This window comes from Novosphingobium sp. (assembly GCF_036803765.1).
Classification (GTDB): domain Bacteria; phylum Pseudomonadota; class Alphaproteobacteria; order Sphingomonadales; family Sphingomonadaceae; genus Novosphingobium.
Genome location: NZ_DAIRTS010000015.1, coordinates 1 through 57,283 on the forward strand (window position 1 = coordinate 1; position 57,283 = coordinate 57,283).

The 57,283-nt window shown below is 68.7% G+C and carries 50 protein-coding genes, 1 tRNA gene and 1 pseudogene (1 of these 52 cut by a window edge); 29 read left to right on the plus strand and 23 right to left on the minus strand.

All coding sequences use genetic code 11. The annotated features are described in order from the left end of the window. Positions 1-107 precede the first annotated feature (107 nt). Together nadC and V7Q48_RS11250 are read left to right on the plus strand one after the other, a co-directional pair. Entirely contained in the window at positions 108-971 is an 864-nt protein-coding gene (nadC, locus tag V7Q48_RS11245; protein ID WP_333838197.1) for a carboxylating nicotinate-nucleotide diphosphorylase, read from the plus strand. Next, positions 968-1,663 carry a ribonuclease T2 family protein gene (locus V7Q48_RS11250; RefSeq protein WP_333838198.1) on the plus strand — a complete coding sequence of 232 codons (696 nt, stop codon included), beginning with the start codon at positions 968-970 and terminating at the stop codon, positions 1,661-1,663. The genes nadC and V7Q48_RS11250 overlap by 4 nt, the downstream gene beginning before the upstream one ends. 58 nt (positions 1,664-1,721) lie before the next feature. Here the strand turns inward: V7Q48_RS11250 and ppa are convergent, their stop codons facing one another. The 3 genes from ppa to V7Q48_RS11265 form a co-directional block, all read right to left on the minus strand. Then, entirely contained in the window at positions 1,722-2,276 is a 555-nt protein-coding gene (gene ppa, locus V7Q48_RS11255) for an inorganic diphosphatase (RefSeq protein ID WP_333838199.1), read from the minus strand. Positions 2,277-2,664: 388 nt separating this feature from the next. Further along, a complete protein-coding gene (locus tag V7Q48_RS11260) occupies positions 2,665-3,324 on the minus strand; it encodes a DUF1345 domain-containing protein (RefSeq protein WP_333838200.1) in 660 nt (219 codons plus the stop codon). Next, entirely contained in the window at positions 3,324-5,324 is a 2,001-nt protein-coding gene (locus V7Q48_RS11265) for a M61 family metallopeptidase (RefSeq protein ID WP_333838201.1), read from the minus strand. Before V7Q48_RS11265 ends, V7Q48_RS11260 begins: the two co-directional genes overlap by 1 nt. 128 nt (positions 5,325-5,452) lie before the next feature. Between V7Q48_RS11265 and hisS the strand changes: the two genes are divergently transcribed. The 7 genes and pseudogenes from hisS (at position 5,453) to metK (ending at position 13,403) form a co-directional block, all read left to right on the plus strand. After that, positions 5,453-6,715 carry a histidine--tRNA ligase gene (gene hisS / locus V7Q48_RS11270; protein ID WP_333838203.1) on the plus strand — a complete coding sequence of 421 codons (1,263 nt, stop codon included), beginning with the start codon at positions 5,453-5,455 and terminating at the stop codon, positions 6,713-6,715. Then, positions 6,715-7,785 (plus strand): peptide chain release factor 1, encoded by a 1,071-nt coding sequence (gene prfA / locus V7Q48_RS11275; protein ID WP_333838205.1) that lies wholly within the window; start codon positions 6,715-6,717, stop codon positions 7,783-7,785. Before hisS ends, prfA begins: the two co-directional genes overlap by 1 nt. Continuing rightward, a pseudogene (locus V7Q48_RS11280) lies at positions 7,778-8,119 on the plus strand (endonuclease domain-containing protein); the annotation flags it as partial. The gene prfA and the pseudogene V7Q48_RS11280, both read left to right, overlap by 8 nt. A 141-nt stretch (positions 8,120-8,260) precedes the next feature. Then, entirely contained in the window at positions 8,261-9,136 is an 876-nt protein-coding gene (prmC, locus tag V7Q48_RS11285; RefSeq protein ID WP_333838306.1) for a peptide chain release factor N(5)-glutamine methyltransferase, read from the plus strand. Between the two features lie 199 nt (positions 9,137-9,335). Then, positions 9,336-10,328, plus strand: a complete 993-nt coding sequence (locus V7Q48_RS11290) for a DUF4167 domain-containing protein (protein WP_333838206.1) — start codon at positions 9,336-9,338, stop codon at positions 10,326-10,328. 211 nt (positions 10,329-10,539) lie between these two features. Further along, positions 10,540-12,144 carry an apolipoprotein N-acyltransferase gene (gene lnt, locus V7Q48_RS11295; RefSeq protein ID WP_333838207.1) on the plus strand — a complete coding sequence of 535 codons (1,605 nt, stop codon included), beginning with the start codon at positions 10,540-10,542 and terminating at the stop codon, positions 12,142-12,144. A gap of 41 nt (positions 12,145-12,185) precedes the next feature. Next, positions 12,186-13,403, plus strand: coding sequence for a methionine adenosyltransferase (metK, locus tag V7Q48_RS11300; protein WP_333838208.1), 1,218 nt, complete (start codon positions 12,186-12,188; stop codon positions 13,401-13,403). 126 nt (positions 13,404-13,529) lie between these two features. On the opposite strand, the gene V7Q48_RS11305 is transcribed toward metK, so the two are convergent. Together V7Q48_RS11305 and V7Q48_RS11310 are read right to left on the minus strand one after the other, a co-directional pair. Further along, positions 13,530-13,615: transfer RNA gene (locus V7Q48_RS11305), tRNA-Leu, on the minus strand. A 224-nt stretch (positions 13,616-13,839) separates the two neighbouring features. Then, positions 13,840-14,121, minus strand: a complete 282-nt coding sequence (locus V7Q48_RS11310; RefSeq protein WP_333838209.1) for an integration host factor subunit beta — start codon at positions 14,119-14,121, stop codon at positions 13,840-13,842. A 378-nt stretch (positions 14,122-14,499) separates the two neighbouring features. On the opposite strand from V7Q48_RS11310, the gene V7Q48_RS11315 reads away from it, so the two are divergent. Beyond that, on the plus strand, positions 14,500-16,284 hold the full coding sequence (locus tag V7Q48_RS11315) for a peptide MFS transporter (protein WP_333838210.1): 1,785 nt from the start codon (positions 14,500-14,502) through the stop codon (positions 16,282-16,284). A 113-nt stretch (positions 16,285-16,397) separates the two neighbouring features. Then, positions 16,398-17,081 carry an NnrU family protein gene (locus tag V7Q48_RS11320; protein ID WP_333838211.1) on the plus strand — a complete coding sequence of 228 codons (684 nt, stop codon included), beginning with the start codon at positions 16,398-16,400 and terminating at the stop codon, positions 17,079-17,081. A gap of 178 nt (positions 17,082-17,259) precedes the next feature. On the opposite strand, the gene dxs is transcribed toward V7Q48_RS11320, so the two are convergent. From dxs to V7Q48_RS11350, 6 genes are all read right to left on the minus strand, one after another. Beyond that, entirely contained in the window at positions 17,260-19,182 is a 1,923-nt protein-coding gene (gene dxs, locus V7Q48_RS11325) for a 1-deoxy-D-xylulose-5-phosphate synthase (RefSeq protein WP_333838212.1), read from the minus strand. 137 nt (positions 19,183-19,319) lie between these two features. Then, the gene (gene nadA, locus V7Q48_RS11330) at positions 19,320-20,306 is read right to left on the minus strand and encodes a quinolinate synthase NadA (RefSeq protein ID WP_333838213.1); all 987 of its coding nucleotides are present in this window, start codon (positions 20,304-20,306) and stop codon (positions 19,320-19,322) included. A 93-nt stretch (positions 20,307-20,399) separates the two neighbouring features. After that, entirely contained in the window at positions 20,400-21,083 is a 684-nt protein-coding gene (locus V7Q48_RS11335) for a DUF4230 domain-containing protein (protein WP_333838214.1), read from the minus strand. Beyond that, complete coding sequence (locus V7Q48_RS11340) at positions 21,065-21,985, minus strand: MBL fold metallo-hydrolase (protein WP_333838215.1); 921 nt, start codon at positions 21,983-21,985, stop codon at positions 21,065-21,067. Before V7Q48_RS11340 ends, V7Q48_RS11335 begins: the two co-directional genes overlap by 19 nt. 74 nt (positions 21,986-22,059) lie before the next feature. Continuing rightward, the gene (locus V7Q48_RS11345; protein ID WP_333838216.1) at positions 22,060-22,593 is read right to left on the minus strand and encodes a DUF1465 family protein; all 534 of its coding nucleotides are present in this window, start codon (positions 22,591-22,593) and stop codon (positions 22,060-22,062) included. A gap of 170 nt (positions 22,594-22,763) precedes the next feature. Further along, positions 22,764-22,961, minus strand: coding sequence for a YdcH family protein (locus V7Q48_RS11350; RefSeq protein ID WP_333838217.1), 198 nt, complete (start codon positions 22,959-22,961; stop codon positions 22,764-22,766). A 334-nt stretch (positions 22,962-23,295) separates the two neighbouring features. Here V7Q48_RS11350 and V7Q48_RS11355 point away from each other — a divergent pair, with 334 nt between their 5' ends. From V7Q48_RS11355 to ftsH, 6 genes are all read left to right on the plus strand, one after another. Then, positions 23,296-23,454, plus strand: a complete 159-nt coding sequence (locus tag V7Q48_RS11355; protein WP_333838218.1) for a YdcH family protein — start codon at positions 23,296-23,298, stop codon at positions 23,452-23,454. Between the two features lie 303 nt (positions 23,455-23,757). Continuing rightward, entirely contained in the window at positions 23,758-26,031 is a 2,274-nt protein-coding gene (ptsP, locus tag V7Q48_RS11360) for a phosphoenolpyruvate--protein phosphotransferase (RefSeq protein ID WP_333838220.1), read from the plus strand. Between the two features lie 137 nt (positions 26,032-26,168). Further along, a complete protein-coding gene (locus V7Q48_RS11365; RefSeq protein ID WP_333838221.1) occupies positions 26,169-27,155 on the plus strand; it encodes a helix-turn-helix domain-containing protein in 987 nt (328 codons plus the stop codon). Between the two features lie 55 nt (positions 27,156-27,210). Next, positions 27,211-28,251 carry a tetratricopeptide repeat protein gene (locus tag V7Q48_RS11370; protein WP_333838223.1) on the plus strand — a complete coding sequence of 347 codons (1,041 nt, stop codon included), beginning with the start codon at positions 27,211-27,213 and terminating at the stop codon, positions 28,249-28,251. Positions 28,252-28,279: 28 nt separating this feature from the next. Further along, a complete protein-coding gene (gene tilS, locus V7Q48_RS11375; RefSeq protein ID WP_333838225.1) occupies positions 28,280-29,242 on the plus strand; it encodes a tRNA lysidine(34) synthetase TilS in 963 nt (320 codons plus the stop codon). A gap of 151 nt (positions 29,243-29,393) precedes the next feature. Then, the gene (ftsH, locus tag V7Q48_RS11380; RefSeq protein ID WP_333838226.1) at positions 29,394-31,331 is read left to right on the plus strand and encodes an ATP-dependent zinc metalloprotease FtsH; all 1,938 of its coding nucleotides are present in this window, start codon (positions 29,394-29,396) and stop codon (positions 31,329-31,331) included. A gap of 131 nt (positions 31,332-31,462) precedes the next feature. On the opposite strand, the gene V7Q48_RS11385 is transcribed toward ftsH, so the two are convergent. Both V7Q48_RS11385 and V7Q48_RS11390 read right to left on the minus strand, forming a co-directional pair. Next, positions 31,463-33,790, minus strand: coding sequence for a TonB-dependent receptor (locus tag V7Q48_RS11385; protein WP_333838227.1), 2,328 nt, complete (start codon positions 33,788-33,790; stop codon positions 31,463-31,465). 199 nt (positions 33,791-33,989) lie between these two features. Next, positions 33,990-35,252: a NupC/NupG family nucleoside CNT transporter gene (locus V7Q48_RS11390; RefSeq protein ID WP_333838228.1), complete on the minus strand. Its 1,263-nt coding sequence runs from the start codon at positions 35,250-35,252 to the stop codon at positions 33,990-33,992. Positions 35,253-35,344: 92 nt separating this feature from the next. Between V7Q48_RS11390 and V7Q48_RS11395 the strand changes: the two genes are divergently transcribed. From V7Q48_RS11395 to V7Q48_RS11440, 10 genes are all read left to right on the plus strand, one after another. Next, on the plus strand, positions 35,345-36,046 hold the full coding sequence (locus tag V7Q48_RS11395; protein WP_333838229.1) for a queuosine precursor transporter: 702 nt from the start codon (positions 35,345-35,347) through the stop codon (positions 36,044-36,046). 55 nt (positions 36,047-36,101) lie between these two features. Then, on the plus strand, positions 36,102-37,016 hold the full coding sequence (gene argB, locus V7Q48_RS11400; protein WP_333838230.1) for an acetylglutamate kinase: 915 nt from the start codon (positions 36,102-36,104) through the stop codon (positions 37,014-37,016). Positions 37,017-37,098: 82 nt separating this feature from the next. Continuing rightward, on the plus strand, positions 37,099-37,680 hold the full coding sequence (locus V7Q48_RS11405) for a hypothetical protein (RefSeq protein WP_333838232.1): 582 nt from the start codon (positions 37,099-37,101) through the stop codon (positions 37,678-37,680). Positions 37,681-37,811: 131 nt separating this feature from the next. Beyond that, positions 37,812-38,105, plus strand: a complete 294-nt coding sequence (locus tag V7Q48_RS11410) for a YggT family protein (RefSeq protein WP_333838233.1) — start codon at positions 37,812-37,814, stop codon at positions 38,103-38,105. 4 nt (positions 38,106-38,109) lie between these two features. After that, positions 38,110-39,003, plus strand: coding sequence for a bifunctional methylenetetrahydrofolate dehydrogenase/methenyltetrahydrofolate cyclohydrolase FolD (folD, locus tag V7Q48_RS11415; protein ID WP_333838234.1), 894 nt, complete (start codon positions 38,110-38,112; stop codon positions 39,001-39,003). Positions 39,004-39,106: 103 nt separating this feature from the next. After that, the gene (locus V7Q48_RS11420; RefSeq protein ID WP_333838235.1) at positions 39,107-39,841 is read left to right on the plus strand and encodes a hypothetical protein; all 735 of its coding nucleotides are present in this window, start codon (positions 39,107-39,109) and stop codon (positions 39,839-39,841) included. A 2-nt stretch (positions 39,842-39,843) separates the two neighbouring features. Beyond that, positions 39,844-40,464 (plus strand): MarC family protein, encoded by a 621-nt coding sequence (locus V7Q48_RS11425; protein ID WP_333838237.1) that lies wholly within the window; start codon positions 39,844-39,846, stop codon positions 40,462-40,464. A gap of 341 nt (positions 40,465-40,805) precedes the next feature. Continuing rightward, complete coding sequence (locus V7Q48_RS11430) at positions 40,806-41,840, plus strand: quinone-dependent dihydroorotate dehydrogenase (RefSeq protein WP_333838238.1); 1,035 nt, start codon at positions 40,806-40,808, stop codon at positions 41,838-41,840. Between the two features lie 10 nt (positions 41,841-41,850). Further along, positions 41,851-43,620 (plus strand): gamma-glutamyltransferase, encoded by a 1,770-nt coding sequence (gene ggt / locus V7Q48_RS11435; RefSeq protein ID WP_333838239.1) that lies wholly within the window; start codon positions 41,851-41,853, stop codon positions 43,618-43,620. A 195-nt stretch (positions 43,621-43,815) separates the two neighbouring features. After that, positions 43,816-45,597, plus strand: coding sequence for an AMP-dependent synthetase/ligase (locus V7Q48_RS11440; RefSeq protein WP_333838307.1), 1,782 nt, complete (start codon positions 43,816-43,818; stop codon positions 45,595-45,597). A 25-nt stretch (positions 45,598-45,622) separates the two neighbouring features. Here the strand turns inward: V7Q48_RS11440 and V7Q48_RS11445 are convergent, their stop codons facing one another. Then, positions 45,623-46,153, minus strand: a complete 531-nt coding sequence (locus V7Q48_RS11445) for a hypothetical protein (RefSeq protein ID WP_333838240.1) — start codon at positions 46,151-46,153, stop codon at positions 45,623-45,625. A 152-nt stretch (positions 46,154-46,305) separates the two neighbouring features. After that, positions 46,306-47,019: a tRNA (guanine(46)-N(7))-methyltransferase TrmB gene (gene trmB / locus V7Q48_RS11450; RefSeq protein ID WP_333838241.1), complete on the minus strand. Its 714-nt coding sequence runs from the start codon at positions 47,017-47,019 to the stop codon at positions 46,306-46,308. 141 nt (positions 47,020-47,160) lie between these two features. On the opposite strand from trmB, the gene V7Q48_RS11455 reads away from it, so the two are divergent. Then, positions 47,161-47,928, plus strand: a complete 768-nt coding sequence (locus tag V7Q48_RS11455; protein ID WP_333838243.1) for an aspartyl/asparaginyl beta-hydroxylase domain-containing protein — start codon at positions 47,161-47,163, stop codon at positions 47,926-47,928. Positions 47,929-47,956: 28 nt separating this feature from the next. Here V7Q48_RS11455 and V7Q48_RS11460 read toward each other — a convergent pair whose 3' ends face one another. From V7Q48_RS11460 to V7Q48_RS11480, 5 genes are all read right to left on the minus strand, one after another. After that, positions 47,957-49,066 carry a glycosyltransferase family 4 protein gene (locus V7Q48_RS11460; RefSeq protein ID WP_333838244.1) on the minus strand — a complete coding sequence of 370 codons (1,110 nt, stop codon included), beginning with the start codon at positions 49,064-49,066 and terminating at the stop codon, positions 47,957-47,959. A 77-nt stretch (positions 49,067-49,143) separates the two neighbouring features. Continuing rightward, positions 49,144-50,850, minus strand: a complete 1,707-nt coding sequence (locus V7Q48_RS11465; protein WP_333838246.1) for a capsular polysaccharide export protein, LipB/KpsS family — start codon at positions 50,848-50,850, stop codon at positions 49,144-49,146. Then, positions 50,847-51,446, minus strand: a complete 600-nt coding sequence (locus V7Q48_RS11470) for a histidine phosphatase family protein (RefSeq protein WP_333838248.1) — start codon at positions 51,444-51,446, stop codon at positions 50,847-50,849. The genes V7Q48_RS11465 and V7Q48_RS11470 overlap by 4 nt, the downstream gene beginning before the upstream one ends. A gap of 15 nt (positions 51,447-51,461) precedes the next feature. Continuing rightward, complete coding sequence (locus V7Q48_RS11475) at positions 51,462-52,277, minus strand: 3-deoxy-manno-octulosonate cytidylyltransferase (protein WP_333838308.1); 816 nt, start codon at positions 52,275-52,277, stop codon at positions 51,462-51,464. Continuing rightward, a complete protein-coding gene (locus tag V7Q48_RS11480) occupies positions 52,274-53,290 on the minus strand; it encodes a KpsF/GutQ family sugar-phosphate isomerase (protein ID WP_333838249.1) in 1,017 nt (338 codons plus the stop codon). The genes V7Q48_RS11475 and V7Q48_RS11480 overlap by 4 nt, the downstream gene beginning before the upstream one ends. A gap of 167 nt (positions 53,291-53,457) precedes the next feature. On the opposite strand from V7Q48_RS11480, the gene kdsA reads away from it, so the two are divergent. Next, entirely contained in the window at positions 53,458-54,291 is an 834-nt protein-coding gene (kdsA, locus tag V7Q48_RS11485; RefSeq protein ID WP_333838250.1) for a 3-deoxy-8-phosphooctulonate synthase, read from the plus strand. Between the two features lie 125 nt (positions 54,292-54,416). On the opposite strand, the gene ctrA is transcribed toward kdsA, so the two are convergent. From ctrA to rpoN, 3 genes are all read right to left on the minus strand, one after another. After that, positions 54,417-55,118 carry a response regulator transcription factor CtrA gene (ctrA, locus tag V7Q48_RS11490; RefSeq protein WP_333838251.1) on the minus strand — a complete coding sequence of 234 codons (702 nt, stop codon included), beginning with the start codon at positions 55,116-55,118 and terminating at the stop codon, positions 54,417-54,419. Between the two features lie 349 nt (positions 55,119-55,467). Further along, positions 55,468-56,625, minus strand: a complete 1,158-nt coding sequence (locus V7Q48_RS11495) for a tetratricopeptide repeat protein (RefSeq protein WP_333838253.1) — start codon at positions 56,623-56,625, stop codon at positions 55,468-55,470. 72 nt (positions 56,626-56,697) lie between these two features. Beyond that, positions 56,698-57,283: the 3' portion of an RNA polymerase factor sigma-54 gene (rpoN, locus tag V7Q48_RS11500; protein ID WP_333838255.1), read on the minus strand. It continues 944 nt past the right edge of the window; only the last 586 of its 1,530 coding nucleotides appear in the window; the start codon falls outside the window, past its right edge; it ends in the stop codon at positions 56,698-56,700.

Here is a 57,283-nt window from a genome sequence, read left to right on the forward strand (position 1 = left end):
CCCGCCCCCCCGTTCGTCCCGAGCTTGTCGAAGGACGGCCAAGTCCATCGGCCCGATCCGCAAATCCCCGATTGGCACCCCCGGCGCCACCCGGTAGAGCCAGCCGCATGAGCGACTTCAGCATACCGGGTTTCGACCTCGCCGCCTTCGTCACCGCCACGCTCGAGGAAGATCTCGGCCATGGCCTGCCCGGCGGCGGGCGTGATGTCACCAGCGAGAGCGTCATTCCGGCCGAGGCACGCTTTGCCGGGGTGATGGACAGCCGCGATGCGATCAGCGTTTGCGGGTTGCCGATCGCCGCCGCCTTCTTCCGTGCGCTCGACCCGGCGATGGACATCGAGCTGCTGGTCGAAGAAGGCGCGCGCGTCGCGCCGGGCACCGCGCTGATGCGGCTTGCCGGCAACGCCCGCGCCATGCTGACCGCCGAACGCTCCGCGCTCAACACCGTGCAGCACCTCTCCGGCGTTGCCACGCTGACCCGGCACTACGTTGATGCGATGGGCGAGACCCGCGCCCGGCTGCTCGACACGCGCAAGACCATCCCCGGCTTCCGCCACCTCGAGAAGTACGCGGTGCGTACCGGCGGCGGGCACAACCACCGGATGGGCCTGTGGGACGCGGCGATGATCAAGGACAATCATGTCCTCGTCGCCGGCGGCGTGGCCGAGGCGGTGCGCCGGGCGCTGGCGGGCGGCGTGGCCGACGTGATCTGCGAGGTCGACACCATCGACCAGATCGAGCCGGCGCTGGCCGCCGGTGCCACGCGCCTGCTGCTCGACAACATGGGGCCGGACCTGCTGCGCGAGGCCGTCGCGCTCGTCGCCGGGCGCGTGCCGACCGAGGCTTCGGGCGGGGTGCGGCTCGACACGATCGCCGCGATCGCCGCCTCGGGCGTGGATTACGTCTCGGTCGGGCGCCTGACGCAGAGCGCCCCTGCGGCCGACATCGGTCTGGATTTCACCCCGCTATGAAGATCGCCCTCGCCATTGCCGCGCTGCTCGCCCCCGTTGTTGCCCAGGCGGCCGCGCATTCGACCGCCCCGGCCTGCCGCATCCCGCCCAGCATCGCGCCCGAACCCATGCCCGCGCCCGACGGCCCGCGCCGCACCGGCCCGACCACGGGCACGACGCTGGCGATCTCGTGGTCGCCGCAGTTCTGCCGCACGCATCCCGCCGATCCGTGGCAGTGCGACGGCCGGCTGGGCCATCCCGGCTTCGTGCTGCACGGGTTGTGGGCCGACGGACTGCCCGGCCAGTGGCCGCAGTGGTGCGCGGCGCAAGTGCCGAGCGCCGAGACGCTGCGCCGCAACCTGTGCATGACCCCCTCGCCGCGCCTGCTGACGCACGAATGGGCCAAGCACGGCAGCTGCATGGCGCCCACGCCCGAGGCCTATTTCGCGCAGGCGCGCGCCGCCTATTCCGCGGTGCGCCTGCCCGATGCGGTCGCGCTGTCGCGCAAGCCCGGCCTCACCGCCGGAGACCTGCGCCGCGCGTTCATCCGGCGCAACCGGGGCCTGACCCCCGCCTCGATCCGCATCAGCGCCAGCGTTGGCGGCTGGCTCCAGGAAGTGCAGCTCTGCGCCGACAACGCCGGCCGGCCCGAGGCCTGCATGCCGCAGGGAATGCGGGACGGCGATCCGTTGCGGATCTGGCGCGGAGAATGAAAAAAGGCCCGGTCGCGAGACCGGGCCTTTTTCGTGATCGCTTGCGCGAACGTGCCGATTACTCGGCGGCCTGCTTGGCAGCCTTGGCTTCGTTGTAGCGCTCGATCGCCTCGATGGTGATCTGGCGCGCATCGGCAGCGCCGCCCCACGTGCCCACGCGCACCCACTTTTCCTTTTCCAGGTCCTTGTAGTGTGTGAAGAAGTGCTCGATCTGCTTGAGCACGATCTCGGGCAGGTGGTCCTTCTCGACCACGTCGGTGTAGTACGGGAAGGTCGAGTCGACCGGCACGCAAACCAGCTTCTCGTCGCCGCCCTGCTCGTCTTCGAGGTTGAGCACCGCGATCGGACGCGCGCGCACGACGCAGCCCGGGATGAACGGCGAACGCGCGATGACCAGCGCGTCGAGCGGGTCGCCATCGGGCGAGAGGGTGTGCGGCACGAAGCCGTAGTTGGCCGGATAGCGCATCGGCGTGTGCAGGATGCGATCGACGAACAGCGCGCCCGAATCCTTGTCGAATTCGTACTTCACCGGCTCACCGCCGACGGGAACTTCGATGATGACGTTCAGGCTTTCGGGCGGATTGTCCCCGGTGGGGATAAGATCGATGCGCATCTGTCTCTCACTAGCCTTGTTGCGGGCTTCGGGCAGCCCGGGTGTTGTCGCCGGACACCGGCTCTAGCGCCGGTGGTGTTGCGTCGCAACAATACTTGTGGCGGACGCGTAACGGCTAGGTCGTAAACTCATAAATGGCGCACCCGAGGCGTCGAAATGGCGAACATATCGGGCCAAAGTGGCCGCAGCGAAGGCCGGGAGCCTTTGCAAGGGCACTTTGGGCCGAGATGGAAGCCATTTCGGCGCCGCTTCGCGGTTTGACCCAAAGGCCCCCTCGCAGCGTCGAAATCGCTAGAAATATTGCCGATATTCCTGCGCGCTTTCTCCTCGCGACGGGGCCTTTGGCCTCAAACCTCGGGTGCGCCATTTAAGAGTTTACGACCTCGGGTTAACTCGCCCCCAGCGCGTTGATGGTGAAGGCGATCACGCCGATGTTGAAGACGAACGCGGCAAACGAATGCAACGTCACGATCCGGCGGATGCGCTGGTTGGTGATTTCGGTATCCGAGGTCTGGAACGTCATCCCCAGGGTAAACGAAAAATAGCCGAAATCAAAATAATCGGGCGTGTCGGTGCCGGGGAAGTCGAGCCCGCCGCGGTCGCCCCCGGTGTCGTCGTTACGACTATAGTAAAGATGCGCGTAGTGCAGGCCGTAGATCGTGTTGGCGAAGAGCCAGGTCAGCATCAGCGTGCCGATGAGGCGCACCTTGGCGAGCGAATCACCATGCGCGGCGCGTGGCAGTTCGCCCGCGATCGAGGCCATGACCACGATCGTCAGCACCGTCGTGATGCACAGCACCAGCACGCGGTTGGCATCGTTGCGCGCGGCGCTGTCGCGCATCGTCTCGGCGGTGCCATGGCGCAGCAGCGGCAGCAGCGACCCCAGGAAGACCACCGCGGCGAAGTCGAACCCCACCGCGATGGCATCGGGCAATTCTACCGCGTTCCACAGCGTCCATCCGCCCGCGCCAACGACGAACAGCGCGATGAACAGCAGGAAGCGCGGCGGGGCCAGGCGCCCGAGGTGCCACCCGGCCCCGTGCGCCATCAGCGCTTGGCCTTGACGGCTGCACCCGCGTGCGGCGCGAGCAGCTTGTCGAGACCGGTCGGTGCCGTGCCCGGTGCGGCGCGCACCAGCCAGGGCCAGCGCAGGCCGTCGGCATAAGTGATCGGCAGGGTCACGACCTTGTCGTCACGCTTGACCAGCACCTCGATCGGGCGGCCCGCACCGGGGTTGCCGGTCTTGGCATCGGTGATCGCGGCCTTCATCACGTCCTGGTCGTAGGCTTTGCCGTTGACCGCCACGATCTGCATGCCCGAGACGAGCCCGGCCTTGAACGCCGGGCCATCCCAGCGCGAGGCGGTGACCTTGCCGTCCTTGTCGATCGTCACGCCAAGCGAGTTGAACAGCGTCAGCACCTTGGCATCGGCCATGCGCGCCTTGTCGTAGGGGTTCGGCTCGTCCTTGAAGACCAGCTTGTAGCCGCCGCGCTCGATCCCGCCCATCGGCACGGGCTGGCCCGGCGTCTGCATGCGGGTCTTGAGGAAGGTCGCCCAGTCATAGGGGAACACGCCGTTGAGCGTCTTGACCACATCGTCGAATTCGTAGGTCAGCACGCCCCAATCGCCGTCGCGCACGCCGAAGAACGCCTTGGCGAAATCGTCGAGGCCCTTCCGGCCGCCACTGCCGTCGCGCATGATCTGGTCGGCCTCGAGCCACATCAGCGCGCCTTCGGTGTAGTAGTCCTCGTTGCGGGTGAGCGAGGAGAACGGCTTGGGCTTGCGGGCCGCGAAGATGGGATCCATCGTCGTGTCCTCGACCGAGCGCCATTCACGACCGGCGGTCTGGCTGAAGGTGCCGGCATAGCCCGCCAGCGCGCCGAGCACCGCATCCTTGGTCTGCACGCCCGAGCGCGCGGCGAGGACGAGACCCCAGAACTGCGTCTGCCCTTCGTAGACCCACAGCAGGTTGTCCTGCATCGGCTGGCGATAGTCGGGCGTCCACAGCTTGGCCGAGCGGCGATATTTGCCGTCCCAGCTGTGGCTGAATTCGTGCGCGATGACGTTGCGGTCGAAGTCGTAGGCCGCCCAGTCGGTCAGGCTCTTGGGCTCCTGCTGGTTCTCGCTTGAGCGGTGATGCTCGAGGCCGATGCCACCCATGCGGTCGGTCAGCGCGAGCAGGAAGTCGTAGTGATCGAAGTGGCGCGCGCCGAATGCGGCCACCGCCTCGTCCGCCAGGTTGCGGTAGGTCTTGAGGTTCTCGGGCTTGATCGCCAGCAGCTCGGGCTTGTCGGCGACGAGATCGAGGTAGACGTCATGGCCGAGGTCGTGCCGCGCGGTGTAGAGGCCGGCGAAGATCGGCGAGTCGACCAGCGTCTCGTAGTCGGTCTCGGCCCAGGTCACGGTGCCGCCCTGCTGGGTCTTGCCGTCGAGCGCGGTGAACACCGTCCAGCCTTGCGGGAACGTCACGGTCGGGCGCACCTTGATCTGGCGCACGTAATGCCCGGCCGGGTACAGGCTCATCTTCTCCCACTGCACGTTGAGCATTTCGCGCGTGACGGTGATGCGGCCCTCGCTCTCGCGCAGCGGCGAGGTGTGAATGAAGCGGGCGACGACCTCGCTGGTGCCGGCGGGCAGCGGGATGTGGAAGGCGTTGGGCTCGAGCGGATCGCGCGTCCAGGCCAGCTTCTGGCCCTTGGCCTCGAACGTGATACCGGCAAGTTCCGCCACCGGGCCGCGCGGGCCATGCTCGCCCGGCAGCCAGCGCGGCAGCTGGAGGATGAGTTCCTTGGCATCGGGGGCGACGGGCACGGTCTCGACCACGCGGAACGAACCGGTCGCGAGATCGGTCGCGTCGATCTGCAGGCCGATCGTGCCGGCATAGGGCACGTCCTGCGCGTCGGGCACCGTGGGCGTGACCGCCGCGGCCATCGGCCGGCTGTTGCCCGCCGGCTGGACCTGCGCCGCCGCCGGGTGCGCCTGCATCAGGGCAAGGGTGGAAAAGGAGAGGGCGGAGAGCAGCTTGGCGCCACGGTTCGTCTTGAGCATGGCGCCTTTCATGGCCCCAAGCGGTCGCATCTGCAACGGCCCAATGTGCAAGCACCGGCGGGGACCAGTATGCTAATCTACGCAGCCGCTTTCCCCGCCCCGCGAAAGCCGCTATCCGCGCGCGCACCATGACGACAACAGCCATTCCCACCCCGCAGGCCATCCGTGGCACCCAGGACATCTTCGGCGCCGAGGCGGAAGCGTTCAGCCATGTCGTGGAAACCTTCGAGCGGGTGCGCAAGCTCTACCGCTTCCGCCGGGTCGAGATGCCGGTCTTCGAGAAGACCACGGTGTTCTCGCGCTCGCTTGGCGAGACCACCGACGTCGTCTCCAAGGAGATGTATTCGTTCGAGGATCGCGGCGGCGAATCGCTGACGCTGCGCCCCGAATTCACCGCCGGCCTCGCCCGCGCCTATCTCACCAACGGCTGGCAGCAGCACGCCCCCTTGCGCGTCGCGACGCATGGCCCGCTGTTCCGCTACGAGCGCCCGCAGAAGGGCCGCTATCGCCAGTTCCACCAGATCGACGCCGAGGTGATCGGCGCGGCCGAGCCGGCCGCCGACGTCGAACTGCTGGTCATGGCCGACCAGCTGCTGCGCGAACTCGGGATCTCCGATGGCGTGACGCTCAACCTCAACACCCTGGGCGATGCCGCCAGCCGCGAGGCCTGGCGCGCCGCGCTGGTCGAATACTTCCGCGCCCACAAGGCTGACCTGTCGGAGGATTCGCAGGACCGCCTCGAGCGCAACCCCTTGCGCATCCTTGATTCCAAGGACCCGCGCGACAAGCCCTTCACCGCCGCCGCGCCGACGATCGACCAGTACCTCTCGGCCGAGGCGCAGGACTTCTTCGCCGCCGTCACCGCTGGCCTCGATGCCGCCGGCGTCGCCTGGGTGCGCGCGCCCTCGCTGGTGCGCGGTCTCGATTACTATCGCCACACCGCGTTCGAGTTCATCACCGACCGGCTGGGCGCGCAAGGGACAGTGCTCGGCGGCGGGCGCTACGACGGGCTGCTCGAGGCGCTTGGCGGCCCGGCCACCCCGGCGGTCGGCTGGGCGGCCGGGATCGAGCGGCTGGCGATGTTGGTCGCCGATGCCCGCGCAGTGACAGAGCCCAAGGCCGACGTCGCGATCGTGCCGATGGGCGCGGCGGCCGAGGCGGCGTGCCTTGGCCTGGCCGCCACCCTGCGGCGCGGCGGGCTGGTCGTCGACATGGGCTATCGCGGCAACATGAAGAAGCGGATGAGCCGCGCCAACGACAGCGGCGCGCGTTTCGCGCTGATCGTGGGCGACGACGAACTGGCCGCGGGTGAGGCGACGGTGAAGAATCTCGTCGACGGCACGCAGGACCGCATGGCCCTGCACGCGATCCCGGCGCACATTTCCGCCTGATGGCCGTTTCCGACGCAAGGCTTGGCCAGATCGCGGCGCGCTTTGCCGAACTCGAAGCGCGGCTCGCCTCGGGCACGCTCGAGGGCGAGGGCTTCGTCGCCGCCAGCCGCGACTATGCCGAGCTCGAGCCCGTCGCCAGCGCGGCGCGCGATGTCGCGGCGATGCGCGCCGAGATCACCGGCCTGGCCACGATGGACGAGAGCGACCCGGAAATCCGCGCCATGGCCGAGGAGGAGCTGCACGCGCTGCGCGCACGCCTGCCCGAGGCCGAGCGCCGCCTCGCCATCGCCATGCTGCCGCGCGACACCGCCGACAGCCATTCGGCCATGCTCGAGATCCGCGCTGGCACCGGCGGGGACGAGGCCGGGCTGTTCGCGGCGGACCTGTTTCGCATGTATGAACGCTTCGCCGCCGAGCAGGGCTGGCGGGTCGAGACGATCAGCGCCAACGCCAGCGAGCTCGGCGGCTTCAAGGAAGTGGTCGCCAACGTCGCGGGCCAGGGCGTGTTCGCGCGGCTCAAGTTCGAAAGCGGCGTTCACCGCGTGCAGCGCGTGCCGGTCACCGAGAGCGGCGGGCGCATCCACACCAGTGCCGCGACCGTGGCCGTCCTGCCCGAGCCCGACGAACTCGACGTGACGATCGAGGACAAGGACATCAAGATCGACATCTACCGCGCCAGCGGGGCGGGCGGGCAGCACGTCAACACCACGGATTCGGCGGTACGCATCACGCATTTGCCCACCGGGCTGGTGGTGATCCAGCAGGACGAGCGCAGCCAGCACAAGAACCGCGCCAAGGCGATGCAGGTGCTGCGCACGCGGCTCTACGACTTGCGCCGCGAACAGGCCCAAGGTGCCGAGGCCGAGGCCCGCCGCGCCATGGTCGGCAGCGGCGACCGCTCCGAACGCATCCGCACCTACAACTTCCCGCAAGGGCGCGTCACCGATCACCGCATCAACCTGACGCTGCACCGCCTGCCCGAAGTGCTCGCCGGCCCGGGCCTCGGCGACCTCATCGACGCGCTCATCGCCGAGGACCAGGCCAAGCGCCTGGCTGCGATGGATGACTGAGCGAGAGGCTGCGGGTGGTGGAACCCGCAAGCGACTGCGCGATTACGCCCGCACCATGCGCAACCCGCCGACCGAACCCGAACGCCGCCTGTGGCAGGCGCTGCGTGGCCGCCAACTCGGCGGGCTGAAATTCCGTCGCCAGCACGGCGTGGAGCAGCGCATCTTCGACTTCTTCTGCGCCGAGCTGGGCCTGGCGATCGAGGTGGATGGCGGGACGCACGATCCGGATGTCGACGCCAAGCGCGACGCGCAGATGCTGGCCGGCCACGGCGTCCACACGCTGCGCTTCACCAACGACGACGTGATGCGCAACCGCGAAGGTGTGTTGCTGCGGATTCTCGAGGTCGCCGGCTCGCTCGGCCCGCGCTGGCCCGGCCGCCACCACCCCCCGACCCCCTCCTCTGAAGAGGAGGGGGAGCACGTCGCTGCCATAGCCCCCTCCTCTTTAGAGGAGGGGGTTGGGGGTGGTGGAAGCCTGGAGCCTCAGGTCCGTCAAGCCCTGCGCGACGCCACCCTGATCCTCGCCCGCACCAGCGACACCGCCCGGCTCGACGCCGAAGTGCTGATGGCCCATGCCCTGCGCTGCAGCCGCAGCGATGTCCTCCTGCGCCACATGGCCGCGCCCGTGCCCGAAGGCTTTGCCGCGCTGGTCGGTCGGCGCATGCTGCACGAGCCTGTCGCCTACATCGTCGGGACGCAGGAATTCTACGGGCTGGACCTTGCCGTCAGCCCCGCCGTGCTGATCCCGCGCGGCGACAGCGAGACGCTGATCGAGGTGGCGCGCGAGGCGCTGGCCGGCCGGCCGCCGGCGCGGATCCTCGACCTCGGCACCGGATCGGGTGCGCTGCTGCTGGCCGCGCTGACCGTCTGGCCCGCGGCGCGCGGCATCGGCATCGAGCGATCGGACCCGGCGCGCGTGGTGGCGGCGGGCAATGCCCTGCGGCTGGGGCTGGACTTGCGCGCGCGGATGCAGCCGGGCGACTGGACGCAGGACAACTGGGCCTCGGCGCTGGGCCGTTTCGACCTGATCCTCGCCAATCCGCCCTATGTCGAGAGCGAGGCCGTGCTCGACCGGTCGGTGCGCGGGTTCGAGCCGGCGGAGGCGCTGTTCGCCGGCGTGGACGGGATGGACGACTACGCCGTGCTGATCCCGCAATTGCCCGCGTTGCTTTCCCCCCAGGGCGTGGCGGTCGTCGAGATCGGGTGGCAGCAGGGCGCGGCCGTTCGGGCGCTGGCCGAGGCGGCGGGCCTGGCGGCACGGGTCCATCCCGACCTTGCGGGGCGTGACAGGGCTGTGGAAATCGCGTTTCCGGGCAATATTTCGCTTGGCAAGGGCGCAGCCGATCACTAATTGTGAATGCAGGCAAGGGCGACGGATGCAGCATTCCCGTCCCGGCCGGCTCCACCATTTGCACCCGCTTTGACCTCTTGCAGAGGTTGTCGGCTGACAGATGCTGGGAACCACCACCCGTACGTTGCGGGCGCGTGGCGGAGGGTTGCGCGGCGACAGGATCATCACAACGATACCGACAGCCGCCCCAAACAAGGACGTGCCTGAGTTGAACAACAATCGTGGGAACAACCGCCGGCGCGGCCGCGGTAACAACCGTCCGCAGGGTGGCGGCGGCCAGCAGCTCAATCGCATCGACAGCCGCGCGCGGGGCAACGCCCCCCAGCTGCTCGAGAAGTATCGCAAGATGGCGCAGGACGCGCACCTCAACGGCGATCGCGTCCAGGCCGAATACTACCTTCAGTTCGCCGACCACTATTTCCGCGTGATCGCCGACACCCGGCTCCGCCAGGAAGAACAGCGTGCCCGCCACAGTGGCAACGGCGAACGCTGGACCGAGAGCGAGCCCGAGGATGACGGCATGGACTTCTCGATCGAGGGCGATTTCCCCGCGTTCGACCGTCCGCACGTCCGCCGCGAGGAGCGCGAGCCCCGTACCGAGAGCCGCAGCGAGAACCGGGCAGAGGGTCGTGGCGAGCAGGCCGCGAACGGCCGCCAGGATCGCGGCGAGCGCACCTTCGATCGCAATGCCGAGCGCGGTGAGCGCAACGGCGAGCGCAGCGGGGAACAGGGCAACCGTCGCCGCTTCGAGGAACGCCGTCCGGCACAGAACGCCGACGCCCGGGCCGCCGACGCCCGGTCCGCCGACGTGCAGTCCGACCAGCCTGTGCCGCTCGAGGGCGTTCGCGCCGACGAGGGCGAGCCGGTCACCGACGGTAGCGACAACCCCTTCATCCGCGAAAGCCGCAACACCCGCACGCCGCGTGCACCGCGCACCGAGCGTCGCCCGCGTCGCACCGCCGATGCACCGGCCGGCGGCCTCGACCCCGCCACGCTGCCGCCCGCCATCGGCACGCGCAGCGAGCCCGAGGCCCCGGTAGCGGCGCCTGCACCCGAGCCCATCGCGGCCCCGGTCACCGAAGCAGTGGCCTCGCAAGCACCGGCGAGCGAAGCCGAGGCGGCCCCCGCGCCCAAGCGCCGCGGTCGCCCGCGCAAGAACCCGCTGCCCGAGAGCGCCTCGGCCGAAGGCTGAGGCCGGGCGGGGCGGGTCACAGGCCCTCCCCCGACCCCTCCCGCAAGCGGGAGGGGAGATTAGCGACCATCCACGATAAGATCCTCCCTCCGCAACGCGGGGGGAGGTGGCCGCGCTTAGCGCGGTCGGAGGGGGGCGAGGCATCGCACCGAGGCCGCCCCCTCCACCTTGCCGCTTGTCCGGCCTCGCGCCGCCCGGCATAGCACCGGCCATGCCGCAACCTGCCCCTACCCCCTGCCCGCTCGACATTCCGCTGACATGGAAGCGCGAGGCGCCGCTCCTGATCGTGGCCGGCGGCCTCGGCGCACTGGGATTCGCGCCGATGGGCTGGTGGCCGCTGACGCTGGCCGCGCTGGCCGTGCTGATCGCGCGCGCCGCCCGTGCCCGTGGCCCGTGGCACGCGCTGTTCGTCGGCTGGCTGTGGGGCTGGGGCCATTTCTCGATCGGCAACACCTGGATCGCCACGGCCTTTACCTACCAGGCGCAGATGCCGGCCTGGCTGGGCTGGATCGCCGTGCTGCTGCTGGCGGTCTATCTGGCGCTGTTCCCGGCCACAGCGACTCTCGCTGGCTGGTGGCTGGTGCGCCGCTGGCGCATGGCCCCGGTGCCGACGCTGGCGGCCACGTGGATCGTCACCGAGTGGGCGCGCGGCTGGGTCTGCACCGGCTTTCCGTGGAATCCGCTGGCCGCGACCGCGCTGGGTGGCTTCGACCGGCCGGGCCTTGCCCGCATCCTGCCGTGGATGGGCACTTATGCGCTGTCGGGCGTGGTCGTGCTGCTGGCGGGGCACTGGCTCTTCGCCGCGCGGGCCGGGGCGCAGCGGCGCTGGTGGGCGATGGCGGGCTATGCGCTGCTGCCGGTCGCGCTGTTCCTGCTGCCGCTGCGCGGGATCGACCGGCCCGGCAGCGTACCGTTCACGCTGGTCCAGCCCAACCTCGGGCAGGACGAGATCAACGACCCCACCCGCTACGAGGCGCAGTTCCAGCGCATCGCCGCGCTGTCGCTGCCGCGCCAGCCCGGGACGCGCCGGCTGGTGCTCTGGCCCGAAAGCGCGGTGCCCGACTATCTCCAGTCGGGCTATGACCGCGCCTGGTACGCGGCCAGCACGTACGCCGGCGATCCGGCACTGGCGCGCGAGCGCATGGGCCGGGTGATCGGCCCGGGCAGCATGCTGCTGACAGGCGCCGTCGACCTCGAATTCCGCCGCAGGCAGGTGGTCGGCGCGTGGAACGTGGTGACCATGATCGACCCGGCCGGCACCATCCGCGGCCGGTACGAGAAGGCGCACCTTGTGCCTTATGGCGAATACCTGCCGATGCGAGGGCTGTTGACGCCGCTGGGCCTGTCGCGGCTGGTCGCGGGAGACTTCGACTATCTGGCGGGGCCCGGCCCGCGCACCCTCGACCTGACCCCGCAAGGGCTTGGCCGGGTGGGCGTGCAGGTCTGCTACGAGATCGTGTTCTCGGGCGAGGTGATCGACCGCACCCACCGGCCCGACATGCTGTTCAACCCGTCGAACGACGGCTGGTTCGGCGCCTGGGGCCCGCCGCAGCACCTGGCGCAGGCGCGGCTGCGCGCGATCGAGGAGGGCCTGCCCGTGCTGCGCGCCACCACCAACGGCATATCCGCAGTGATCGATCCGGCCGGCGGCGTCCGCGCCTTCGTCGGCCGCCACGAGGCCCAGCGCATCGACGGACTGGTGCCGCGCGCGCTGGCCCCTACGCCGTTTTCGCGGATCGGCAATACATTGCCGCTTTTGTGGGCCGCAGCGCTTCTTTTGGCTGGGCTGGTTGCCTCGCGGCGCCGTGCGCGCTAGGGGTCGCACATAAAGATTGCTTTATATCGGACATTTTGCCCATGCGCAGCGACTACCTGTTCACCTCCGAAAGCGTTTCCGAAGGCCATCCCGACAAGGTGGCGGACCAGATCAGCGACGCGATCGTCGACCTGTTTCTGGCCAAGGACCCCGAGGCGCGCATCGCCTGCGAAACGCTGACGACCACGAACCTGGTGGTGCTGGCCGGCGAGATTCGCGGGCAGGGCATCATGGACACCGATGGCGAATGGGCGCCCGGCGTGCGCGAGGAAGTCGAGGCCGTGGTCCGCGCGACGGTCAAGCGCATCGGCTACGAGCAGGAGGGCTTCCACTGGGAGAACTTCCGCTTCGAAAACAACCTGCATGCACAGTCGGTCCACATCGCGCAGGGCGTCGACGCCAGCGCAAACAAGGACGAGGGCGCGGGCGACCAGGGCATCATGTTCGGCTTCGCCTGTGACGAGACGCCCGATCTCATGCCGGCGACGCTCGACTATAGCCACAAGATCCTCCAGCGCCTGGCGCAGGACCGCCACACCAAGGCCGCGCCGTTCCTCGAGCCCGACGCCAAGAGCCAGGTCACGCTTCGCTTCGCCGAGGGGCGCCCGGTCGCCGCGACCGCGATCGTCGTCTCGACGCAGCACAAGGCCGGCTATGACGAAGGCGCCAAGGATGCCGAGCTCAAGGCCTGGGTGAAGAAGACCGTTGCCGAGGTGATCCCCGCCGAACTGCTGTCGGACCAGACCGTCTATCACATCAACCCGACCGGCAGCTTCGAGATCGGTGGCCCCGATGGCGACGCCGGCCTCACCGGGCGCAAGATCATCGTCGACACCTACGGCGGCGCGGCCCCGCACGGCGGCGGCGCGTTCTCGGGCAAAGACCCGACCAAGGTCGACCGTTCGGCCGCCTATGTCACGCGCTATATCGCCAAGAACATCGTCGCGGCGGGCCTTGCCAAGCGCTGCACGATCCAGGTGGCCTATGCCATCGGCGTGTCGCAGCCGCTCTCGCTCTATGTCGACACCCACGGCACCGGCGTGGTCGGCGATGCCGTGCTCGAACGCGCGGTCGAGGCGGTGGCCAAGGCGCGCCTCGGCGGCCTGACCCCGCGCGGCATCCGCACCGGGCTTGGCCTCAACAAGCCGATCTACGGTGTGACGGCGGCCTATGGCCACTTCGGGCGCACGCCCGAGGGCGACCTGTTCCCGTGGGAGCGAACCGACCTGATCGACGACCTCAAGGCCGCCGTCGCCTGACGGTGCCGGGGCCGCGGGCCCCGCGCGACGCACGAAAAAGCCCCGCTCCGCCCTGGAGCGGGGTTTTTCGTGCCTCCATCCAGAGCGGCGGTCGGCCATGTCTGGGGGGACTGGAATGTATGAGGATGGTGCGGGCGGCCGGACTTGAACCGGCACGAGCAAAGCCCAACGGATTTTAAGTCCGGTGCGTCTACCGATTCCGCCACGCCCGCACGATCGGCCGTGCTGCTGCAGCAAACGACCGCAGGCGGCTATAGGCGCGCCATGTCGCGACGCCAAGCGCCTGACGAGTGTTTAACAACAGCTACCTTGTGGTGATTTGCGCGGGAAACGGCAGGCAGCGCTTGCTTCAGCAATGCGATCCCGATGTAAGCGCTGCCTGCCCCCCCTTCAGCGGTCCCGTCACGCCCCCACGGACGGGTCCGCTGTCCGCGGGTCACTCGGCGTTGAGCCGGACCCGCATCTCCTTGCCAGGCTTGAAGTAGGGCACGCGCTTGCCCGGCACCTCGACGGATTCGCCGGTGCGCGGATTGCGGCCCTTGCGTGCTTCACGCTCCCGCGTGGAAAAGGCGCCGAAGCCACGCAGCTCGACACGCCCACCATCGGCCAGCCGGCCGGCAATCTCGTCAAAGAATACGTCGACGACGCGTTCGATCTCCTCGGCGCGCAGGCCCGGGCTTTCTTTCGCCAGCGCCTGCAGCAATTCCGACCGTATCATGTGATTCCCCCTCCACGACGCCCCCCCGGGCATCTCATGAAATCGCATTTCCTACCGCGCATTCCCCAGCGGTAGCTTCCATATCTGCCAGAGCTTGGACGCCTGTTCAACTGGCCAAACGGCCATGTGCCGCGAGAATCTGCAGTTTCCCGGGACATTTGGCCGAAACGGGCGCCACTTATGAAACGCGATCGCAGCATTCCGCGCCATATTATGCACGCTGGTTTCGGAACCAGCGCATGATCGTTGCAAAATTGCCCGTTTCGGCACGGTTCCCTGCAATCCCCGCTTTCCAAAGGCTGCAATGGCGTTAGTTTCCGCCGTAACCGTCGCACCGGCCGGCACCGCGCATGGCCTCCAGCAGAAAGCTCCACCCGCATGACCGAGGCGAATACGCCCGCTCCTCCCGCCTCCGCCGAGAACGGCTGGTTCGGCCATCCCCGTCAATTGGCCCGGCTGTTCACCACCGAGATGTGGGAACGCTTCGGCTTCTACGGCATGCGCGCCCTGCTGACGCTGTACCTGACCAAGCACTTCCTGTTCAGCGACACCACGACCAACGGTCTATACGGCGGTTTCGCCGCGCTGGTCTACCTGACCCCGCTCGTCGGCGGCCTGATCGCCGACCGCATCCTCGGGTCCAAGCGCTCGGTCAAGTATGGCGCGATCATGATGTCGCTGGGCTATTTCGTGCTGTGCTTCGGCGGCGAGACCGCGCGCCCGCATGCCGACATCGCCGGCCAGCGCTATGACGTCATCGCCGAAAACACCGTCGACCGCCCGACCTCGACGGGCCTGGAAAAGCGCTACATCGTCGACCAGGGCCAGAAGCTGCTGATCAAGGGCAATGCCGACGGCAGCGTCGCGCTGCTCGCGCCAGACGGACAGGTGGCACGCACCGTGGCGGGCAAGGACTTCGTGACGGGCGGCACCCGCTCGTCCACCTTCGTCCTGCTCATGCTGATCGGCCTCTCGCTCGTCGCGGTGGGCAATGGCTTCTTCAAGCCCAACCTCGCGACCGTGGTGGGTGAACTCTACGCCCCCGGCGACCGGCGCCGCGATGCGGGCTTCACCATCTTCTACATGGGCATCAACCTCGGCTCGCTGTTCTCGCAGCTGCTGTGCCCGTTCCTCGCCGATGCCGTGGGCTGGTGGGCCGGCTTCCTGCTCGCCGCGATCGGCATGGCGGTGGCCTGGATGCTGATCCAGTTCGATGGCGGGCGCCTTGCTGGCTATGGCGAACCGCCGGCGACCCCGGCAGCGCGCAAGGCTCCGCTGGTCTACATCGGCGGGATCGTTGCGGTGGGCGCGGTCCTGCTGCTGTTCCAGAATCTGCTCGATGCCAAGCCGGTCGAGGCGGGCTCGAGCTTGCTCGCCTATGTGCTGGCGCTGCCGCTGCTGGGCAAGATCCTGTTCGCCAGCTTCCTCGTCGGCGTGCCGGTCATCCTGGTCTACGCCTGGCGCACCGGCAACCGCGCCGAATTCGAGATGATGGTCGCGGCGATGATCCTGACCACCTTCAACACGGTCTTCTGGACGCTGTTCGAGCAGGCCGGATCGTCGCTGACGCTGTTCGCCGACCGCAACACCGACCTGTCGATCTTCGGCCTGTTCAGCATCTCGGCCGGGCAGACGCAGTTCTTCAACGCGCTGTTCATCGTCGCGCTGGCGCCGCTGCTCACCATCCTGTGGGGCAAGCTGGCCGCGCGCGGGCTCGAGCCGTCGATTCCAGTCAAGTTCGGCGTAGCCTTGGCGGGCGTTGGCGCGGGCTTCCTGTTCCTCGTCTGGGGCGCGCAGTTCGCGGGCGACGACTTCAAGGTCTCGATCTGGTGGCTGGTGGGTCTCTACCTCATCCACTCGCTGGCCGAGCTGTGCATTTCGCCGGTGGGCATGAGCATGATCACCAAGCTGTCGCTGGCGCGCATCGTCGGGCTGATGATGGGCGTGTGGTATCTCTCGATCGCCATGGCCCAATACGTCGCGGGCATCGTCGCGCAGGTCGCCAGCGTGCAGACGGTCGGCGGCGAAGTGACCAACCTCAAGCTCAGCCTCGATACCTATACCGGGGTCTTCACCGTCATCGGCTGGATCGCCGTCGGCATCGGCGTGGTGCTGCTGGCCCTGGCGCCTGTGCTGCGCCGCCTGATGCACGGGGTGCGCTGACCCGCTCGCAGGACAGCTTCAAGCCCGAAGGGCGGCGCTGGCTTGACAGCGCCGCCCCATGCCTGAAAAATCCCCATTGGCGCTAGGGACATAAGGCGCCGTAGGGGGCTGGCGTGATCGATCCTCATCTCGCACTGGGTGCGGCCATGGTGCTGTTCGTCGGCAGCCACTGGCTCCTGTCGCACCCGCTGCGCACCCCCGCCGTGCGCATCCTCGGGCGCAACGGCTTCCAGGCGGTCTACTCGTTCATCGCGCTGGCTGCGTTGCTGCTGGTGATCTTCGCCTACAAGCGCGCGCCGGCCGGCCCGACGCTGTGGAACGGCATGGCCGCTCTCCCCTGGCTGCTGACCAGCCTGCTGACGATCCTCGCCATGGCCCTGCTGATCGCCTCGCTCGGGGGCAATCCCGCCCTCTCGCCCAAGCGCATGAACGGCCTGTCGGCCAGGACACCGCATGGCGTGTTCCGGGTGACGCGCCACCCGATGCTTTTCGCGATCGCGATCTGGGCGGTGTCGCACCTGCTCGTCGCGCCAAGCCTGCGCGCGCTGTTGCTGGATGGCGGACTGGCGCTGATGGCGGTGGGCGGCGCCCGCGCGCAGGATGCAAAGTTTACCGCGCTCTACGACCGCGAATGGCGCATCTGGTGCCGCCGCGCGCCGTTCTGGCCCAACCTGCGCGCCTTGCCTGCGCTGGGCTGGACCTGGGCGATCGCGGTGGTGGCGTGGCTCGGCGTGAGCGCACTGCACTGGCTGATCGCACGCATTCCAGCGGGCACCTGGGCGCTGTTCCTGGGTTGAGCCGGCTGTTGGCGAACGGCCCCTCCGTCAGGCGCGTAGCGCCTGCCACCTCCCCCATCGATGATGGGGAGGATCTTACCTGATCCGGCCTGCCGCAGGCGGGGAGGGGACCGCCGCGAAGCGGTGGTCGAGGGGCGCAAGCCACGCACCGCCCAGCAAGCAAAAACCTACCGGGCTATCAGGCCCTCGCCTCGTGAATGCCGGCGCTGTTGTGGCGCAGCGCCTTGAGCACCGTGTCGACGATGTGCGGCGCGTTGAGGCCCGCCTCGTCGTACTGTTTGTCGGGTGCGTCGTGGTCCTGGAACACGTCCGGCAGGCGCATGGTGCGGATCTTGAGGCCGCTGTCGGTCAGGCCCTCGTCGCTGGCCATGGTCAGCACATGCGCGCCGAGACCGCCGATCGCGCCTTCCTCGATCGTCACCACCACCTCGTGCGTGGCGATCAGGCGGCGGATCAGTTCGTCGTCGAGCGGCTTGACGAAACGCAGGTCGGCCACCGTGGTCGACAGCCCGCGCGCGTCGAGCTGGTCGGCGGCCTTGAGCGCTTCGGCCAGGCGGGTGCCGAGCGAGAGGATCGCCACCTTGCTGCCCTCGCGCACTACACGGCCCTTGCCGATCTCCAGGCGCTGCGGAACGCTCGGCAGGGCGACGCCGGTGCCATTGCCACGCGGATAGCGGAAGGCGATCGGGCCGCTGTCGTGCAGCGCGGCGGTGTGCGTCATGTGCACCAGTTCGGCCTCGTCAGCCGCGGCCATGACCACGAGGTTGGGCAGGCTGGCCAGGTACGTCACGTCGAACGAACCGGCATGCGTGGCGCCGTCGGCACCAACCAGCCCGGCGCGGTCGATCGCGAAGCGGACCGGCAGGTTCTGGATCGCGACGTCGTGGACGACCTGGTCGTAGGCGCGCTGCAGGAAGGTCGAATAGATCGCGCAGAACGGACGCATGCCCTGCGCGGCGAGGCCCGCCGCAAAGGTGACCGCGTGCTGCTCGGCGATGCCGACGTCGAAGATCCGCTCGGGGAACGCCTTGGCGAACTTGTCGAGACCGGTGCCCGAGGGCATCGCCGCGGTGATCGCGCAGATCCGCGGGTCGCTTTCCGCTTCGGCGACGAGGGCCTGGGCGAAGACGTTGGTATAGCTGGGCGGACCGCCCGCGCTCTTGACCTGCTCGCCGGTGATGACGTCGAACTTCTGCACGCCGTGATACTTATCCGCCGCCTGCTCGGCCGGGCCGTAGCCCTTGCCCTTCTGGGTAACGACGTGGATCAGGCACGGCCCTTCGGCCGCATCGCGCACGTTTTCGAGCACGGGGATCAGCTGGTCAAGGTTGTGCCCGTCGATCGGGCCGACGTAGTAGAACCCCAGCTCCTCGAACAGCGTCCCGCCCATGGCCATGCCGCGGGCGAATTCATCGGTCTTCTTGGCGGCCTGGTGGAGCGGGCGCGGCAGGCGGCGCGAGAGCTTCTTGGCGATCTCGCGCAGTTCGAGGAACGGGCGCGACGATACCAGCCGCGCGAGATAGCCCGACAGCCCGCCGACCGGCGGGGCGATCGACATGTCGTTGTCGTTGAGGATGACGATCAGGCGATTGCCCGCGGCCTCCGCGTTGTTCATCGCCTCGTAGGCCATGCCCGCGCTCATCGCGCCATCGCCGATCACCGCGATCGCCTTGCCCGGCGTGCCGGCCAGCTTGTTGGCCACGGCAAAGCCGAGCGCGGCCGAAATCGAGGTCGAGCTGTGCGCGGTGCCGAACGGGTCGTATTCGCTCTCGCTGCGCTTGGTGAAGCCCGAGAGGCCCCCGCCCTGGCGCAGGGTGCGGATGCGGCTGCGCCGCCCGGTGAGGATCTTGTGCGGATAGGCCTGGTGGCCGACGTCCCAGATCAGGCGGTCGTCGGGCGTGTTGAACACGTAGTGGATCGCGGTGGTCAGCTCGACCACGCCAAGGCCGGAGCCGAGGTGCCCGCCGGTCTGCCCCACCGCCGAGATCATCTCCGCGCGCAGTTCGTCGGCCAGCTGGCGAAGTTGGGTGGGCTGCAGCTTGCGCAGGTCAGCGGGGGTATCGACAGTGTCGAGCAGGGGGGTCACCGGGATCGCGGTCATCCCGCCGCCTTACACCCCTTGCCCGGCCCTGTCGAGGAAGGCGGGCGAGGCTACCCTTATGACCCGGAACGAGGATCATGATTGCCGGCCGAAAGGCGTGCACCGCTGCTTGCGGCGCCTTTCGGCCGGCGAAGGCTTCAGCGCGCGCCGAGGTCGCCGAGGCCGACCGTGCCGCTGGCCATGGCCAGCATGGCATCGAGGCTCTTCTTGGCTTCCAGACGCAGGCCTTCCTCGATCTCGATGCGCGGGGTCAGGTCGCGCAGCGCAAGGTAGAGCTTCTCGAGCGTGTTGAGCGCCATGTAGGGGCAGATGTTGCAGTTGCAGTTGCCGTCCGCACCCGGCGCACCGATGAAGGTCTTGCCCGGCATGGCCAGTTCCATCTGGTGGATGATGTGCGGCTCGGTCGCGACGATCAGCGTGTCGCCGTCCATCGCCTTGGCATAGTTGAGGATGCCGCTGGTCGACCCGACGTAGTCGGCATGCTCGACGATATGCGCGGGGCATTCCGGGTGCGCCGCGACCGGGGCGCCGGGATGCTGCGCCTTGAGCTTGACCAGCTCGGTCTCGCTGAAGGCCTCGTGGACGATGCACACGCCGGGCCACAGCAGCATGTCGCGGCCGAACTTGCGGTTGAGATAGCCGCCGAGGTGCCGATCGGGGCCGAAGATGATCTTCTGCTCGGGCGGGATCTTGGCGAGGATCGTCTCGGCGCTCGAGGAGGTGACGATGACGTCGGAGAGCGCCTTCACCTCGGTTGAGCAGTTGATGTAGGTGAGCGCGATGTGATCCGGGTGCTGGGCACGGAACGCCGCGAACTGGTCGGGCGGGCACGAATCCTCGAGGCTGCAGCCGGCATCGAGGTCGGGCAGCACCACGATCTTCTCGGGGCTGAGGATCTTGGCGGTCTCGGCCATGAACTTCACGCCGCAGAACGCGATCACTTCGGCATCGGTGGCCGCCGCCTTGCGCGACAGCTCGAGCGAATCGCCGACGAAATCGGCCAGATCCTGGATCTCCGGGCGCTGGTAGTAGTGCGCGAGGATCACCGCGTTGCGTTCCTTGCGCAGGCGGTCGATCTCGGCACGCAGGTCGAGGCCGGACAGGTTGGTGGGCTGGGCCGTCATGATCGCTCCATTGACGCCGGGCCAATCAGGCCAGCCCGGCGAGGCGGGACTTAAGCGCGCTGGGCGCCCCTGCCAAGTCCCAGCGGGTCCAAGTTACTTCGTCTCGCCGTCGATCGAAACGGCAACCGTCACGGTGCCAAAGCCCGCGACCTGCAGCGGGATCGCCAGGTTCTGGCGCACCGCATCCTTGGCGGCACTGCGCGCCAGCCCCATCAGCACGGGATTGGCAGCCTGCTCGCGGGCGAGGCGCTCCGCCAGCAGGGTGTTGTCGCGCGTCAGCTTGTCCTGCGCGGCGCGGCCGATCCACACGCCTTCGCGCAGGTATTGGGCCCGCGCCTCGTCGAGGTTGGGCTTGCTCAGCACCAGCGGCGGCAGGCGCACCGACAGCGTGCGCTTGGCCTCGTCCCAGCGCATGCGGTCGCGCCCCATGGTGGCAAGATCGATGGTATAGTCGACGCGCGCGGGGATGACGGCGACCTGCCGCGCATTGACCAGGCCGAACAGGCGGCTGTCGTTGCTGGCAACGACCGGGGCCAGCTCGGCGCTGAAGACGGTCAGCGTGTTCTGCCTCTCGAATGCCACCAGCGTGGTCGCCAGCGGATCGCCCACGGGCGCCGGCTGCACCAGCCGCCAGCCGAGGAACGCGGCGAGCGCGAGCGCCGCCACGAACAGAACCCATGGCAGGATCGCGGGGCGCCGTTGCGAAGCGCGAGAACTTGCAGGCGTTGCGGGGGTCGCGTCATGCGGCGGGGTCGGGGTCACGGGTGTATCATCCATTGCTCGCCCGAACGAACGACACGTCCCTGCCGTTCCAGATCGAGCAGATGGGCCAGCACCGAGCGCCCCGCGGCCCCGGTCAGCGCCGGGTTCAGGCCCTTGTACATCTGCGCGACCATGGCGGGCACGGGCCGCGCGCCATCTTCGAGCAGGCGCACGATCTGGCGCTCGCGCTGGCGGCGATGGCCGAGCATGCCGCGCACGAACTGGTGCGGGTTCTCGACCGGATCGCCGTGGGCGGGGTAATAGACGCGGTCCTGCGCGCGTTCGTACAGCTTCTGCAGCGAGGCCATGTAGGCGGCCATGTCGCCGTCCGGCGGCGAGACCACGCTGGTCGACCACGACATGACGTGATCGCCGGTGAACAGCGCGCCGCTTTCGCGCAACGCGAGGCACAGGTGGTTGCTGGTATGGCCCGGCGTCGCCACGGCCTCGAGCGTCCAGCCCTCGCCTTCGAGCGTTTCGCCGTCGGCCAGCACGCGATCGGGGCGATAGTCGGGATCGAAGGCGGCGTCGGCGCGCGGCCCGTCATCCTCGAGCGCGAGCGGGGCGCAGCCGATGATGGGCGCGCCGGTCAGTGCTGCCAGCGGGCGCGAGGCGGGGCTATGGTCGCGGTGCGTATGCGTGCAGACGATGGCGCTGATGCGCGCCGAGCCGACTGCCTCGATGATCGCGCTGACATGGCCGTCGCCGCGGGTGTCGGCATGGCCGGCCACCCCGGTTCCATCGGGGCCGGGGTCGATCACGGCGACATCGCGGCCCTGCCCGACGATGTAGGTCTGCGTGCCGGTGTAGGTATAAGGCGAGGCATTGGGCGCGAGCACGCGGCGCACGAGCGGCTCCAGCGTCACGGCAAGGCCGGTGGGCCACGTTGAACGATCGGGAAGGGCAGGACTGGCCATGGACCCGCTATGGGGATTGCCCGCCCCGGATGCAATGCAGGCGCCCCGTCGGATGGGCCCGGTTGATGGAACAGTCAGTGGCGAGGCGCGATCGCTCTTTCAAGGCGCTCGCGCAGAGCCTGCAGCGAATTGCCTGGCGTGGCGCCGGGCGGGGCGGCGCCCTCGCCGCGCGCCTGCTCGATGTGGCGGATGCGCGCATGCAGGCGCTCGCTGGCCAGGACCACCGCCCGCGCGCCTGCGGGCAGCGCCGTGACGACGACCGGGTCGCTGGCCGGAAAGTCGACCACCAGGCGGCCATGGCGGCGCAACTGCGCGTCATCCAGCTCGCCCGCACTCCAGGCGCGGTGGTTGAGCAGCCAGGCGAGGCAATGCATGATCCGCGTCGTACTGCGCAGCGCTTCGCAGTTCGCCTGGACCGCGGCCAGTCCGGCCCGATCTGACCTGCCCCGATCTGGCCCGGACTGACCAGAAAGACCCGCCGCGCCGCCGGGCTCGCGGGTGTCCCCCGAGTTGCGCAACTGCTCGAATTCGGCCCGGGCCCGGTCGGCCAGCGTCAGGGTTTCGGCGTAGATCGCCTCGATGATACGGGGATGCGGTGTCGGCAGCATGGGACCGGAAACGGGAAAGAGGGACGACCTTTGGCCTCTGCATAGGGCGTTCGGGTCCGGCCGCTCAATGGCCCGGCCCACGGTTTGCCGCGCCGTTTTCGGCCTGTCTCTTTACGGTACGGTCGGCCGCATTCCGCCGCGAATCACCCCGGCGGATCAAGCCGCTGGAATCACGCGATGATGTCGGGGATAAGGTAATCCTCGAGCATCGAGATCTGGTCTTTCAGCAGCAACTTGCGCTTTTTCAGTCGCGCGACCTGCAGCTGGTCGGAGCCGCCGCCGGCGCTGAGCGCGTCGATCGCCACGTCGAGATCGCGATGTTCCAGCCGCAGCGCCTCGAGCCGCTTGCGCATTTCGTCTTCGGTCAACCCGCAAACTCCCCGGCCAAGAACGCCACATGCTCTCCCTTGCTGAACCCAAGTCCGCCATCGTCCGTCATCCGCATCGCCGATGGCTCACCGCGCATGGTGCACGGCCCGTCATCACGCGGTGCGTATGAACGCAGACCGGGAGCAATCCGGCGTGCGCACTCTTGCAAGATACGGCGAATGTGGGAGCATGACAACGCACCGGCTGCAAGACGACTCGCAACGGTATGACCTTGCCAGCGCCAGCCAGCCCGTGCCGACCGTGCGGGAATGTCTCCCGCACGGGTTTTGACCGGGTGCCGGCCCCCGCCGCCACCCTTCAGGAGGTCAATGCATGGAAACGACGCACATCACCGCCCTGCAGACGAAGCACGCCGGCCTCGAACGGCGCATCTCCGAGGAAATGGCACGCCCCGTGCCCGACATGGCCGTGCTTTCCCAGCTCAAGCGCCACAAGTTGCGCATCAAGGAAGCGCTGTCGCAGCCGCATTGAGGCGCAACGCGCCACGGCATCCCGCGCCTGCCCCCAATGGCCGATGACGGCCCGGGGCAGGCACGAAACCACCCTTCCCTACCATCGAGACACATGATCCGCCGGATCGTGATAAGCCGGACAGTCGCCGACGCGCGTCGTGTCCGGCCGTTTCGGTGCGCACCCGTCTTGTGCCAACGCCCCCGCGTGGTCGTATGGAACCGTGAGCGGTTCGCATGAGCAATTTCGGGCTGCCTACGAATATTTCCGCTATGGCGGCAGGCGACGTTTTCAAACGCCATGGGCTGCGCTACGCCATGGGCCATGTTGTCCGCCGTAGCCTCCGCCCGCGCGATCCTCACCTCGCTGCATGAGGTCATGGCCTCGCGATCCGGCGCGCAGGCCAAGCTCAATCGCATCGTCGACGTGATCGGCGAGAACCTCAACAGCGAGGTCTGCTCGATCTACCTGCTGCGCGAGGGCATGCTCGAGCTGTTCGCCACGCGCGGGCTCGAACAGGCCGCCGTCCACGTCACCCGCATGGCGGTGGGCGAAGGTCTGGTCGGCACGATCGCGCAGAACATCGAGACGCTCAACCTCGCCGAGGCGGCCGCGCACCCCGACTTCGCGTTCCGCCCCGAAACGGGCGAGGAGCGCTTCCACTCGTTTGCAGGCGTGCCGATCGTGCGCCGCCAGCGCGCGGTGGGCGTGGTCGCGGTCCAGCACGTCGATCCGCGCCGCTACGAAGAGGTGGAGATCGAGGCGCTGCAGACCGTGGCGATGGTGCTGGCCGAGCTGATTGCCAATGCCGAGCTGATCGACGACGAGGACGTGCTCGGCGTGCCCGACCACCTCACCGGCGCCGATCGCCTGACAGGGCAGTCGCTGGTCAAGGGGCTGGCGGTGGGCCATGCCGTGTTCCACCAGCCGCGCGTCACGATCGAGCATGTCGTCGCCGAGGACACCGAGGCCGAGCGCCAGCGCGTCTATCTCGCCTTCGACAAGATGCGCGAGCAGATCGACCGCATGGCGAGCCAGGCCGAGTTCGGCGTGGGCGGCGAGCATGAAGAAGTGCTCGAGACTTACCGCATGTTCGCCTACGACGAGGGATGGAGCCGCCGCATCAACGAGGCGATCGACTCCGGCCTGACGGCAGAAGCCGCGATCGAGCGCGTCCAGCAGCGCACCCGCATGCGCATGCGCCAGATCGACGATCCCCTGCTCGCCGATCGCATGCACGACCTCGAGGACTTGTCCAACCGGTTGCTGCGCATCGTCTCGGGCCAGCTGGGCACCGCGGCGAGCATGGGCCTCAAGGGCGATGCCATCCTCATCGCGCGCAACCTCGGCCCGGCCGAGCTGCTCGAATACGACCGGCGCCGGCTGAAGGGCGTGATTCTCGAGGAAGGCTCGCTGACGGCGCACGTGGTGATCGTGGCCCGCGCCATGGGCATCCCCGTGGTCGGCCGCGTGCGCGCGCTGCGCGGCAAGGTGCGCGACGGCGACCTCTTGCTGGTCGACGGCGACCACGGCCTGATCGACGTGCGCCCCGCACCCAGCCTGGTCGAGGCGTTCGAGGCGCGCTTCGCCCGCAGCCGCGAGCGCCAGGCGCAATATGCCGCGATGCGCGAGCTCGAACCGGTCACGCGTGACGGCCAGCGCATCACCGTGATGATGAACGCCGGCCTGCGCGACGACATGCCGATGCTCAACATGACCGGCGCGGACGGCATCGGCCTGTTCCGCACCGAGTTCCAGTTCCTCGTCTCGGCCACCCTGCCCCAGCGCGAGAAGCAGACCCGGCTCTATCGCGACGTGCTTGATGCGGCGGGCGAGCGGCCGGTGGTGTTCCGCACGGTCGACATCGGCGGCGACAAGGTGCTGCCGTATCTGCGTCACAACGGCGAGGAGGCCGAGGAGAACCCGGCGATGGGCTGGCGCGCGCTGCGCGTCGCGCTCGAGCGCGACGGGCTGCTCAAGGTCCAGGCCCGCGCCCTGCTCGAAGCTGCGGCGGGCCGCACGCTGTCGGTCATGTTCCCGATGGTGACCGAGCCGTGGGAATTCGATGCCGCCAAGGCGGTGTTCGAGAGCCAGCTGGCCTTCCTGCGCCGCCAGAAGAAGGTGCTGCCCGAGGCGATCCGCTATGGCGCCATGCTCGAGGTGCCGGCTCTGGCCGAATGCCTCGACCAGCTGGCGCCGCGCCTGTCGTTCCTGTCGATCGGCACCAACGACTTGACTCAATTCCTGTTCGCCGCCGATCGCGCGCATCCCAAGCTGGCGGAGCGCTACGACTGGCTGAGCCCGGCGATCCTGCGCTTCCTGGCGCGCGTGGTGCGCACCGTCACGCCTCATGGCACCGCGCTGACGATCTGCGGCGAGATGGGCGGCCGGCGGCTGGAGGCCCTGGCGCTGATGGGCCTTGGCATAACCCGCCTGTCGATCACCCCGGCGGCGGTCGGACCGGTCAAGGAACTGGTGCGCATGGTCTCGCTGGCCGAGATCCGCGCCGCGATGGACGGCTGGCTGGCATCGCCGCCGCAGGATATGCGCAAGACCCTGGCGGAGTGGGCCAGCGCACATGGTATCGACTGCGATTGAACCCAACCGACCGCCGTCGCCGCTTCCAACTGCGGCGCAAAATGGTTGACTTTCGCGCGATTGCAACGATCCCTGCCTAACGGTTCCGACCGGAGCCGACGGGTTGCACGACAAGTTTTTGATACGGGAGCCGCGCCTTGGCCGACTCGAACGAGTCCGATTATCTTTCCGCCGCCACGGCGGATGCCGGCGCACCGCGCGGCAAGCAGAACGGCGGCACCATGCTGCGCGCCGCACGCGAGGGGCTCGGCCTTTCGCCCGAAGACCTCGCCACTCGCACGCGCATCAACGTGCGGCACATCGTCGCGCTCGAGGAAAGCCGCTACGATGCGCTGCCGGGCAAGCCCTATGTGCTCGGTTTCGCGCGCAGCCTGGCCAAGGCGCTGGGCCTCGATGAACACGCCGTCGCCGAAACCGTGCGCAGCGACCTTGCCGCGCGCGCACCGGCGCCCGAGGCGCGGGTGATCCATCAGTTCGAAGTCGGCGATCCGGCCAAGACGCCGTCCCGGCTGGTCAACTGGCTGGCCGGCCTGCTGGTGATCGCGGTCCTCGGCCTCGGCCTGGTGTTCTGGCGCAGCTATTACTGGCCTTCGGCCGAGCTGCCCTCGCTGGTCGGGCCTGAGACCGAGGCGGCCAAGCCCGCCCCGCGCGCCACGCCGGCCCCGGCACAGCCTGCCCGGCCCAGCGGCCCGGTCGCGTTCACCGCGCAGGAAGACCGCATCTGGGTCAAGTTTTACGACGCGAGCGGCAAGCAGCTGCTGCAAAAGCTGATGGCCAAGGGCGAGACTTATACCTTGCCGGGCGACGTCGCCGAACCGCGCCTGTGGACCGGCCGCCCCGATGCGCTGACCATCACGATCGGCGGGCAGGCCGTGCCCCGGATCGCCGAGAAGGAAGGCATCGTAAAGGACGTGCCGGTGAGCGCGACGGCGCTGCTGGCCCGGGCTGACGCGGCAGCGGCGCCCACGGCAACGCCGTCCGCGGCGGCATCGTCGGCGCCGCGGCCGCGCGCGCCGGGCTATCGGATGCAGCGCCGCCGCGCCGAGGGGACGGACACCGGCACGACGCAGCCGATCACGCCTGCACCACCGGTGGAAAGCCCGGCGTCGGTGCCGGCAGGGTGACACAAGGTTGAGGCACGATAAATCAGGGATTGCGCCGGGGGGCGAACTGCTGCCGATGGCAGCCACGCAAAGCGAGACGGGAATGATGACGAACACGACAGTCCGCGCAACGGGCACCTTTAATGGCAAACGACCGCTGCGCACGGCCCTTGCCATGGCGCTGGCGATCGGCGCGCTGCCGGCCCTGCTGCCGGCGCCTGCGCGAGCGCAACAGGCGACGCCGGGCGAAAGCACCGAGGCGCGCCTGCGCCGGCTCGAGGCCGAAGTCCGCGCCTTGCAGCGCAAGGTCTTCCCCGACGGCGCCGGCCGTGCCTTTGGCCCCGAGATCACCGCGCCCGCCACCCCGGCGCCGACGCCGGCCCCGGCCCAGTCGCCGCTGACCGACGTGCTTTCGCGCATCGACGCCGTGGAGGCGCAGCTGCGCCAGCTGACCGCAACCACCGAGGAAAACCAGAACCACCTGAGCAAGCTCGACACGCGGGTCGATGCGCTCGAGGCTGCCGCCACGCCAGCGCCGACTGCGGCACCGGCTGCCGGGACCGACGCCGCGCCGCTGCCGGCCACGACCCCCGCGCCTGGCAAGCCCACGCCGCGCCCTGCCGGCCAGGCGACGCCCGATAAGCCCGCGACGCCCGCCGCGGCTCCGGCCAAACCCTCGCCCGACCGCATCGCCGCCGTCGCGGCGATCGCCAAGCCGTCGACCGCCGACAAGGCCGACGACGAATATACTTATGGCTTCCGCCTCTACGATGCGAAGTTCTACCCCGAGGCGCAGGTCCAGCTGACCAAGTTCGTGGAAGGCTATCCCAAGAGCAAGCGCATCAGCTTTGCCCGCAACCTGCTGGGCCGCGCCTATCTCGACGATGGCAAGCCCGGCACCGCGGCGCAGTGGTTCCTGCAGAACTACCTCGGCGACAAGCAGGGCGAGCGGGCTGCCGACAGCCTGCTCTACCTCGGCGTGGCGATGACGCGGATCAACGATACCAAGCGCGCATGCGGCGCCTTTGCCGAACTGCGCGACAGTTACCCCGCCGACATCGGTGGCCGCCTCAAGGGCGCATACGAGACGGCTGTCAAGGGAGTGAAGTGCAATTGACCAGCACGCCCCAGCCCCGGCGGATGAGGTGCTGGCGCGCTTTCGCGCCGACTGGGACGCGCTGAACCAGCTTGGCGAGGCGCGATACGGCCTCGCCGTCTCGGGCGGACCGGACAGCATGGCCCTGTTGCTGCTGGCCGCCTCCGCGCTGCCGGGCCGGGTCGCGATCGCCACCGTCGACCATGGCCTGCGCCGCGAAAGCGCCGATGAAGCGCGCATGGTGGCGCGCGAATGCGCCGCCCTGGCACTGCCCCACGTCACGCTGACGCTGGCGCTGCCCGCGGGCGCCGGGATTCAGGCACGGGCACGCACGGCCCGCTATGCCGCGCTGGCTGGCTGGGCCCGCGACAACGGCCTCGCCGGCCTCGTCACCGCGCACCATGCCGACGACCAGGCCGAAACGCTGGCGATGCGGCTGCACCGCGGCGCAGGAGTGCGCGGGCTGGCCGGAATGCGCCCCGTCGCGGCGGTGCCGGGCGACCCCGCGTTGCCGCTGTTGCGCCCATTGCTCGGCTGGCGGCGCGCGACCCTCGCTGCGGTGGTGGCCCAGGCCGGCATTGCCGCAGCGCATGACCCCTCGAACGACGACCTGCGTTTCGAACGCGTGCGCGTGCGGCAGGCGCTCGGCGGTGCGCAGGACTGGCTGGGCAGCGAAGGCTTGGCTGCAAGCGCGGCGCACTTGGCCGAGGCCGACGCGGCGCTCGACTGGGCTGCGGCCCGCCTTTTCGCGGCAAGCTGGCAGCCGGACGGTGAAGGCCACGGTGGCCTGCTAGCCCTCGACACGCGCGTGCCACCGGCGCTAGGCCTGCGCCTGCTGGAACGCGTCCTTGCCGCGCTCGGCGCCGATCCCGCCGCCCCGCGCGGCGCTGAACTGGCGCGCTGGCAGGCAACGCTGGCCGCAGGCGGGATTGCAACACTGGCCGGTATCCGCGCACAGGGCTTGCCCGAAGGCTGGCGCTTTGCGCGTGCCGCCCCGCACCGCCGCACGTGAATCGACGGCCCAGGGCTGAATTCACGCGGGGAATCGCCGTTATCGCCTGTCCGGTGGGCCATACCGACGATTCGGCAACTTGCCATTCAGCCGATCGCACCTACTTTCGATGCAGCATGGCCCATCCGGCCCGACAGGACAGCATGAACCGATGAACGACGACCAGCCGCAAGGTAATCCCTGGATGAAGAGCCTACTGGTGTGGGGCGGGATCTTTCTCGCGCTGCTGCTCGTGGTCTCGATGTTCGGCGCGCGCAACGACGTGTCGGGCACCCAGATCGCCTACTCGGATTTCCGCGCCCGCGTGGCCGAGGACGCCGTGCGCAATGTCCAGGTCGGCCCGGACAAGATCACCGGCACGCTGAAGAACGACCAGACCTTCAGCACCGTGCCCGTCCCCAACGACCCCGACCTGACCAAGCTGATGCAGGACCATGGCGTGCAGTATGCCGGCAAGGCCGAAGAGCAGCCCAACATGCTGCTGTGGGTCATCGCCCAGTCGCTGCCGTTCCTGCTGATCCTGGGCGTTGCGTTCTTTGCGCTGCGCCAGGTCCAGAAGGGTGGCGGTTCGGGCGCGATGGGCTTCGGCAAGTCCAAGGCCAAGATGCTGACCGAGCGTTCGGGCCGCGTGACGTTCGACGACGTCGCCGGCATCGACGAGGCGCGCGAGGAGCTGCAGGAGATCGTCGAGTTCCTGCGCGATCCCAGCCGCTTCTCCAAGCTTGGCGGCCAGATCCCCAAGGGTGCGCTGCTGGTCGGCTCTCCCGGCACCGGCAAGACCCTGCTGGCCCGCGCCATCGCGGGTGAGGCGGGCGTGCCGTTCTTCACCATCTCGGGTTCGGACTTCGTCGAGATGTTCGTCGGCGTCGGCGCCAGCCGCGTGCGCGACATGTTCGAGCAGGCCAAGAAGAATGCACCGTGCATCGTCTTCATCGACGAAATCGACGCGGTCGGTCGCCATCGCGGCCATGGCCTGGGCAACTCGAATGACGAGCGCGAGCAGACGCTGAACCAGCTGCTGGTCGAGATGGACGGTTTCGAGGCCAACGAAGGCATCATCATCATCGCCGCGACCAACCGCCCCGACGTGCTCGACCCCGCGCTGCTGCGTCCGGGCCGCTTCGACCGCCAGGTCGTGGTGCCGGTGCCCGACATCGAGGGCCGCGAGAAGATTCTTGGCGTGCACATGAAGAAGGTGCCGCTGGCGCCCGACGTCAACCCGCGCGTGATCGCTCGCGGCACGCCCGGCTTCTCGGGCGCCGACCTTGCCAACCTTGTCAACGAGGCCGCGCTGCTGGCTGCCCGCCGCAACAAGCGCCTCGTCGCCATGCGCGAGTTCGAGGACGCCAAGGACAAGGTGATGATGGGCGCCGAGCGCCGCTCGATGGTCATGACCGACGACGAGAAGAAGATGACCGCCTATCACGAGGCCGGCCACGCCATTGTCTCGGTGTTCGAGCCCGCGTCGGACCCGATCCACAAGGCGACGATCATCCCGCGCGGCCGCGCCCTGGGCATGGTTATGCGCCTGCCCGAGCGTGACAGCTATTCCTATCACCGCGACAAGATGCACGCGAACCTGTCGGTGGCCATGGGTGGCCGCGTGGCGGAAGAAATCATCTTCGGCCACGACAAGGTCTCCTCGGGCGCCTCGGGCGACATCCAGTACGCAACCGGCCTTGCCCGCAACATGGTCACCAAGTGGGGCATGTCGGAAAAGCTCGGCCCGCTGCAGTACGAGGACCAGCAGGAAGGCTATCTCGGCATGGGCGGCTCGGCCCGCCTGATGGCCTCGGAAGACACCAACAAGCTGATCGACAGCGAGATTCGAGCGCTGGTCGACCAGGGCTATGCCCGCGCCAGCGACGTGCTGCGCGGCAACGAGGACAAGTTGCACCTGCTGGCCCAGGCGCTGCTCGAGTACGAGACGCTGACCGGCGAGGAGATCAAGATCCTCATCGACGGCGGGCAGCTCGATCGCCCCGATCCGGCGGCAGCAGCCTCGCGCCCGCTGGCCGCACCCGGCGCCGCGGTGCCCAAGTCGGGCCGTCGCTTCAACGGCGCAGGCCTGCAGCCGCAAGGCGCCTGATCCAGCCTTACGGCGCTGGCCAACCTACAGAAAAGGCCCCGTGCGCAAGCGCGGGGCCTTTTCGTTTGGGGAGTTGTGCCGGGAACCGCGGGCCCGTCTCCCTCCGTGCGAAGGAAGGCCGGCCCTGGCGATCAGAAGCTGAGCGTGGCGGTCGCGAAGATCTGGCGCGGATTGCCCCAGTACGTGGTCAGCACGCCTTCCTTGCCCAGCGTCGGGATGAGGTTGCCCGCCGGGGTGTAGGTCAGCTCGCCGGTCGTGGCATTGCCCGCGACGTAGGTATAGCCCGAGGTCTTGTAGCGCTTGTCGGCGAGGTTCTTGCCGTAGACGCCCAGCGTCCAGCGGCCGCCCGGTGCGCGATAGTAGATGCTGGCGTCGAACAGCGCATAGGCCGGCTGGTCGAGGAAGGGATTGGGCACCTCGAACTGGTAGGTCTTGCTCTTCCACGACACGCCGCCGGTCACGTCGACCGAACCGCTGCCCACCGGGATGGAATAGCTGGCCGAGGCGTTGCCGGTCCAGGCCGGGGTGTTCTGCACCTTGCGATAGGCGGCGACATCGGTCGGCTTGCCGGCGATCAGCGTCACGTACTGCAGGTACTTGGCGTCGATGTATCCCAGCGAGCCGTTGAGCGAGAAGCCGCCGAGCTTGAGCCGGCCCTCCGCCTCGACGCCCTGCATCCGCGCCTTGCCCGCGTTGGAGACGACGCCGCAGAAGCTGGGCAGGCCAGCGACGGTGCAGGCCACCGAGCCGGGGATCTGGACGTCGGTGTAATCCATGCGGAAGCCGGCGAGGTTGATCGACAGCTTGCGGTCGAACAGGCGCGTCTTCACGCCCACTTCGTAGCTGTTGACCTTCTCGGGGCGGAAGCTGAGGAAGTCGCCCTGGCTGACCCCGGCGGGCGCGTTGACGCCAACGCCGCGCGGGTCGAAGCCGCCGCCCTTGAAGCCTTGGCTGAAGCTTGCGTAGAGCGTGTTGTCGACATTGGGCTTGAAGTTGAGCGACACGCGCGGGGTGAACTTGTTGTACTTCGCGCTGCCCAGGAAGTTGGTGCTGGGTGCGCCGAAGGCCACGCCCGCGCCGCCGAACACCGGCGAGCCGCCGCCGAGGTAGTTCTGGCGCAGGATCTGGGCATAGCGCTTGTCCCAGGTATAGCGGCCACCGGCCTCGAGGCTGATCTGGTCGGTGATGTCATAGGTCATGTTGACGAAGGCGGCGGAGGTATCGGTGCGGATGTTCGCGCCGGTGAAGGCGGCAAGGCCCGGCACCGTGGTGAACAGGCGCACATCGAACTGCGTCAGCGCCGTCGCATAGAGGTAGTAGGCGCCGGCCAGCGCGTGGAAGCGGCCGCTGTCGAACAGCACCTGCAGCTCCTGGCTCCACTGCTTGTTGCGGTAGTAGGCCGGTACGTCGACGTCCTGCGAGGCGGTGGCGTCGAAGTCGATCGGCGAGGCGCTGTCGTCCTTGCGGAATGCGGTGATCGAGCGGAAGGTCAGCGTGTCGGTCGGCTTGGCTTCCATGAACAGCGACCAGCCCCAGGCCTTGACGTCCTGCCTGGGGCTGTTGAGCCCGGCCTGGGTATCGAACACGTTGGACAGCACCGGCGCACCGGTCAGCTGGCCGCGGATCTCGCGATGGCCGCCGCGCGGGTTCGACATGTCGTGAGTGTAGTCACCGGTCAGGCGCGCGAAGAAATCGGTGGCATGGACCTCGATCGTGCCGCGTCCGGCCCAGATGTCCTTGTTGTAGTTCGACAGGCCGGTGGTGAGGTTGCGACCGAAGCCGCCGCGCGTCAGGCGCGCCACGGTGCCGCTGGCGCGCAGCACCCCGTCGCTGGTCAGCGGCGAACTGACGGTCAGCACGCCGTCGGCCTGGTCGTAGCTGCCATAGGTGCCGCGCAGCGAGAGGTGCGCCTTGTCGTCGATCTTCTTGGTCACGTACTTGATCGCGCCGCCGATCGTGTTGCGGCCATAGAGCGTGCCCTGCGGCCCGCGCAGCACTTCGACGCGCTCGACGTCGTAGATGTCGAGCACCGCGGCTTGCGGGCGGTTGAGATAGACGTCGTCGAGGTAGATGCCCACGCCCTGCTCGAAGCCCGAGACCGGGTCCTGCTGGCCCACGCCGCGGATGAAGGCCGAGAGCGTGGAGTTGGTGCCGCGCGACGGCTCGAGCGTGACGTTGGGCACTTCGTCGGCGAGCGAGGTGATGTCGCCTGCGCCCTTGGCGGCGAGTTCCGCGCCGCTGAAGGCCGAGATCGCGATCGGCACCGAGGTCAGCGATTCGCTGCGGCGACGGGCGGTGACGATGATCGCTCCGTCGGCGGTCAGTGCCGGATCGCTGGCCTCCGAAGCCTGGGGGGCGCTGTCCTGCGCGATGGCCGAGGCCGGCAGTGCGCCCACGGCCACGCTGGCGAACAGGATTGCGGTCAACGGGCGAATGCGATTGCTGGCGGTCACGGCCATGGGGTCCTCTCCTTGCGCGGCGGTCTTTTGCGCCGGCGCCTGAGCGGACAATATTGAAAGGTGAACCGACTTTCAACTTTGAATTGTGACGCGCAGTTTCACTGCACGGCGCCGCGTTGCAATCGCGCCACACGCACGCCACGCGCGTCGCCGCGACAGGCCCATGCCGGACCCGTGCGATGCCGTGAATTCAGGGGAATCAGAGCGAGAGGAACAGGCCCGCGAGCGCTGCACTCATCAGGTTGCTGAGCGCACCGGCACACAGCGCCTTGAGGCCGAGGCGGGCGATCACCGGGCGCTGGTTGGGCGCCAGGCCCCCGGTCACCGCCATCTGGATCGCGATCGACGAGAAGTTGGCGAAGCCACACAGCGCGAACGTGACGATCGCGACGGTGTGCTCGGACAGGCCCTTGGCCTGCTCGAGGTCGATGAAGCCGACGAATTCGTTAAGCACGATCTTGGTGCCGAACAGGCCGCCCGCCGCCATGGCCTCGGCCCAGTTGGGCGCGCCTAGCAGCAGGAACAGGGGCGCGAAGATCGGCGCGAGGATCTGCTGGAAGGTCAGCCCGGGGTGGCCGAACCAGCCGCCCACCCAGCCGAGCATGCCATTGGCCAACGCGATCAGCGCGACGAAGGCAAGCAGCATGGCGCCGACCGCGACCGCCAGCTTGACGCCGGTCTGTGCGCCTTGAGCCGCAGCCATGATGAGGTTGGCGGGGCGCTGTTCCTCGGGCGCTTCCTCCAGCGACGGCTTGATGTGCGGGTTGGTCAGCGTGGTATCGGCATCGGGCGCGCCGGGCAGCGGCGGAGCGTCGGGCATGATGAGCTTGCCCATGAACACGCCGCCCGGTGCCGACATGAAGGCCGCGGCGACGAGATAGTCCACCCGCACGCCAAGACCCGCATAGGCTGCAAGGATCGTCCCCGCGACGCCGGCCATGCCCACGCTCATCACCGTGAAGATCTGGCTGGGTGTCAGCGCGGCGAGATAGGGCCGGATGACCAGCGGCGATTCGCTTTGCCCGACGAAGATGTTGGCCGCGGCGCACAGCGATTCGACTTTGCTGATGCCGGTGACCTTTTCGAGCGCGCCGCCGATCCAGCGAATCACCAGCGGCATGATGCCGAGGTAATAGAGAATCGAGATCAGCGCCGCGAAGAACACGATCGGCGGGAGCACCGCGATGGCGACGCTCTTGCCGCCGAGTTCGGGCTTGGCGAGATCGCCGAACACGAATTCGACGCCTGCGCGCGAATAGGACAGCAGCTGTTCGACCGCGCTGGCCGCGCCCTGCAGCGCCGCCTTGCCCGGCGGAAAACTCAGCACCAGCGCGGCGAGGCCGGCCTGCAACGCAAAGGCGGGGAGCACCACGCGCCAGCGGATCGCGCGGCGGTTGGACGAGAGCAGATAGGCCAGGGCAAAGAGCAGTGCCATGCCGGCAAGACTGGAAAGAATGCGCATGGCGGGGAGGCCAACTCCGCTTTTTCAGGATTTATACGGTTTCGTTCCTAACCAAGTTTGGCGCCACGTCAAAACCGCGTTATCGGCAATCCATGGAAAAGTCGTCTTTCGCCGGGCAGGACACCGCAAGCCCGACCATGATCGCCGTGCCGCGCGGGCTGTTCGCCTTCGCCCTCCTCTATGGCGGCCTCGTCGTGCTCTCGGGCGTGCTCGGTGCCAAGATCGCCAGCCTGGGCACGTGGCCCGGGGTCGGCGGGCTTGCCGTGGAATCGGGAATCTTCGGATTCCTCATCCTCGTCGTGCTCGCCAGCGCGACGGCCGAGCTTTACGGGCAGGCCACCGCCAACCTGCTGGTCCGGCTGGGGTTCGTGCCGCTGATCGTGTCGATGCTGCTACTGACGCTGGTGATCCGCGCCGTGCCGCCCGCCCCGTTCTGGCAGGGCCAGGAGGCGTTCGCCTCGGTGCTGGGCCAGGGCGTTCGCATGCAGCTGGCGGGGCTGGTCTCCTACGGCGTGTCGCAGACGCTCAACGTCCACGTCTTCGCCCGTATCGGCGGGGGCCGCGGCCATCACCTCCTGCTGCGCGCCTGGCTTGCCGGTCTGCTCAGCCAGGTGGTCGATACCGTGATCTTCATAACGCTGTCGTTCTGGGGCGAGACCGGCGCAGATGGCCACCCGCTGCCGATCGGCGCGCTGATGACCGGGCAGCTCGGCGCCAAGCTGCTGCTGTCGACGCTGATGGTGCCGCCGCTGATCTGGCTCGCGGTGCGGATCGGCCGCCGCCTCGACGCATGAGCGCATACGAAATCGCTTCAATTTCGCGCCGATCACAGTAAGGCCCGTGGCCATTATGGCCACCAACATCGACCAGACCGACTCCTATCGCACCAGCATGCTGGCGAAGGCGGAAACCCTGACCGAGGCGCTGCCCTACCTGCAGCGATACGCGGGCAAGACCTTCGTGGTGAAGTATGGCGGCCATGCGATGGGCGATCCCGAGGCCGCGCGCGATTTCGCCGAGGACATCGTGCTGCTGAAGGCCGTGGGCGTGAACCCGGTGGTCGTACACGGCGGCGGACCGCAGATCGGCGCCATGCTCAAGAAGCTGGGTGTCGAATCGACCTTCGTCGACGGGCTGCGCGTCACCGATGCCGCCACCGCCGAAGTCGCCGAGATGGTCCTGTCGGGCAAGATCAACAAGGAACTGGTTGGCTGGATCGCGGGCGCCGGCGGCAAGGCAATCGGCATCTCGGGCAAGGATGCGGGCCTCGTCACCGCCACCAAGGTGGAGCGCACGACCAAGGACCCCGAAAGCGCGATCGAGCGCGCGGTCGATCTCGGCTTCGTGGGCGAGCCTTCGGCAATCGACCCGACGATCCTGCACACCGTCAGCGCGGCGGGCTTCATCCCCGTCGTGGCGCCGATCGGGGTGGGCGAGGATGGCCACACCTACAACATCAACGCCGATACCATGGCGGGCGCGATCGCGGCCAAGCTGGGCGCTTCGCGGCTGTTCCTGCTGACCGACGTCGCCGGGGTGCTCGACAAGGACAAGCGCCTGCTGACCGACCTGACGCCCGACGACATCGCCGGCCTCACTGCCGACGGCACGATCAGCGGCGGGATGATTCCCAAGCTGGAAACCTGCGTCCACGCCGTCGAGGCGGGTTGCGAGGCGGCGGTGGTTCTGGATGGACGCGTGCCGCATGCGATGCTGCTCGAGATCTTCACGGCACGCGGCGCCGGCACGCTGATCCACCGCTGATTCACACACTGATTCATCGCGGATTGCGTTCACGCAGGCGAAAGATTCGGAACCGATGGCGCGCCCGCGCGTGATAACAGGCATGATCCGTGCCTGCATCGCCACCGCCCTCGCCTCTGCCATCGTCTTCAACCTTGCCGGGTGCGATCGCCAGCCCCAGCCCGATGCCAGCGCCTCGCAGCCGCTCGATGCCGCGGTGATGACGCCGCCGGCCTGGATCGTCGCCCCGTCCGACATGCCGAGCGAGGATGCCGACCCGGCCGCAACCGCCAGGCCCGCGCCTTCGGCCAGCGCCGCCGCCACCAATCCCGCATTGAGCGCGACGCGCAACCCCGGCGCGGTCCTTGCCGCATGGGGCGACGCCGTTGAACAGCGCGACTGGCCGATGGTGCGCGCGTTCTGGGGCGACCACGGCCGCGGCAGCCGCATGGACGAGAAGACCTTTGCCGCCCGCTGGGGCAAACTGGTCCAGCCGCGCGTCACCATCGATGAAGGCACGTCCGAAGGTGCGGCGGGTTCGATCTATTACACCGCCCCCGTCACCATCATCGACGGATCGCGCCGGATCACCGGCGAGGTCGTGATGCGCCGGGTCAACGACGTGCCGGGCGCCACCCCCGAACAGCTGCGCTGGCATATCGAGAGCACGACGCTGAACCCCTGATCGCAAAACGGCCCTGATCGCCCCACGGTTTTGATTGTCTGATAGGGCACCCCGTACGCCTGCGGATGCGATTGCCCTGTGCCCCCCGGCTGCGCTAAAGCGCGCACGAACCGTCGCGAGGGGAACCAGACGTGCTGCTTTATACCATCGTCCAGATGATCGACTATCTCATCAGCGTCGTGAGCATGGTGGTGATCGTCCAGTTCGTCATGGGCCTGCTCATCAGCTTCAACGTCATCAACACCAGCAACAATGCCGTGATCGCCATCTGGCGCGCGCTGAACGCGATCCTCGAGCCGCTGCTCGCGCCCATCCGCCGCTTCATGCCCAACACCGGCGCGATCGACTTCTCGCCGATGGTGCTGATCGTGCTGCTCAACCTCCTGTCGATCCTGCTGCGCGGCATCGCCGCCTCGGGGTATTGAGCCGATGACCGCCGTTGTCATCGATGGGCGCGCCTTCGCCGCCGACCTGCGGACGCGCATCGCGACGCTTGCCGCCGAGTTCGAGGCCAAGGCCGGGCGCAAGGCAGGCCTCGCGGTGGTCCTCGTCGGCGAGGATCCGGCCAGCCAGGTCTATGTCCGCTCCAAGGGCAAGAGCACGATCGAGGCCGGCATGGCGAGCTTCGAGCACAAGCTGCCCGCCGACACCGACCAGGCGACGCTGCTGGCGCTGGTGGAGCAACTCAACGCCGATCCCGCCGTCGACGGTATCCTCGTGCAGCTGCCGCTGCCGCGCCACATCGACGAGCAGACGGTGATCGCCACGATCAACCCCGACAAGGACGTCGACGGGTTCCATGTCACCAATGCCGGCCGGCTCGCGGTTGGCCAGCCGGGCTATGTCCCGTGCACGCCGCTGGGCTGCCTCATGCTGCTCAAGGACAAGCTCGGTGACCTCGCCGGCCTCGACGCGGTGGTGATCGGGCGTTCCAACATTGTCGGCAAGCCGATGGCGCAGCTGCTTCTCGCCGAGAGCTGCACCGTCACCGTCGCGCACAGCAAGACGAAGGACCTGCCCGACGTGGTGCGCCGCGCCGACATCGTCGTGGCGGCCGTCGGTCGGCCCGAGATGGTCAAGGGCGACTGGATCAAGCCCGGCGCCACGGTCATCGACGTCGGCATCAACCGCGTTCCCGCCGCCACCGAAGGCAAGACGCGCCTGGTCGGCGATGTCGACTATGCCGGTGCGGCAGAAGTCGCGGGCGCGATCACGCCCGTTCCCGGAGGTGTCGGGCCGATGACGATCGCCGTGCTGCTGCGCAACACGCTGGTCGCCGCCTGGCGCAACGCGGGGTTGAACTTGCCCGCCGACGCAATCTGACCGGCGGCACAAGGCTCAACGCCGCGCTTGCCGCACACGGGCGAAGCGATACAACCGGGGCATGCTCCGACCGTTTCCTGCCGCCGCCGCGCTTGCACTGTGCTTGACGACCATGCCCGCCGCGGCCCAGTCCGGCGGCGGGCGGCTGCGCGTTTCCGCCAATCCCAGTGCGCTGATCGCAGCCGACATCGCCATGGCGCAGGCGATCCCCGCCAAGGGATCAAATGCGGCCCTCGCCGCGACGATGGCGGAAGGGGCCGAGATCGTCCTGCCGCCGCGCCTTTCTGCCGATGCCGTGCTCCGGCGCAAGATGGCGTTGCCGGCGCGCCCGCATCGCCCCGATGCCGCGTGGATCGCCTGTGATGGCACGACCGGCCTCACCCGTGGCGCGTGGCAGGGGGCCGATGGCAGTGCCGGGTGGTATGCCACGGTGTGGCAGCGCCATCCCAAGAAGGGCACTTACCAGTGGCGGCTGATGGTCGAGGCCGCGCAATCGCCGGCCCCGGCCGCGCCCGAATTTCTGCTCGGCCTCGTCGCCGACTGCCCGGCGCGCCCGGCGCGGCCCGACGCCGTGGCACCCGAGGGTCGAGCGGACCGCGGCAAGCCAGGCAAGGCTCCGCCGCCGCAGCCGCGCCCGCTCGCCGGCCCGCTGCCGCGCGACGACGCACCGGCCGGCAGCGACATGCGCGACGGCCAGTCGTTCGACGGGTCACTGGCCTGGCGGGTCGGCGTCTGGCCCGACGGCAGCCGGCACATGCGGGGCTTTATCTGGAAGGATGGCAGCATGACCGAAATTCTGCATCTCGACGCCGCGCCCCTCGCCGGTGCACAAGGCTGATCATGCTGCAACTGTTCCTCTCCGCCTTCACCACGCTGTTCCTCGTGATCGACCCGCCGGGCTGCGCGCCGATCTATGCCGGGCTGACCACCCATGCCAGCGCAGCGCAGGCGCGGTCGATGGCGCTGCGCGCCTGTCTCATCGCCACCGGCATCCTGATCGTCTTCGCGCTGTTCGGCGAAGGCCTGCTCGGCGCGCTGCACATCGAACTGGCGAGCTTCCGCATCGCCGGCGGCGTGATGCTATTCCTCATCGCGCTCGACATGGTGTTCGAGAAACGCACCGAGCGGCGCGAGGAGCGCGCGGAAAAGGTCCGCAACGCCCAGCCGCACGTCGAGGACGTGTCGGTGTTCCCGATGGCCATGCCGATGCTGGCGGGCCCGGGGTCGATCGCCTCGATCATGCTGCTCACCGCGCGCGCGCACGGGACCGAGGAGACGGTGGTCGTGCTCGGCGCCCTGATCGTGGTCATGGCCATGAGCTTCGTCGCACTCGTCGCGGCGCGGCCGATCATCCGCGTCCTGGGCCACCAGGTCGAGGCGGTGGTCACCCGGTTGCTGGGCGTGCTGCTGGCGGCATTGGCCGCTCAGTTCGTGATCGACGGGCTGCGCACGCAGTTCTGAACGCCCGTCGATCCTGACCATCGCCGACGCCAGAAAAAACGGCAGCCCGGCCCAGGGGCCATGGCTGCCGTAAGGTCGAGAACCCGATACATCGCTGCACCGAGCCCTTCGGGTCGCACGAGGCGTCTACGCGATCGTACGGGGCCGGGATTGTATGGAATCGACAAAAACGGTGGCATCAGAGCCACATCTCTTGCCGATTCCTCGCGCAAATTGAAATTCAACCAAAATGACAGCGTTTTGCCGCTTGGCGATCGGCATAGTGCCCGCGATAGCGATGCACCCCGTCGCCCCCGGTGACGCGTCGCCCCATCCCCTTCGCCATTCGCATCAGGCCTGTAATGCCCTATCGCCTTGCTCGACCTCTGCTTTTCCGCCTGCCCGCTGAAACTGCCCACACGCTGACCCTGCGCGCCCTGTCGGTCGCTGCGCTGGCCGGCCGACCCGCGCCCGAACCGGCGCTGGTGCAGCGCGTGGCCGGCATCGCCTTTCCCAATCCCGTGGGCATTGCCCCCGGCTTCGACAAGAACGCGCAGGTTGCCGACAGCCTGTTCGGCCTGGGCTTCGGCTTCGTCGAGATCGGCACGGTCACCCCGCGCCCGCAGGAAGGCAATCCGCGCCCCCGTCTGTTCCGCCTGGTGGAGGACGAGGCGATCATCAACCGCATGGGCTTCAACAACGACGGCAGCGCCGTCGTGGCGAAGCGCCTGAGCGACCGGCTTGGCCGACCCGGCGTGCTCGGTGCCAACATCGGCGCCAACAAGGATTCGGAAGACCGGATCGCCGACTATGCCGAGATGACCCGGATCATGGCGCCGCTGGCGACCTATCTCACGGTCAACATCAGTTCGCCCAACACGCCGGGCCTGCGCGCGCTGCAGGACGAAGGCGCGCTCGGTGCGCTGCTCGACGCGGTCATCGCCGCACGCGGCACGCACAAGACGCCGCTGTTCCTCAAGCTGGCACCCGACCTGCAACCCTCCGATATCGATGCGATCTGCCGAATCGCGATGGACAAGCGGCTCGATGCCCTGATCGTCAGCAACACCACGATCACCCGGCCGCCCAGCCTGCGGTCGCCGCGCGCCGCCGAAACCGGCGGGCTGTCGGGCAAGCCGCTCGCCCCGCTCGCGCTCGAGGCGCTGCGCACCTTCCGCAAGGCCACCGGCGGGGCGATCCCGCTCATCGGCGTCGGCGGCATCACCAGTGGCGAGGATGCCTGGCAGCGGATCTGCGCAGGCGCGAGCCTCGTGCAGCTCTATACCGGCCTCGTCTTCGAAGGACCGAACCTCGCCAAGACGATCGCGGCCGATCTTGCACGCCGCGTGCGCTCCGCCGGCATGACAAGCATTGCCCAAGCGGTCGGGAGCGAATAGCCACGATCGCATGATCGTGCGCTTCCCCCTCCCGTTCGCCGCCGCTCTTTCCACGCTGGCCCTTTCCGCTTGCCAGACCATGCCGGGCGACACCGCACCGGCCACAGGCACGCCGGCGACTCCTTCGGCGCTGGCGCCGGGCCGGCTCGACAGTGCAGAATTCGGTGCGCAGGGGCTGGTCTCTGCCGCCGATCCGCGGGCGGCCGACGCCGGCGCGCAGATGCTGCGCCAGGGTGGTTCGGCCACCGACGCCGCGCTCGCGACGATGCTCGCGCTGACCGTGGTCGAGCCGCAAAGCTCGGGCATCGGTGGCGGCGGTTTCCTGGTGATGGCCGATGCGGCCGGGACGGTGGACACCGTCGATGGCCGCGAAAAGGCGCCGGCTGCCGCGACGCCACAATGGTTCTTCCGCGATGGCCGGGCCATGGCCTTCGGCGAAGCGCGACCCGGCGGGCGCAGCGTCGGCGTGCCCGGTTCGCTGCGTCTCGCTGCCATGGCGCATGCCCGGCACGGCAAGCTGGCGTGGCACATGCTGTTCCAGCCGGCGATCCGCCTCGCCCGCGACGGCTTTGCCGTGACCCCGCGCCTCCATCGCGCGCTGACCGACAGCGCCGCGATTGCCGGCCTCGACCCCGCGGGTCGCGCGCTGTTCTATGGCGCCGACGGCCAGCCCCTGCCGGTCGGCACGATCGTGCGCAATCCGGCGCTCGCCACGACGCTCGAGGCACTGGCCCGGCGCGGCGCCGACTGGTTCTACAGCGGTGACAACGCTGCCGAGATCGCGCGCAAGGTCGGCACCGCGCCGGTCAACCCCGCGCCGATGACCACCGCGGACCTTGCCGCCTTCGCCGCCGTCGGCCGGCCGTCGGTCTGCGGGACCTATCGCCAATACCGCATCTGCTCGATGGGGCCGCCGTCTTCGGGCGCGACCACCGTGCTCGCCACGCTCGGGCAGCTCGAACGCTTCGACATGACCGCCCTCGGCCCGCAGTCGCCCCGCGCCTGGCACCTGCTCGCCGAAAGCGAGCGGCTGGCCTATGCCGACCGTGACAAGTACCTGGCCGACCCCGATTTCGTGAAGGTGCCGACCGCCGGCCTGGTCGATCCCGCCTATCTCGCGCAGCGTTCGCAGCTGATCGCGCAGGGCTCCAGCCTGCCGCACGCCATGGCCGGCACGCCCGCCGGCGTCGTGGCCCGCCTTGCCCCGGCGCGGCCGCAGCCCGAATTCGGCACCTCGCATTTCGTCGCGGTCGACCGCTGGGGCAATGCGACCAGCTATACCTCGACGGTGGAAAGCGCCTTCGGTTCGGGCCTGATGGCCGGCGGATACTTCCTCAACAACGAGTTGACCGACTTCAACCTCGATCCGCTGTCCGATGGCCAGCCCACCGCCAACCGCGTCGAAGGCGGCAAGCGGCCGCGCAGCTCGATGTCGCCCACCGTGGTCTATGGGCCGGACGGCCAGATCCGGCTGGTAGTCGGCGCCGCCGGGGGTGCGACAATCCCGGCGCAGGTGATCCGCGTCATCATCGGGGTGATCGACTGGCACCTGACCGCGCAGCAGGCGATCGCCCTGCCCGTGCTTTTCGCACCGGGTGACCGCGTCTGCGTCGAGCCGGGGACCACGCTGGAAGCGATGATCCCCGCGCTGGTCGCGCTCGGCCATACGCAAGTCCAGGCCTGCCCGATGCCGCTGAAAGCCAACGCGGTCGAACGCGTCGGCAAGCGCTGGATGGGCGCCGCCGATCCGCGCAGCGAAGGCGCCGCGATCGCGCAATAGCACTTGGCCGGATCCGGGGCGGCATCCGGTGCTGCCGCCCCATGACGGCACCAAGACCACGCTTGCCGTAGCGGAACGACGGCCTTACCAAATCGTTTGTCAGGCTGGTCATTCGCGCATGGGCCAGCGGGGGAGAGAACACGCGTGTCCCATTATTCGAGCCGGCCGGCACCCTTGTCGGCCCACCTGGCGACCATGCCGAACCTCGTCAGCCTGTTCCTCGACCAGGCCGACCGCCACGGCGACGCGCCGTTCCTGTCCGCCAAGCTGGGCGGCAAGTGGATATCCCAGTCCTGGAAAGAGGTGGCCGACAAGGTCTGCCTGCTCGCCGAGAGCCTGCGCGCGCTCGGGCTCAATCCTGGTGACCGTGTAGCCCTGGTCTCGGAAAATCGGCCCGAGTGGTGCATCGCCGATATCGCGATCATGGCTGCGGGGCTGGTCACCGTGCCGACCTACACCACCAATACCGAGCGCGATCACCTGCACATCCTGCAGAATTCCGACGCCCGCGCGATCATCGTCTCCAACGCCAAGCTAGCGCAGCCGCTGCTGGCGGCAGCGCTGCGGGCCCCTTGCGCGGAGCACGTCATCGGCATCGAGCCGTTGCGCCAGCAGCAGGCCGGGACGCTGGCCTTCCACGACTGGACCGAGCTGACCAGCGGAGACGCCACTGCCGCGCAGGCGCAGGTGCGCGAGCGCATCCGGCAGATCCGCCGCGAGGATCTGGCGTGCATCATTTACACCAGCGGCACGGGCGGTGCGCCGCGCGGCGTGCGCCAGCACCACGGCGCGATCCTCGCCAATGTGTTCGGCGCGGCCGAAGTGCTCGAGCAGGACTTCTCGCTCGGCGATGACCAGTTCCTCTCGTTCCTGCCGCTCAGCCATGCCTACGAGCACACCGGCGGCCAGTGGCTGCCGATCGGCGTCGGCGCGCGGATCGCCTATGCCGAGGGCCTGGAGAAGCTGGCCAGCAACATCGAGGAAGTGCGCCCGACGCTGATGGTGGTCGTCCCGCGCCTGTTCGAGGTGCTGCGCGCCCGCATCATCAAGCAGATCGAAAAGCAGGGCCGCTTCCCCGGCTGGCTGATGGAAAAGGCGCTGGGCATCGCCGCCCATGCCGAGACGCATGGCCGCACGCGCCTCGTCGATCGTCCGCTCGACCTGCTGATCGAACGCACCCTGCGCCCCAAGGTCCGGGCCCGCTTCGGTGGCCGCCTGAAGGCGCTGGTCTCGGGCGGCGCACCGCTCACCCCCGACGTCGGGCTGTTCTTCCAGGCCATGGGCTTGACCATGCTGCAGGGCTATGGCCAGACCGAGGCCGGCCCGGTGATCTCGTGCAACCGGCCCGCCGCCGGCATCCGCATGGACACGGTCGGCCCGCCGCTGTCGGGTGCCGAAGTGCGCATTGCCGAGGACGGCGAGATCCTCGTGCGGGGCGAACTCGTGATGCACGGGTACTGGCAGAACGAGGCCGAGACTGCGAGGGCGATCCAGGATGGCTGGCTGCACACCGGCGACATCGGCCACATCGACGCACGCGGGCGGATCAAGATCACCGACCGCAAGAAGGACATGATCGTCAACGACAAGGGCGACAACGTCGCGCCGCAGAAGATCGAGGGCATGCTGACGCTCCAGCCCGAGATCGCGCAGGCGATGGTCTCCGGCGACAAGCGTCCCTACGTGGTCGGCCTGATCGTGCCCGATGCGGAATGGGCGATGCACTGGTCGGTCGAACACGACGCGCCGCACGATCTGGCGCAGCTGCACAACCTGCCCGCCTTCCGCAGCGCCGTCCGCGCCGCGGTGGACCGGGTCAACAAGGACCTGTCGGTGATCGAGAAGGTGCGCCAGTTCGCGCTGGCCGACGAACCCTTTGCCATCGCCAACGAGGAACTGACCCCCTCGCTCAAGATCCGTCGCCACAAGATCCGCGAGCGCTACGGCGCGCGGCTCGACGCCCTGTACAAGAGCTGATGCCGGACGGGGGCGGCCAGGACTATCAGGCCGCCTCTTCCATCGGCACGAATTCGGGAAAGAACGTCGGCGCGCGGGTGGACCAGCCCGGTGCCGTGGCAGCCGCCTCGCTGATCGACTGCAGCAGGTCCTTGCGCCGCATCGGCGCGATCTGCGGCAGCGCGGCGGCGCCGCAGAACGCGGCGGGCAACCAGGGCCGTGCCTCGGCGCCGAGCAAGCGCTCGTAGAGAAAACGGTAGGCCGAAAACCCGTCGAGCCGCTCCTGCGCAAGGTCGAAGGCGCTGACCTGGACCAGCGCACCCATGAAACGTTCAAGCCCCTGGCCCTCCGGCCCCTTGGGCAACATGGCGCGCAGCGTCTTCAGGTCCTGGTAAGCGACATACTGGCGGCGGATCGCCACTGTCTCAGCCGGTGTCCGCGCCCAGATCCGGAACGCATCCTGTCGCCCCAGCCCGATGTCGAGGCTGCGCCGGATATACCGCTGCGTCGCCGCCGGAAAGCTGGCGAATTCGCGCAGTTCGTTAAGCAGCTGGGTCGCGGTTCGATTGTGGAACATGGCACACTCCGGGGTGGCGCCTGTGCCCGATGCGCAAACGACACCCGATGTCGCAACGCTAGAACCGCAGGGTTAGCACCACCTGAAGCGCGCCATGGACATCCTTGCTTGGTAAAGGGCCGTGGCTACAGCTTAAAAAAGCCCGCTTCGGATCAGATACGCCGATAACGGAAGTACCAGACCTCGTGCCCCTGCGCGCGAGCCTTGGCTTCGTAGCGGGTTTCGGGCCAGCCGCCGGGCCGCACCTGGAAGTCCTGCGGCCCTTCGGCAAGCCAGCGGAAGCGGTCGGTGTGGCGGCGCATGACCATGAGTGCGTGGCGCAGGTAGATCGGATGATCGGTGCCGAAACGGAACTCGCCGCCCCGCTTCAGTTTGCGCGCGAAGAGTTCGAGCGGGCCGTCGTTCATCATCCGCCGCTTGGCATGGCGCGCCTTGGGCCAGGGATCGGGGTGCAGCAGGTAGAGAAACGACAACGCGCCATCGGGGACGCGGGCGAGCACTTCGAGGGCGTCGCCGTGATGGATGCGCACGTTGCCGATCGGCGGGTGCGCACCATTGTCGCCATCGACGTGCGTCAGCGCCTGCGCCACGCCGTTGAGGAAAGGCTCGGCGCCGATGAAGCCGTGGTCGGGCAGCATGTCGGCACGGCCGGCCATGTGCTCGCCGCCGCCGAAGCCGATCTCGAAATGCAGCGGGCGATCGCTGCCGAACAGCCGCTCGGCTGTGACCGAGCCTTCCTCCGGCACGGCGATGCGCGGCAGCAGCGTGTCGACCAGCGCCTGCTGGCCCTGACGCAGCGGCTTGCCCTTGGCGCGGCCATAGAGGCGATTGAGCGTGGTGGGATCACCCGATTTGTAGGCCGTCATGGGCGCAGCCGATGGCAAAGGTGCGCCCCAGGGTCAAGCGGCGCGGTCTAGGAGGCGCGGCAAGCGGGGGAAGCGGACGCCGCATCGGCCTACCCCCGCGCATGGGTTGACGCTGGCGGCAGGGCGAGTCAGAGGTTGCGCATGAACTGGCAGCAGACCGTCAACGCCCGTGGCTGGAAAGTGCCCTTCGTGGGCAAGTCCCTGTTTCAGATCGGGAAGGAGCTGCGCCCCAAGATCGACCGGGTGATCATGCGCAACTCGCGCATTCCCGATGCCGCGGTGCAGGACAAGGCGTTCTTCCCGTGGATCGCCGAGCTCGAGCGGCACTGGGAGACGATCCGCGACGAGGCCGTGGCGATCCGCGCCAAGGACATTCCCTCGCTGGGCGACATCTCGTTCGATCACGGGCGTATCGCCGCCGACCGTCGCTGGCGCGCGTTCTTCCTCAAGGGCTACGGCTACCGGCTCAAGGCCAACGCCGCGCGGGCGCCGATCACCGCCGCGCTGATCGAAAAGGTGCCGGGGCTGGTGACCGCCAATTTCTCGGTCATGGAAGCGGGCGGGCACATCCCGCGCCACTACGGCATGACCAAGGGCATGCTGACTTACCATCTTGCGCTCAAGGCCCCGCGCGAGGCGGAAAAGTGCCGGATGCACATCGAGGAAGGCGAGACGCTGCACGTCATGCACTGGCGCGACGGCGAGTCGTTCCTGTTCGACGACATGTTCAACCACGAGGTCTGGAACGAGAGCGACGAGGATCGCTTCATCCTGCTCATCCAGATCAAGCGCCCGTGCCGCTTCGTCGGCAACCTGATCCAGAACCTGTTCCTGAAGGGTGTGCGCCACTCGCGCTTCGTCAAGGACATCACCAAGGCGATCGACAAGGCCGCCGTCCGCCCGGCCTGATCCGCCGGACGCTGGCCAAACCGGTGGATCAGCGCCGCGTGCGCTCGATCGCGGCGATCGCGATGGCCATGTGCTCGGCCCAGCTCGGGTTGTGCCAATGCGGCAGGCGCGCGCGCTGTGCCAGGGCCATTGGGCCACCTGCAGCATGGTCGAGCACCGCAGCGCGCCAGCCCGGCCCGTCGAGCGGGTCGAGGTAGTCGGGCACCGCGCCACCCACTTCGCGCAACGCGGCCAGCTCGCTGCAGATCACCGGCGTTCCGACGGATAGAGCCTCGGCCACGGGCATGCCGTAGCCTTCCGCGAACGAGGGCATCAGCAGCGCCCGCGCGCCACGCAGCAACGAGGACAGGCGCGCATCGGGGCAGCTGCCGATCTCGGTGACGTGGTGCTCCAGCGCCGGGCATCGTTCGAGCATGTCGACGATCTGCTCGTTTTCCCAACCGCGCCGCCCGACAACGACGAGGCGCGGCACGGCATGGTCTGGCAGCGTCTCGGCCAGCTGGCGCCAGAGATGGAGCAGCAGGAGATGGTTCTTGCGCGGCTCGATCGTGCCGAGGCAGACGAAATAAGGGCGGCCATCGCCGGGATCGGGAATTGCCGGCACCATCGGCACCGTACCGAGCAGCGCCACGGCGACATCGACCGCGCGGCCGCTGCGATCGAGCCAGGGCTGCAGCGACCGGCCGGTGGCGGCGGAATTGACGATCACCGTATCGGCCAGCGCCGCCACCGTCTCGATCCGCCGGCGATGCAGCGCGCCGCCGCTGGGCCGGGCGTATTCGGGAAATTCGATCGGAATGAGATCATGGACCATGCAGGCGAAGCGCGCCTGCTCGCGATCGAGGATCCGCCGCATCGTGCCCGCCCGCGTCAGGTGATGCGGAGAGACCTGGACATAGACCGCGCCGGGCCGGGCTGGCGGCACGCGCCGCGGCCATAATGCGGCGAGTTGCGGCACGATCGCGGGCAAGGACAGGCGCACGGGCTGGTCGTCGGCGTCCGCCCAGCGCGCTTCGAGCCGGTCGAGGAACGCAAGCGCCGCCTGGCGCGGCACACGACCGTACCGCCCCGCCGGGTGCACGGCCGAAAAGTCCAGCGCCTCGCCATAATGCGCGAGAAGGCCACGGACATAGGCCATCTCGACCCGGTCGACGCCCGAAGGCGTTGCATAACGCAGCCGTGAGACTAAGCGTGATATATCTAATATAACCGAATTCATCGCAGCCACGTCATGAGGCGACCCTGCCAGCGCCGCAGCGGCGCCACCCATTGCAGCCGGTTTACCGCCTGCGCATCGGCCATGCGGCCGACCAGCACTTCGGGCGGGCACGGCAGGCCGGTGACCGGATCGAGGTATCGCGGATAGAGAATGAGGACGCCGGCTACCAGCGCATCGAGCGCAAGCGTCCGCCCGCGCCGATCGGGGACGGCGCCAAGATCGCGCGTGAGCCCCCAGCCGGCATAGAACGGCGTCCCGTGGCAGGTGACGTCGCGGCCGCGCAACAAAGCCTCGAACCCGGTCAGCGAGGTCAGGACGTGGACGCCATCGACCCGCTCGAGCAGCGGTGCCATCCCTCCGCCGCGCACCACCCGGTCGGCATGCTCGAGGATCGCCTCGTCGGGCACCGCGCCCTTGCGATGCCCGGCATCGACGTCGGGATGGGGTCGGAACCAGATCTCGGCATCGGGTTCGTGCATCCGCGCACGGCGCACGAGTTCGAGATTGGAGGCAAGACCCCCGCCACCGGCACGCACCGACATGTCGTCCTCTACCTGCCCGGGCACGAGGACCAGCCGCCGCCCGCCCGCGCGCTGCGGCAGCGTTGAGGATGCATCGGCGCCGCTGCCGGTGTCGGCGGCATACTTGCTGATCCCCGCCGCGACGATCGCGCGCCGCAGGGCGCCGGCGCGCTCGAGCAGCCGCGCCCCGAATCGCGTCTGTGCGAGGATCGTCTCCAGGTCGCTCGGGCCGGAGGGATCGAAATGGATGCCCTGTGCATCGACGACGACCGAGGAAGGCGGGACAAGATCAACCCCCAGCCCGACCGACCGCACGAAGCCGTCCTCGACGCGGACCAGCGGGACGCCGCGCTGCTGTGCCTGCTGGAGCAACGCCGGTGAAACGCGCGATGGCCAGATCGCGACGGCGCCATGGCGGCGATGCGCCGCCATCACCGCCCTGCCGCCGTGGCGCAGGAAGCGCAGGCGACGGGCCGGATGCCACAGGAAGCGGCGGATCTCGTCACGCTTCCACCAGGCCATGCCACACGCCACTGCGATGGCCCGATTGCCGTCGAGCGCGGCGCGCCAGGTTGCCAGCACGTCGATCGTCGCCAGCAGGGTGGAAGGACCGTCGGTAAACGGATCGCGGCAGGCCGTCCGGCCCAGTTCGGCCAGCACCCGGAGCGCGATGGTCTCGGCGTCGTCCCCCGGCGAGCCGAACCGGCCGGGCGCGGAGATCGTGACCGGCACCTGCGCACAGGCGGCCAGCGCGACCCATTCGTCGTCACCATGGGCGACGAGGCGACGGGCGCCGTCAAGCGCGGACCAGGGGTCGACCGCCGCATCGGACCAGTCTGCGCCCCCCTGCCCGGCCCCTTCCGCGATGGTGGCGGCCAGGGCTTGCTCCAGCGCACGATCGGCAGCGACGGCGATCCACAGCGTCGGGGAGGCACCGTCGACAAGCCGCTCGAGATCCGCGATCGTCGTACCGGTCGCAACGCGCACGATCACCCGGCCAGCAGCGCCCTCGACGGGTCGCTGCCAGAAATCACCGCCGACCCTCGCCTCGTGCAACAGCGCAAGGACGCTGCGCGGCGGCGGCAGGGCGATTCCGGCCACGGCCGCAGCGCCGCTGGCGCGGGTTACGCCGGCATCCGCCCAGGGAAACGGTGGTGCGCGCAACAGCGGCGGATGCGTCACGGACGCAGACCCCAGCCCTCGACGACGAGGCGGCCATGCTCGCCGCGCCGCACGACGCCATAGCCGCCGGTCGGCAGCTTCAGTTGGGGCGGGAGGCCGTCGAGCCCTTCGGCCTGCAGCGCGAACCGCGCGGCGCCGTTGCTGGTGACAACAAGCGTCGGGCGATCGAGCGGCGGCCCGGCAAACAGGCGCTGCCAGGCCGCCCGGCGCGCGGGCGCATCGACTGTCCAGCCCGGAGGTGCGAGCGCCGCACTGTCCCACGCCTGCAGCGCGTCGGCACCAATGCGGGCCAGGACCATGGCTTCGTCCTTGTCCTCATCCGGTCCGTGGTCGACCTCGCGCAGCCAGTCGCACAGCTCCGGTTCGGGGGGCGATCCAGGCTGCGCTGCCAGGATCAACCGGGCGGTCAGGCGGGTGCGTTGCAAGGGCGAGACCAGAGCGCGGCCGAAATGCCAGCCCCTTGCCACGAACAGCCGGCCGAGTGCTTCGGCCTGCGCCTGGCCAGCCTCGGTCAGCGGCAGGTCGGTGCGCGCACCGATCCGGCGCGGCGCCTCTCCGGCGGCAAAGGTATTCCCGTGGCGAACGATCACGAACATGCGGCGCGCGTCGTATCAGGCCGGGAACGGATCGCCCAGCCTTGCGATCGTCGCTTCGGCAAGGGCGAGGTCTTCGGGCGTGTCGATGCCCGACATCGCGTGGCTGGGCGGATCGACCGCCAGGGTCGTGATCGTGCGCCCCGCCTCGAGGAAGCGCAGCTGCTCCAGACCCTCCAGCGTCTCGTACACGCCTGCCGGGGCCGCCGCGAACCAGGTGAGTGCCTCCATCCGGTAGCCATAGAGGCCCAGGTGCTGCCAGACCGGCGACATGGGTTGCGCCACGCGCAATGCGGCTTCGTTGCGCATGGCCGGCAGGATGGTCTTGGAAAACCACAGCGCCCGCCCGTCAGCCGCGCGCAGGCAGGTCGTGCCACTAAACGGTGCCGCCTGCTTGTGCGCGCGCAGGGCGTCGAGCCTTGCCCAGTCGAGCGGGTAGACCGGCGTCGCGACATCGGCCGATCCGGCACGCAGCGCGGCGACGAGGCCGGCGACCACGGCAGGCGGCACGAAGGGTGCATCGCCCTGCAGGTTGATGACGAGTTCGGGCGGTGAATCCTGGGCAAGTGCGGCGGCACAGGCCCGCGCCGATCCCGAATCGAGCGAGGCCTCGGTCATCACGGCGGCGGCGCCGAACCCGCGGGCATGGTCCGCGATGCGCGCGTCGTCCGTCGCCACGACCACCGTGCAATCGCCAGCCAGTGCTGCCGCCGCATCCGCCACCGCAACGACGCGCTGGAGCAGGCTGCGCCCGGCGATCAGGCGCAGCGGCTTGCCCGGCAAACGGGTGGAGCCGTAGCGAGCCGGAACGACGATGAGGGCTGGCGCGGTCAGGAGACCCCGGCGCGGACGATGTCGTGCATGTGGACGATGCCGGTCAGCACGCCGCCATCCTCCACGAAGAGGACCGAAACCGCGTTCTCGTTGAGAATGCGCAAGGCCTCGGCGGCGAGCATATCCGCCGGCACGGTCAGCGGATTGGGCGACATGTGGCGCATGACGGTGTCGTTGAGGTCGTGGACCGCGATGCAGCGACGCAGGTCGCCATCGGTGAACACGCCGATGAGCCGTCCGTTCGCATCGACGACGGCCGTGCAGCCATAGCGCTTGCGGCTCATTTCCATGGTGGCGCCGAGCAGCGTCGCGTCGCCGGCAATGCGCGGGATCGCATCGCCGGTGCCCATGACGTCGCCCACCACGCACAACTGTGCGCCCAGCTTGCCGCCGGGGTGGAACACGCGGAAATCGCTGGGGGTGAAGCCGCGTGCCTCGATCAGCGCCACGGCGAGCGCGTCGCCCAGCACCAGCTGCAGCGTCGTCGACGACGTGGGGGCCAGCTCGTTCGGGCAAGCCTCGCGTACGTTGGGCAGCGGCAGGCAGATGTCGGCGGCACGGCCGGCGGTGCTGTCGGGATAGGCGGTCGCGACGATCAGCGGCACCGAATACTGGTCGCAGTAGCGCAGGATGTCGCCCAGCTCGGCGGTTTCGCCCGACCAGGTGATCGCCAGCACGATGTCCTCGGTGGTGATGACGCCAAGATCGCCATGGCTCGCCTCGCCGGGGTGGAGATAGAGCGCGGACGTGCCGGTCGAGCGCATCGTCGCGGCGATCTTGCGCGCGATGTGTCCGCTCTTGCCCATGCCGGTCACGACGACTCGGCCGCGGGTGTTGGCCAGGGCATCGATCGCCCGGCCAACGGCCGAACCAAGACCCGGAGACTGCAGCGATTCTCTTAGCAGCTGCAGCGCCTGCATCTCGATGTCGAGGGTGTTGAGTGCCGAGCGGGCATAGCGCGTCTGGTCGATCTGGGTCAGCATGGGGCTGTGAATGTCCCTGTCTGGTGACATCGGGGGGCGTGTCACCAAGCTAGAGCGAATATTTAAAGCCATCGGGGATTGCCAGCATTTTCGCGAGGGCCCAAGGACATGTTCAGTCCAGATTCGAACAAACCCCGCCAAAACGGCGCGGAACGAACCAAAACAGCACCATCCATCAAGCGGCAGCGTATCATATCATGAACCTCTGTGGGCACGACATCAGCGCAGCGTCTCGTCTATTCGCAATTGCGGGACCATGCGTCATCGAAAGCGAGGACCTGACGCTTTCCATCGCCGAAGCGTTGGCCGGGGTGGCCGACCGCCTCGGTCTTTTCCTGATATTCAAGGCCTCGTTCGACAAAGCAAACCGCAGTTCCGGGAAATCGTTCCGGGGACTCGGAATCGAAGAAGGCCTGCGCATCCTCGACAAGGTGCGCGCCGAGACCGGATTGCCGGTGATAACCGACGTGCACGAGGCCGGTCAGGTCGCGGCCGTGGCGCAAGTGGTCGATGTCTTGCAGACGCCGGCGTTCCTGGCACGGCAGACCGACTTCATCGTCGCCGTCGCCGCGAGCGGCAAGCCGGTGAACATCAAGAAGGCGCAGTTCATGGCGCCGGCGGACATGAACCAAGTCGTCGCCAAGGCGCGGGACGCGGCACAGGCGGCCGGCCATGATCCCGACTCGTTCCTGCTCTGCGAACGCGGCACCTCGTTCGGCTACAACACGCTGGTATCCGACATGCGCGGGCTCGCGATCATGGCCGACACCGGGTGCCCCGTGGTTTTCGATGCCACCCATTCGGTGCAGCAGCCGGGGGGCCTGGGCGAGCGGTCGGGCGGCCAGCGCGAATACGTGCCACTACTGGCGCGCGCTGCGGTGGCGGCCGGCGTCGCCGGGGTGTTCATGGAAACCCATCCCGATCCCGACAAGGCGCTGTCCGACGGGCCCAATGCATTGCCGCTCGCCGATTTCGAGGGCCTATGGACGCAATTGCTGGCGATCGATGCCGTGGTCAAACCCGCAGCGTAAAGGGACAAGAGAAAGGCGGCCCGCCGTGGGAACGGGCCGCCTCGGGACTGCGCATCGGCAATATACAAGAGATGTGATCGCGGCGGCGGGGGTTCAAGCCCCGTCCCCTTGAACCGATGCCGCGATCAGGCCGCCTCGATCGCGGTCATGTCGTCGGGATCGCGCAGCACGTAGCCGCGGCCCCACACGGTCTCGATGTAGTTTTCGCCGTCGCAGGCATGCGCGAGCTTCTTGCGCAGCTTGCAGATGAACACGTCGATGATCTTGAGTTCGGGCTCGTCCATCCCGCCATAGAGATGGTTGAGGAACATTTCCTTGGTCAGCGTCGTGCCCTTGCGCAGCGAGAGCAGCTCGAGCATCGCGTATTCCTTGCCGGTCAGGTGTACGCGCGCGGCGTCGACCTCGACCGTCTTGGCATCGAGATTGACCGAGAGCTTGCCGGTGCGGATGACCGACTGCGAGTGGCCCTTGGACCGGCGCACGACCGCGTGGATGCGGGCGATGAGCTCTTCGCGATGGAACGGCTTGGTCACGTAGTCGTCAGCGCCGAAGCCGAACGAGCGGACCTTGGAGTCCATTTCCGAGATGCCCGACAGGATCAGCACCGGTGTCTGCACCTTGGCGACGCGCAGCTTCTTGAGCACGTCGTAGCCGTGCATGTCGGGCAGGTTGAGGTCGAGCAGGATGATGTCGTAATCATACAGCTTGCCGAGATCGAGGCCCTCTTCCCCCAGGTCGGTGGAATAGACGTTGAACCCTTCGGCCGTCAGCATCAGTTCGATGGCCTTGGCCGTTGCCGGCTCGTCCTCGATCAACAGCACGCGCATGAGAAAGCCCCTTGTTGCCGTTTGCCCCGGTACAGCCCCCAAAGGGCTCGTTTCCGTCATTAACCATAGCAGCAATGAACATTAAAGGTTAATTTAACGTAAGCGTCCGGGCGTCCGAATTGCGTTGCTCGACGCCCTACCCCCGATGTCCCGTGCCTGGTGGCGGCCGCCGACGGCGCTGTCCCGAAGAGTGGGGAACATCTGCCCGCCGGCATCCGCCGATTCCATTTGCCTGACCCAGGCGTATCCGACCACGGTTAACGCGAACCGCGAGTCGGGATCAGGACAACCACGATGCTTGGCCACGATGCCTGGCGTCGCGGCAATGATCGCAGAGCGCGCCGGCCTGTCAGGAAACGCCCAGCCGCGCCGCCGCCTCGCGCAACTTGCGCACGCTGGCCGGATCGCCTGAAAGCCCCGCCACGCCGTTGCGCAGGGCCCGCGCCGCGGCGTCGGGCTGGTTCTGCCGGACACGGCTGCTGACGAGCAGGATCCAGCCGTCGACGTTGTGCGGATTGCGGGCGAGACGGGCCTCGAGGCTGTCGACCATGCCGCGCGACATCGCCTCCTTGCCCCCACTGGCGACACCGCGCTGTTGCGGGCCGGACGCGGTCTTGAGCTCGGCATGCGCGGGACCGGGCAGTACCCCGCCCTTCTTCGCAGCCTTGTCGGCCTTGGGCTTGTCCGGCTTGGGTAGGCGCGCCTCGGCATCAGCGATCGCCAGGCGCTTTTCGACCTCGATATGATGGCGCTTGCCGACGCTGCGAATCACCGCGCGGATGTCGGAAGCATAGGGCGCGTCGGGCGGCGTCTCGCTGAGCTGCGCGAACCAGGCGCGCAGCGCACGGCGGTGCTGGCCCGACAGGTCCAGCGCCAGCGCCTTGAAATAGCGCGCGCGGGCGTTGCGGGGATCGAGTGCCAGCGCGCGGTCGAAGGCGATCCGCGCGGCACGCGGCATGCGCCCGGCGCGCTGGTTCGAAAGGACGAGGGCCTCGCCGAGGAACGAGAAGGTCTCGGCGTGGTCGGGTTCGAGCAGGCTGGCCTTGCGCAGCGCACGGGCCGCGTCCTTGTAGCGCTCGTTCTGGAAATAGGCCCAGCCGAGCATGCGCCACCCTTGCGCGTTCTCCGGATCGTCGGCGAGTCGCTGCTCCATCCGGCCGATGGTATCGTCGACGACGGGCGAGGGTTCGGGGCGCGGCGTCGCGTCCACTGCCACGGCCGCTGCATTGCTGGCCGAGGCCTCGGGCGCGGCACTGGCGGAAGGGGATGCGCTGGCGTCGTCGGCAGGCACGGCGCTGTCGAGCGCGATCGGGGTCAGTTCCGGGCGCGGCGGCTCAGCCAGCGCGGCGGTGACGTCAGCGGGCCGTTCGAGCCGATAAATACCGATGCCGCCGCCGACGATCACTGCGATCGAGACGACGCCGATCCCCACCTGCCGCCACAGGCCCGGCACGCGCGCATCGGATGCAGGCGCACCTTCGGGTGGAGTCTCGTCAGGCAGGTTCATCATGCACTCCCTCGCGCCGGGCGGTCCCGGTCGCGCGTCCGCCGCCGCATTATCCCGTGGCCTGCCGCCGGGTCAACGCACCGCGGCAAGGGTCTTTTGCCGGCGGCGCTGCACCGAACTGCCCAGCCCGATCGCCTCGCGATACTTGGCGACCGTGCGCCGTGCGAGATCGAAGCCGCGCGCGCGCAACAAGTCGACGAGCGTATCGTCCGACAGGATCGCCTTGGGGTCCTCGGCATCGATCAGCTGGCGGATCGCGGCCTTGACCGCCTCGGCCGAGACCGCCCCCTCGCCATCGGCCGACGCCACGCCGGAGGTGAAGAAGTACTTCAGCTCGAACGTGCCGCGCGCGCACTGCAGGTACTTGTTGGAGGTCACGCGGCTCACCGTGCTCTCGTGCATCTCCACCGCCTCGGCCACGGTGCGTAGCGTCAGCGGCTTGAGCGCCGAGACGCCGTGGCGAAAGAACCCGTCCTGTTGCTTGACGATCTCGCTCGCGACCTTGAGGATCGTCTTCTGGCGCTGGTCGAGCGCCTTGACCAGCCAGTTGGCGTCGGCCAGCTTTTCCCCGAGCCAGGCGCGCGCCTGCTTGGCCATACAGGCCCGGCGCATCTCGACGTAATAGCTGCGGTTGACCAGCACGCGCGGCAGCGTCGCG

Excerpts from the sequence above, each read along its gene's own strand:
- ggt (WP_333838239.1), top strand. The coding sequence starts at position 41,851 with ATGATCGTGCGCTTCCCCCTCCCGTTCGCCGCCGCTCTTTCCACGCTG.
- trmB (WP_333838241.1), bottom strand. The coding sequence starts at position 47,019 with ATGACGGCCTACAAATCGGGTGATCCCACCACGCTCAATCGCCTCTAT.
- V7Q48_RS11355 (WP_333838218.1), top strand. The coding sequence starts at position 23,296 with ATGGAAACGACGCACATCACCGCCCTGCAGACGAAGCACGCCGGCCTC.
- V7Q48_RS11470 (WP_333838248.1), bottom strand. The coding sequence starts at position 51,446 with ATGTTCGTGATCGTTCGCCACGGGAATACCTTTGCCGCCGGAGAGGCG.
- dxs (WP_333838212.1), bottom strand. The coding sequence starts at position 19,182 with ATGACCGCGATCCCGGTGACCCCCCTGCTCGACACTGTCGATACCCCC.
- V7Q48_RS11335 (WP_333838214.1), bottom strand. The coding sequence starts at position 21,083 with ATGGATGATACACCCGTGACCCCGACCCCGCCGCATGACGCGACCCCC.
- V7Q48_RS11455 (WP_333838243.1), top strand. The coding sequence starts at position 47,161 with ATGAACTGGCAGCAGACCGTCAACGCCCGTGGCTGGAAAGTGCCCTTC.
- lnt (WP_333838207.1), top strand. The coding sequence starts at position 10,540 with ATGCCGCAACCTGCCCCTACCCCCTGCCCGCTCGACATTCCGCTGACA.
- nadC (WP_333838197.1), top strand. The coding sequence starts at position 108 with ATGAGCGACTTCAGCATACCGGGTTTCGACCTCGCCGCCTTCGTCACC.
- V7Q48_RS11405 (WP_333838232.1), top strand. The coding sequence starts at position 37,099 with ATGATCCGTGCCTGCATCGCCACCGCCCTCGCCTCTGCCATCGTCTTC.
- ppa (WP_333838199.1), bottom strand. The coding sequence starts at position 2,276 with ATGCGCATCGATCTTATCCCCACCGGGGACAATCCGCCCGAAAGCCTG.
- ctrA (WP_333838251.1), bottom strand. The coding sequence starts at position 55,118 with ATGCGCGTGCTGTTGATCGAGGACGAGCCGGCAACGGCCAAGGCCATC.
- V7Q48_RS11315 (WP_333838210.1), top strand. The coding sequence starts at position 14,500 with ATGACCGAGGCGAATACGCCCGCTCCTCCCGCCTCCGCCGAGAACGGC.
- folD (WP_333838234.1), top strand. The coding sequence starts at position 38,110 with ATGACCGCCGTTGTCATCGATGGGCGCGCCTTCGCCGCCGACCTGCGG.
- V7Q48_RS11345 (WP_333838216.1), bottom strand. The coding sequence starts at position 22,593 with ATGCTGCCGACACCGCATCCCCGTATCATCGAGGCGATCTACGCCGAA.
- V7Q48_RS11340 (WP_333838215.1), bottom strand. The coding sequence starts at position 21,985 with ATGGCCAGTCCTGCCCTTCCCGATCGTTCAACGTGGCCCACCGGCCTT.
- V7Q48_RS11460 (WP_333838244.1), bottom strand. The coding sequence starts at position 49,066 with ATGGCCTATGTCCGTGGCCTTCTCGCGCATTATGGCGAGGCGCTGGAC.
- V7Q48_RS11310 (WP_333838209.1), bottom strand. The coding sequence starts at position 14,121 with ATGATACGGTCGGAATTGCTGCAGGCGCTGGCGAAAGAAAGCCCGGGC.
- V7Q48_RS11445 (WP_333838240.1), bottom strand. The coding sequence starts at position 46,153 with ATGTTCCACAATCGAACCGCGACCCAGCTGCTTAACGAACTGCGCGAA.
- nadA (WP_333838213.1), bottom strand. The coding sequence starts at position 20,306 with ATGACGGCCCAGCCCACCAACCTGTCCGGCCTCGACCTGCGTGCCGAG.
- V7Q48_RS11250 (WP_333838198.1), top strand. The coding sequence starts at position 968 with ATGAAGATCGCCCTCGCCATTGCCGCGCTGCTCGCCCCCGTTGTTGCC.
- metK (WP_333838208.1), top strand. The coding sequence starts at position 12,186 with ATGCGCAGCGACTACCTGTTCACCTCCGAAAGCGTTTCCGAAGGCCAT.
- V7Q48_RS11425 (WP_333838237.1), top strand. The coding sequence starts at position 39,844 with ATGCTGCAACTGTTCCTCTCCGCCTTCACCACGCTGTTCCTCGTGATC.
- hisS (WP_333838203.1), top strand. The coding sequence starts at position 5,453 with ATGACGACAACAGCCATTCCCACCCCGCAGGCCATCCGTGGCACCCAG.
- prfA (WP_333838205.1), top strand. The coding sequence starts at position 6,715 with ATGGCCGTTTCCGACGCAAGGCTTGGCCAGATCGCGGCGCGCTTTGCC.
- V7Q48_RS11260 (WP_333838200.1), bottom strand. The coding sequence starts at position 3,324 with ATGGCGCACGGGGCCGGGTGGCACCTCGGGCGCCTGGCCCCGCCGCGC.
- argB (WP_333838230.1), top strand. The coding sequence starts at position 36,102 with ATGGCCACCAACATCGACCAGACCGACTCCTATCGCACCAGCATGCTG.
- kdsA (WP_333838250.1), top strand. The coding sequence starts at position 53,458 with ATGAACCTCTGTGGGCACGACATCAGCGCAGCGTCTCGTCTATTCGCA.
- V7Q48_RS11385 (WP_333838227.1), bottom strand. The coding sequence starts at position 33,790 with ATGGCCGTGACCGCCAGCAATCGCATTCGCCCGTTGACCGCAATCCTG.
- V7Q48_RS11390 (WP_333838228.1), bottom strand. The coding sequence starts at position 35,252 with ATGCGCATTCTTTCCAGTCTTGCCGGCATGGCACTGCTCTTTGCCCTG.
- V7Q48_RS11495 (WP_333838253.1), bottom strand. The coding sequence starts at position 56,625 with ATGAACCTGCCTGACGAGACTCCACCCGAAGGTGCGCCTGCATCCGAT.
- V7Q48_RS11480 (WP_333838249.1), bottom strand. The coding sequence starts at position 53,290 with ATGTCACCAGACAGGGACATTCACAGCCCCATGCTGACCCAGATCGAC.
- V7Q48_RS11395 (WP_333838229.1), top strand. The coding sequence starts at position 35,345 with ATGGAAAAGTCGTCTTTCGCCGGGCAGGACACCGCAAGCCCGACCATG.
- V7Q48_RS11265 (WP_333838201.1), bottom strand. The coding sequence starts at position 5,324 with ATGCTCAAGACGAACCGTGGCGCCAAGCTGCTCTCCGCCCTCTCCTTT.
- ptsP (WP_333838220.1), top strand. The coding sequence starts at position 23,758 with ATGTTGTCCGCCGTAGCCTCCGCCCGCGCGATCCTCACCTCGCTGCAT.
- V7Q48_RS11430 (WP_333838238.1), top strand. The coding sequence starts at position 40,806 with ATGCCCTATCGCCTTGCTCGACCTCTGCTTTTCCGCCTGCCCGCTGAA.
- V7Q48_RS11440 (WP_333838307.1), top strand. The coding sequence starts at position 43,816 with ATGCCGAACCTCGTCAGCCTGTTCCTCGACCAGGCCGACCGCCACGGC.
- V7Q48_RS11370 (WP_333838223.1), top strand. The coding sequence starts at position 27,211 with ATGGCAGCCACGCAAAGCGAGACGGGAATGATGACGAACACGACAGTC.
- ftsH (WP_333838226.1), top strand. The coding sequence starts at position 29,394 with ATGAACGACGACCAGCCGCAAGGTAATCCCTGGATGAAGAGCCTACTG.